This is a genomic window from Kerstersia sp., from assembly GCF_052103615.1.
Taxonomy (GTDB): domain Bacteria; phylum Pseudomonadota; class Gammaproteobacteria; order Burkholderiales; family Burkholderiaceae_B; genus Kerstersia.
In genome coordinates this window covers 1-40,419 of record NZ_JBQEKA010000024.1, presented here as the reverse complement: position 1 = coordinate 40,419, position 40,419 = coordinate 1, and the positions used below count along the sequence as shown (strand labels likewise).

Here is a 40,419-nt window from a genome sequence, read left to right as displayed (position 1 = left end):
ATCCATGCTTCTCGCTTATCCAGATATGACGCCACGATGCGTCGCGCTCAAGGGTAGGGGAGATTGTAGCCGGGTTCACTTTACCCGACCCGACAAAACGCTGCCGCTTACTCTTTTTGTCGGACTGCGGCGCCGTCGTCCGTCAGGCCGGCCGTCACCTCTGCTGACGGGCATGACACGACCGTGCGGTTTCTGCCGCGGCGTTTAGCTTCGTAGAGCGCGGAATCTGCATGCAGGATCAGCGATTGCAAAGACTCGTCCCTGCGCAACTCGGCCACCCCGAAGCTGGCCGTAATCCTGAAATCTTCAGGCAAGGTGCGAAAGGCCATGCTCTCGATCTGCAAACGCAGGCGCTCGGCCAGGATGACCGCATCATCCATGCGGGTCGCAGCCAGCATCAGGATGAACTCTTCACCCCCATAGCGGCCCACGACGTCGCCGACCCTGACATTGTCATTGAGCACCAAAGCGAACTGCCTCAATACCCGGTCGCCGGCAGGGTGCCCGAACGTATCATTGACCACCTTGAACCAGTCCAGATCCGTCATGACCAGGGCGATGGGCCAGGCACTGCGCCTGGCCAGCAGCATGTTGGCGCGTTCTTCAAATCCCCGGCGGTTGTAGATGCCGGTCAGGACGTCGATATTGCCTTCCTGCCGCAGGTTTTCCATCATGTCCCGCATGCTTTCTACCAGCAGGATCAGCGTGATGGTGAACACGACTACGATCAGGCCGATATGCAGTCCCAGCCACATCAGGCTGTCCGCCTGATTCAGGTCCACTGCCAGAGACCAGCCGCGCATCAGTAGCAGACAGGCCAGCAAGGCGAATCCGCCAGCCAGGTAATAATCCAGCCGCGCGCGCACCGGTTGCAGGACAACCCGGATCGCCCCCTGCAACAGCAGGAAGGCCAATCCAAGCTGAATAATCAGCGAACGCACGCCCATATCCGCCGGCCCGCTGCCGATCAGCGCGGCAATGCCCAGGGCGCCCAATACAACCAGAATGGTGGGTAAGTGATTATTCCCGTGCGGCAAACTCACCAGATTGCCATGGGTCAGAAATAAGACGATGACATAGGCAGCCCAGACGGACAGCCACCACCAGCTATCACTTCCGTAGCGATGGTAAAGCACCTGGCAAATCAGCATGCCAGCCAGACCGGCAGCCAGCATGAGCATCCGCACCATGCTGCTGCGCGAACGGGGGACGAACGCATAAAGCGTCGCAATGATGACCAGAAGGATTCCCGTCAGAAAAAGGGGAAGCCATACCGGAACCAATAATTCCGGCCTTAAGGTGACAATCATCTCACCCCCCGTCGCCGCAGCACTGTCCTTTCTGTCTCTAAGGCAATTTGATAATTACACCGTCTTTGATGAGTAGCCTCTTTTTTGTCAATACTTAACATTCCTGGGCCTGAGCCAATTCTGTCCGAAAAAGATAAAGATTCTAAAGTTACCTATCGCCTGACGATTGAGTTCCACTGCTAATGCTAAAGTAGCGCCGCTGCTCCGTATAGTCATACCTAACTTAATTGCTTAACAATTTATTACAGAATCTCTAACAAAAACTAGGTAGGAGTGCGGCTTTTTCGCTGCGGCGTGAGCAGGACGACTACGTTACACTCGCGTATTCCAGTATTCTTGACTATCGACTAGAAAAATATCAGCAAAAGCCGAAGTTCCTCGGCTCTTGCTGTATGCGGTTGCCTGTCCCTGCCCTGGTGCCAGAAATACCCCCGCCCGAATCGTTACAACCTGTTTATTTGACAGGTTTTTGACACTAGAAAAAGACGCATGAAAACCATAGCCATCGTTTCAGCGAAAGGTGGAGTAGGGAAAAGTTCCCTGTCTGCCAATTTGGGAGTTGCTCTGCTGAAAACGGGACATCCGGTCTTGCTGGTAGATCTGGATCCACAGAATGCCTTGGGTATGCATTTGGGCGCGCCGCAAACAAGCCTAGGCATTGCGCGAGCCACATTGCAACAAGAGGATTGGAGCAAAGCCGTTGTCTCCACCGCGCCCGGCGCCTATCTCCTGCCATATGGGCAAGCCAGCGAAACGGAACGCATGGCGTTTGAAGAGCATATTGCCCAGACGCCTGCCTGGCCGCTGGCCGATCTGGACCGGCTTTCGTTGAAATCCGACACGATCGTGATTTTCGATACGCCCCCCGGGCCGTCCGTGTATTTGCAGCAGGTTTTGAAAAGCGCCGATCTGGCTGTCGCCGTCACGCTTTCCGATATGGCCTCTTATGCCACGCTGCCCATCATGGAGCGCCTCGTCAACGAGTATGGCCGCTCCCGGCCGGAATTTCTCGGCGCCTATTACATCGTCAACCAGACCGACAGCAACCGCCCCTTGCTGCGTGATGTGAACAACGTGCTGAAAAGCACTTTGCAGCAACGCCTGATCGGGCAAGTTCATCAGGATCAAGCCGTACGCGACGCACTGGCCAAGCACCAGGATGTTCTGGGGTTTGCGCCTTACTCCCAGGCTGCGCACGATATTCAGGCATGCGCCACCCGTATCGGGAACCTACTTTTCGGTGATCGTAAGCAATGAATAAGAAGCCACAGACTGGATGGCGCGCCGGCACCGAAAACATGCTGGACGACCTTGCCAACGCAGCGATCTGGAACAACAAGGTCGTCAGAATTGCGCTGACTTGCCTGTCTGCCCTGATCTTGATCGGGCTGGTGACCATGCCGCTGGGCTTCTGGTCCCAGCTGGTCTTCGCCCTGTGTCTGCTGGGCACGGCCCTGATCGTGCGCAGAATACCGGGCCGCCTGATTTCGTTTTTCCTGATCCTGCTATCGCTGACCGCCTCATTCCGGTACATGTGGTGGCGCTTGAACCATACCCTGGACTTCCAGACCACGGCCGATGCGTTCTTCGGTTATGGCCTGCTGCTGGCTGAGCTCTATGCGCTGGTGGTGCTGGTGCTCGGCTACATCCAGACAGCATGGCCTTTGCAGCGCAAACCGATAGCGCTGCCTGCTGACCACGAAACCTGGCCAACAGTCGATATCCTGATCCCGACCTATAACGAACCCCTGGATATTGTCCGCCAAACCATTTATGCCGCCCTGGCGCAGGACTGGCCCAGCGATAAATTCCACGTTTATCTGTTGGATGACGGACGGCGCCAAGAGTTCCGGGAATTCTGCGAAGAAGTTGGTTGCGGCTACATGACCCGCGAAAACAACCAGTATGCGAAAGCCGGCAACCTGAATGCCGCGCTGGAGCGCACCGGCAGCGAATATGTCGCCATCTTCGATTGCGACCACATTCCGACGCGCTCCTTCCTGCAGCTGACCATGGGCCAGTTCCTGCGCGATGACAAGCTGGCCATTCTGCAGACCCCTCACTTTTTCTTTTCGCCCGATCCTTTCGAGCGCAATCTGAACACCTACCACTCCACCCCCAACGAAGGGGATTTGTTTTATGGCGTGGTGCAGGACGGCAACGACCTTTGGAATGCCTCGTTCTTCTGCGGATCCTGCGCCATCCTGCGCCGCAACATGCTGGAAGAAATCGGCGGTATTGCTATTGAAACCGTGACGGAAGACGCGCACACGGCACTCAAGCTTTCCCGCAAAGGTTATAACACCGCCTATCTGGGCATTCCCATGGCCGCCGGCCTGGCGACGGAAAGCCTGTCGGCGCACGTCGGCCAGCGGATTCGCTGGGCGCGGGGCATGGCCCAGATCGCGCGTACCGATAACCCCTTGTTGGGACCTGGCCTGAAGTTCGGGCAGCGGCTGTGCTATCTCAATGCCATGCTGCACTTCTTCTATGGTCTGCCGCGCCTGGTCTTCCTGACCGCGCCGCTGGCCTTTCTGTTCTTCGGCGCGCACGTGTTCGAGGCCTCGGCGCTCATGATCGCGGTCTATGCCTTGCCGCACATCATCCAGAGCAACCTGACAAACTCCCGCCTGCAAGGACGGTTCCGTTACTCCTTCTGGAATGAAATCTACGAATCCGTGCTGGCGTGGTACATCATGCTGCCGGTTCTGGTCGCCTTCATCAACCCGAAGTACGGTCAGTTCAACGTGACGGCCAAGGGCGGCAAGATCGAAAAATCCTATTTCGATATCGGTATTGCCAAGCCTTATGTCGTGCTGCTGGCCCTGAATCTGGCCGGTATGGTGGTTGGCATCATCATGTTGTTCAACACCAGCAATGACACCAACCAGACCATGACCATCGTCATGAACCTGCTGTGGAGCCTGTTCAACCTGATTCTGACCGGTGCCAGCGTGGCCGTTGCGTCGGAAGCCCGCCAGATCCGCAACAGCCCCCGGGTCGCAGCCGAATTGCCGGCGATGGTCCGCACGCCGGATGGCCGCGCCTACCCCTGCCAAACCCGGGATTTTTCCGAACAGGGTCTGGGGCTGGAAATCATGCCAGGGCTGGATATTCCGGTTGGCTCATCGCTCGAAATCACATTGCGCCGCGGAGATGAGGAAACCGCCATCCCGGTCACGGCTGTCATGCGCAAGGGCAGTTTGCTCGGCGTGAAGATCGACGACCTCAGCCCGGAACAGCGTTTTTCCTACACACAAATGACATTCGCCCGTGCCGATCTCTGGATCCGGGAATGGGGCAACAAGAAACCGGACGCGCCTCTGCGGGCTCTGCGGGAAATCATCAACATCGGTGTAAAAGGCCTGGGAATTTTCGGCCGCTATACGCATGCCAGCCTCTTGGGCTGGATGCAGCAGCGGCAGCAGCAAGGCAAAGATGCATCATCTTCGACTCTGAATTCCGAGAAATGAATTCCTTCCGCCTGATCGCCACATGCACGGCTGCCCTGCTTTCCGGAGCAGGTTTGTTCAGTCTGGTGCCCGCCGCATACGCCGATGACGTAACGGATGCGCCTATCGAAACCGAGGCTCCCGCCAGCGCTGGCCAGCCTGATGTCTCTGCGACCAATACCTATCGTTTCCGCGAACTGGGCGCCAACTATCCCTTGGCGCTGCGCGGCGTGGACGGTATCAACAGCATTCACGTCGATACCGCCGAAAATGAGCAAGTGGTCGGCGCGCGCCTGAAGCTGCGCTACCAGCATTCCCCCGAATTGCTCGATGGTTTGTCGCACCTGAAAGTTGCCATCAACGGGGAGCATACGGCCACCTTGCCGCTCAAGGCCAAACAGGCCGGCAAGGAGCAGGAGCGGGTGGTCGAACTGCCGCCGGAACTGTTCACGGATTACTCCGAGATCAATCTGCAACTCATCGGGCATTACACCCTGGGTTGCGAGGATCCGCGCCACCCCAGCCTCTGGCTAACCGTCGATCATGAAGACAGCGAGCTGGAACTGGATGTTGTGTATCTGGATACCCAGAACAATCTTTCCAGCCTGCCTTTACCGTTCTTCGATGCCCGTGACCAGCGGCCGCTGACGCTGCCTTTCGTCTTTGCCGGGACGCCCGATAAAGCGGAACTGCAAGCGGCAGGCGCCATTGCTTCCTGGTTTGGCGCCCTGGCGGATTACCGCGGCGCCAATTTCCCCGTCCTGCAAGGCCAATTGCCAGCCAGCGGCAACGCCATCGTGCTGATCAATACTGCCAAAGCAGCGGGTAATCTCCCGGTTGCCCCGGCAGCCAGCGCCGGCCCTGTCATCAGCATCATCAACCATCCTGGCAATCCGACGGGCAAGCTGCTCCTGGTGCAGGGCAGCAATGATGCGGAGCTTCTGGCTGCCGCCCGTACCCTGGCCACCAGCGCCGCTGCCTTGTCCGGCACATCCGCCCGTATTGATCAGGCCCGCGATCTGGCGCCCCGCAAACCCTATGACGCGCCCAAGTGGATTCCCACCGACCGGCCTGTCAGTTTCGGGGAAATCGCCACGCCCGCCAGCATGGCGGCGGAAGGGTTCTCACCCGACTACATCCGCTTGAATCTCGGTTTGCCGCCAGATCTGTATTCCTGGCGCGGCCAGGAAGTCCCGCTGGATCTGCATTACCGCTATATGCCGCGCGCCAATTCAGGCAAATCCGTCCTGAATGTTCAGGTCAATAGCCTGCCGCTGGCCAGCCTGCCCATTCCATCGGTCCCGCCGGCAACCAGCCTGACAGGCCGCCTGGCAGAAAACTGGAATTATGCCGGTGACATGCCGGCACGCGCAGAATTGATGATTCCGGTCGATCAATTGGCAGCCCAATCGCAGCTGGATTTCCATTTCAACTATGAATTCATTTCCCGGGGCGCGTGCAAGGATACGTTGTTTGATTTCATGCGCAGCCGCATTGACCCGGAATCGACAATAGATATTTCTGATTTGCCCCACTTCATTGCAATGCCCAATATGGCGGCCTTCGGCAATGGCGGTTATCCGTTTACGCGGATGGCAGATTTGTCAGAAACGGCAATCGCACTGCCCGCACACGCTGGCAATCCGGAATTTGAAGCCTATCTGACGCTGCTGGGACATTTTGGCGCTATTACCGGCTATCCCGCCACGCATGTGACGGCGGTCACGCCTGACGAACTGTCCGAACTCAAGCACAAAGATATTCTGATCCTTAGCAGCGGCCCGACCGATCAAATGCTGGGTGACTGGCAGCGTTATCTGCCAATAGACCCCGCCCAGGCCCTGAAGCCCGGCGCATCTTCGGCGTCGTCATCCTGGTGGAGCAGCATTGCGAACTGGTTTGACAGCAAGGAAGAAGCAGCTGAAGAAGCCTTGACGCCGCCCCCGTCACCCCAGAGCGTCGTCGTGACGGGTTTCCAGTCGCCGCTCAATAGCGACCGCAGTGTTGTCGTCATGGCCGCGCCCAATGCGGCCGCCCTGTCACAGGCAACGAGCGCGCTGCACAACGATCTGCTGCTGAAAAAGCTGTCTGGCTCCAGTCTCATCATCGACGGCGAGTATGTGACGGTGCTGGAGGACCGCAGTACTTATCACGTTGGCCAGCTCGGATGGTTCCGCCATACCCAATGGTTCCTGGAACGGCATATTCTGCTGGCCACAATCATTAGCCTGCTGGCATCGCTGGTTGCTGGAATCTTGCTGTACATATCATTCCGTGCCCGCGCTCAACGCCGTTTGCAGAATCAGGATAGGGAAGAATGACAGCGGCCTAATGGAACGTAAGTTCCATGGCCACGTTGCAACTATCAAGAAATATCAACTTTGTTTTTATTGAAAAGAAATTGTCTAAAATAGGTTTTCAATTCCGGGCTAAATGCGTCGTCACACGACAGCCAATATCCCATCAGGACCGGTTTCCAACCGTTTGAAAACCACGTTGGACTTGATTTTTATGCCAGCCCCGGATTGATACCCGTACATAGGTCAGACCAGCCGCCACTCCTGTTTCAGGACTGGGGGCTGGTCGCAAGCTTGTGTCTTAAATATTTCGCCTTCCCGATTCCCTCTTTGAAAGCAAGGGCCAGTCATGGACAACAGTATTCTCCTGCAGTTGAACGAACAACAATGCTCGCTGCAATGGAAAGGATTTTTGGATGTTTTTGCTCAGGAACTGACGCAACAACTGACCAGCACCAATCTGCGCAGCCTGACCCGCCGTGCCGGCGAGCGTTTTGCCAAGCAAACCGTTCTGCCCGAAACCGAGACCGTCGCCAGCCTGCAAGACGCCATCAATACTGAATGGCAGCGGCTGGGCTGGGGCCGGGTGGTTCTGGTGGAAGAAAGCACCCACCTGGTCATTACCCATTACTTCTCGCCGTTGCTGCCCGGTTTCACCGCTGCCAATCTGTCCTGGACCACGGGTTTCCTGGAAGGCGTCTATGAAGCCTGGCTGCACAAATCCGGCGCCAGCAATCTGCTGCGCGTCGCCCAAAGCGGCAACGCCGACGAAATTGGCACCTTGGTGTTCCATTTCGGCCGTTGATACAAAACTATCTCCGTAACGCCACGGGGAGGGGAGCGAGTCATGAGTGACGATAACGATATTTCCAATCTTTTTGAGTACTTCGGCGGCAAGCCGGACGAGTACAAGGAAATTACGCGCGCCGCTCAGACGCGCAATGCCGAAGAGCGCTGGCCTATGCTCAACGCCATGAAAATGGATGCGCCCGTCATTCCGCCCGCGGCGTTACACCACAGCATTCCCAAACACTTCGACCCGGACAATGCGCCGATCCCGCCGGCGATCTACCCGCCGTTGCCGGAAGGCCATGAGTCGGGCGAAGCGTTGTTTGTTCCGCCCAAACATTCTCTGCGCTCGCCTCGGGCCGCGCTGAAAGAACAGCCGGGCGCCGTAAACAGCGCGCAAGCTGACATTACGCTTTCCGCCATGCCCATTCCGCTGGCACGGCAAACACCGGCTGAAGCGCCGGTCATCATCACCAACCCCGCTTTCCAGGCCGCCAGCATCCCGGCCGCCGAACCTGCGGTAGTGGTCGAGCCTGTTGTTGCGGTTGAACCTGTTGTTGCGGTTGAACCCATTGCTGCGGTTGAACCTGTTGTTGCGGTTGAACCCGTTGCTGCGGTTGAACCCGTTGCTGCGGTTGAACCCATTGCTGCGGTCGAACCCATTGCTGCGGTCGAACCCATTGCTGCGGTTGAACCCATTGCTGCAGTTGAACCTGTTGTTGCGGTTGAACCTGTTGTTGCGGTCGAACCCGTTGCTGCGGTCGAACCCATTGCTGCGGTCGAACCTGTTGCTGCGGTCGAACCTGTTGCTGAGGTCGAACCTGTTGCTGAGGTCGAACCTGTTGCTGAGGTTGACCCCATTGCTGCAATCGAACCTGTTGCCGAAGTCGAGCCCGTTGAAATCGAAGCTGCGCCGGTAGAACCGGCAGTGCTCATTGAGCCTGCTGCGGACAAGTTCTCGCTTTGGCAACAAGCCGGCCAGGCTGTTTCCGAAACTGAACCGGAACAGGAACAAGCGCAGGAGCCGGAACAAGTGTTGGACACCGCCGAAGCGGCTGCGCCCGCAGCCCTGGACACGCCCGTCCCCGCCCCTGCCGCCCCCGCACAGCCGGCCCGCAAACCGGCAGGCACGTCACTGAAGCAGCTGTTCCAGCGTCTTGAGTCCAGTCACCAGGCAGAAGATTAAAAAAACGGAACCATGAAGATCATTGCCGTCGTTTCTCCTAAAGGTGGAGTGGGAAAAAGCACGATCAGTGCCAGCCTTGGCACGTCGCTGCACCGCTCCAGGCGCCCGATACTTTTTATAGATCTGGATCCGCAGAATGCCTTGAGGTTCCACCTCAACGATTATGAACAGCGCCTGGACGGCATTTCCCGGGCAACGCTGGAAAAGCGCGACTGGCGCGAAGCGGTTGTGACCACGCCGGACAAGGCTGCGGTTTTGCCCTACGGCATGGTCAACGAAGATGACCGCCGGCTGTTCGAGCGTATTCTCAACAGCGACCCCAACTGGTTGCGCGATCAAATTCATGCTTTGCCGCTCGCTGAAGATGCCCTGGTGATTCTCGATACCCCACCAGGGCCTTCTGCTTATTTGCGCCAGGCATTGAGCTGCGCCGACCTTGCCGTCGTCGTAGTGCTGGCCGATGCGGCTTCTTACGCCACGCTGCCGCAAATGGAAAACCTGATCGCCACCTATTGCACGCCGCGCAAGGATTTCACTGGTTATGCCTACCTCGCAAACCAGTTCGATCCCCAACGCCAGCTGTGTGTCGATATTGTGGCCACCATGCGCAACGAGTACAGCAGCAAACCCATCGGTATCGTTCACCATGATCCGGCGGTGGGTGAAGCGCTGGCCCATGGCCAAAGCATCATCGACTACGCCCCCGATAGCGCAGCTGCGCAAGATATCAAGAACTGGACTCTCTGGGTAACAGGCAGCCTGGCCTGATTCGCCAGCCCGCCCAGACGCCCGAGACACGCTACGCGGATCCCCAAGCAGGATCATCAATTCGAGAAAACGATGAAATCGAAGCCTACCCAACCTACTTTCGCTCCCGGCCTTCAGCCGTGGTCCGTTCTTGCCTACAGCCTGCTGCTGGGGTTGGCAGCACCTGCCATGGCCGCTCCGGCTGCTGATGAGCCTGCCGCCGCTGCCGCGCCTGTCGATACGACCATCAACCGCGACCTGACCTTCAAGGAACTGGGCGCCCGCTATCCCTTGAACCTGCGCGGCGTGGATGCCAGCAACAGCCTGCCGTTCAATATCCGCGCAGACGAAATCGTCAAGGGCGCGCAGGTCAACCTGAACTACGCCTATTCGCCGTCGATGCTCAGCGACCTGTCGCACATCAATGTGCTGATCAACGACGAAGTCGCTGCCACGATTCAGCTCCCCAAAGATACGGCCGGGCAGAATCTGCAAAAAACCATAGAACTGCCACCCCAGCTGATTACCTCGTTCAATCAGCTGCGCATGCAGCTGATTGGCCACTACACGCTGGAATGCGAAGACCCGCTGCACTCCAGCCTGTGGGCCAACATCAGCAATAACAGCCAACTGGAACTGGCGATAGACCGCATCAACCTGCCCAATGAGCTGTCGCTGTTCCCCTTGCCGTTCTTTGATTTCCGCGATACCCGCGAACTGAACCTGCCGTTCGTCTTCGCCAGCCAGATAGATGACCCCGTGCTGGAAGGCGCTGGCGCGCTGTCCTCCTTGTTCGGCAATCTGGCCGGCTACCGTGGCGCGACCTTCCCCGCCAGCCGCAACCAGATTCCGTCGAGCGGCAATGCCATCGTCTTTTCCGACAATGCCAGCGCTTTCCCCGAACTCTACGGCAAAACGCTGTCCGGCCCGACCCTCAGCGTCATCAGCAACCCCAATGATCCGGCAGGCAAACTGCTGCTGGTGCTGGGCCGAGACAGCAAGGAAATCAAACAGGCCGCCATCGCGCTGGCCGCTGGTAACCAGACGCTGAGCGGCAGCTATGCCACGATCACGCAATTCGACGATATCAAGCCGCGCCAGCCGTATGACGCGCCGAAATGGTTGCGCACGGATCGCCCGGCCTCCTTTGGCGAGCTGATCGAACCGCAAAAGCTGAACGTTTCCGGCTATAGCCCCGACCTGATCCGCGTTGATCTGCGCCTGCCGCCCGATCTGTTCGGCTGGAAAGAAAAAGACGTCCCCATCAACCTGAAGTACCGCTACACCCCGCAGCCGACCTCGGTCAATTCGTCGCTGCTGTTCAGCGTCGATGACCTCTTCATGAAGTCGGTGCCTTTGTACTCGCTGGCCGAGCTGCAACGGGCCACGCAGGAAGGCCAGGCGGCTGTCGAAGTGCTGCCGGACGAAAGCCTGCCGCGCGAAATTCTGATGGAAGTCCCGCTGGAAACGCTGCTGGATCGTTCCCAGCTGCAGTTCCGCTACATGTACGACTACATCAAGCAGGGTGAATGCCGCGACATCATCATTGACAACGTACGCGGCCATATCAACCCGGAATCGACGATAGACCTGACGGCCTATCCGCACTACAAGGCGATGCCGGACCTGCTGTCCTTCGGTGAAAGCGGCTGGCCCTTCACCCGCCTGGCGGATCTGTCGGAAACTGCGGTCGTTCTGAACAAGAACCCCAAGCTGCAGGAAATCTCGACCTACCTGGACCTGATGGGCCTGATGGGCGAAGCAACCGGCTATCCGGCCCTGTACGTCACGGTCACTTCGCCGGAAAAAGTCGGCGCTCAGGCTGACAAGGATCTGCTCGTCATTTCCTCGGGCTCGGCGCAACCGCTGCTGACCGAATGGTCCGCCGAACTGCCCGCTGCCTACACGGCGGAAAACGGCAAGCGCTTCGGCACGTCCGATCTGCTGTACCGCGTCCTGGGCTGGAACGATCCTGACCCCCGCAATACCGTTGACCCGCAGCGCAATGAAATCGCCTATACCAGCGACGGCGTGAACGCCATCGTGGCAGGCTTTGAATCTCCGCTCGCCAAGCAACGCAGCGTCGTCCTGGTCGCCAGCAATGCGGAAGACGGCCTGTCGCACGCGGCCGCCGCGATCCGCAAGGCGGAAGGCTATGACACGCCGCTGCACGGCAGCTTGTCCATCGTCCGCGGCAACAAGGTCGATGCGCTGGTCGGGGATCAAACCTATTACACCGGCAGCCTGGGCTTCTTCAAGCGTATTCAATGGATGCTTGCGCCGTACCTGACGCAATATCCCTGGCTGCTGACGCTGGTCACGATTCTGATCGTGCTTCTGCTGGCCAGCATCCTGATTTCGCTGATCCGCTGGTTGGCTCGCCGCCGTCAGGATCAACACAACACGCACCAATGAAACGCATAAGCAAGCACGGTGTTCCCCCTCACCGGGGAGCGCTCCAGCTATCCGATCCAGGCCGCCGCCAGACCCTGGCCGTTCTGGCGCTAGGCCTGACTGCGGCCGGGCTGGCGCTGCCTGCGCGCCAGGCCCGCGCAGGATCGGATAGCTGTCCTCCCGTCCAGGACTGGCAGGAGTGGCAGGAATACCTGAAGCATTTCGTTCAGGAAGACGGCCGGGTTCTGGACGCCAGCACGCCCAAGCAACACAGCTCATCCGAAAGCCAGTCATACGGCATGTTCTTTGCCCTGGCCGCCAACGACCCCGCCACCTTTGAAAAAATCTGGCGCTGGTCCATCAATAATCTGGCTGGCGGCAATATCGGGACGAACCTCCCGGCCTGGATCTGGGGCAAGAGCGAAGAGGGCGAGTGGCGCGTGCTGGACAGCAATTCCGCCTCGGATGCCGAACTCTGGTTCATTTACGCGCTGGCCGAAGCGGCCCGGGCGTGGAACCGACCGGACTACCTGCTGGAAGCCAGGGCGCTGCTGGCGCAGGTGGAAGCCAAGGAAATCGACGATCTGCCCGGCCTGGGGAAAATGCTGTTGCCCGGGCCGCGCGATTTCGTCCATCCGGAAGGAATCTGGCAACTCAATCCCAGCTATCTGCCTTTGCCTGTTCTGCGCCGTCTGGCGCGTCTGTCGCCTAATGGCCCGTGGCAGGAAATTGCCACCAACACCATGCGCATGTTCAGTGCCATTACTCCTGCCGGTTTTGCTGCGGACTGGGTGGCCTATCAAGGCGATGATGAACATTCGGGCCACTTCGTTTCCGACCCGATCAAAGGTGAACTCGGCAGCTACGATGCCATCCGCGTTTATCTCTGGGCTGGCCTGACTCACCCGGAAGACCCGCTCTCTCGCGCTGTCCTGCGTTCCTTGCATGGCATGCGGGATGCGACCCAGCGCTTGCAGGCGCCCCCGGAAAAAGTGCAGGTCATGACAGGCAGTACCGAAAATACCGGTCCTTTCGGATTTTCGTCTGCGCTGGTGCCTTATTTTCAGGCGCTGGGCGATACCGCGATGGCCGATGCGCAAGCACAGCGCGCCGCGACGCTTTGGCGCAACAGTATCAATGCCGCTGCGGGGCAGGATGATGTCCAGCCGCCGTACTATGACAATATGTTGCACCTGTTCAGTACAGGCTGGCAACAGGGCCGGTATCGCTTCAATGCGGACGGCAGCTTAAATCTCAAGTGGGAACGGGAATGTCCGCACGCAAATACACCATAGCACTGAGTCTGCTAGCGATTCTTGCGCAGACGGACGCCTACGCGCAGGCGGATGCCCGCGCGACCCTGGCTGGCCAGGGCAAATACTGGATGGATCGTGGCGACCACAAGCGCGCCACGGAAATCTGGCAGAAACTGCTGCTCGTCTCGCCCAATGACCCCCAGGCGCTCTATGGCCTGGCCGCTGCCGAACTGGACAAAAAGAACCTGACGGCCGCGAACCAATATCTGCAGCAATTGCGCCAATCGCATCCTGGCGATTCGCATATTGCGCTGTTGGAACAAGACATTTATTTCAGCCAGCCCGGACCTCAGGCCGAATTGAATCAGGCCCGTACCCTGGCCGTGTCCGGGCAAATGGATGAAGCCATTGCCCAGTACGATAAAGCCTTGCAAGGCAAGCCGCCTCTGGGGCCGCTGGGGTTCGAATACTACCGCTACCTGGGCTACAGCAGCCATGGTCTGGATCGCGCGGTTCGCGAACTGACCCGCCTGCACCGCGCCAATCCGAACAATGCTGCCTACGAACTGGCGCTGGCGCAGCACCTGGTGCGTAATCTGGACAGCCGCCCGGATGGTTTGCGGCGCCTGGAACGCCTGGCGCGCAATCCCGCTGTCGGCAGCGAAGCCAATGAAACCTGGCGCAGTGTGCTGACCTGGGTAGGTACCCCCAACGCCGAATACCGACCTTTCTTCCAGTCCTATCTGGCGCAGAATCCGAACGACACGGAAATCCGCCAATTGCTGCAAGGCGCGCGCACAGCTCAACCCGCTGCGCAGCAGCCGGCACGGCAGGGCGGCGGCCAAGGCCAAAACCGCAATACCGGCACAGCCGCCAAGGCCTGGGTGCAAGCCCCCTTGATCACCAAAGGTTTCAAGGCGCTGGAAGACGGCGACTTGAACGAAGCTGAAAATGCCTTCCGCGAGCAGCTCACCAAAGAACCGAACAACCCGGACGCCCTGGGCGGCCTGGGCGTTGTCCGCATGCAGCAGAACGATCTGCCCCAGGCGGAAAAACTGCTGGAACGGGCTGCTGCCACGCGTCCTCAATGGCGCAAGGCGCTCAACAATACGCGCTACTGGATGCAGGTCAACGCCGCCGCCAGCGCGCTGGGCAATGATGACCTGATTGCCGCCAGGCGCCATGCCGAAGCGGCGATCCGTCTAGACAGCAAGGACCCGGCGGCACAGAACGCCTTGGGCCATGTTCAGGTGGAAGAGGGCAAGCTCGAAGAGGCTACCCGTACCTTCGCCCGCGTCTTCAACTCCAATCGCAATAACATTGAGGCCTTGACCGGACTCATCAGTGTCCTTGCTCAGCGCGGCCAGCCGGAACAAGCGCTGGATATCATTGAAAAGCTGACGCCCGAACAACGCGCACAGATCAATGATATCGGCCAATTGCGCGCTGCCGTCGCAGCCGGTCAGGCCAAGCAGGCAGAACAACGGGGTGATGAAGCCGGTGCCCGCTTAGCGCTTGAGAACGCGATTCGCCAGGACCCCAACAACCCCTGGCTGCGCTTCGATCTGGCGCGCCTGTACCTGAAGATAGGCGCCAACACGGAAGCCCAAGGGCTGGTCGATGGCCTGTTGATCTCCAACCCGGATATGCCGGATGCGCTCTACAGCAGCGCGCTGCTGCAAATGCAGCTGGGGTCCTATGGCAAGGCGCACGCTACCTTGCTGCGCATCCCGGAAGACAAGCGCACGCCGACCATGGCTGCGCTGGAACACCGCCTGTGGGTGCACGCCCAGGCCGAACAGGCCAGTTTGCTGGCCCAGCGCGGCCAGGTGCAGGATGCGCGCCGGATTCTGCTCAGCCTCGAAAATGCCGCCGGCCAGGATCCCGAATTGCTGGGCACCATTGCCTCGGCCTATACCGATACCGGCGACGCCGGGCATGGCCTGAACCTGTTGCGCCAGCAAATGGCGCGTTCGGAACGGCCCAACACTTCCTTGTTGCTGGCATATAGCGGCCTGCTGCTGAAAACCGGACAGGATGTCGAGGCAGCCAACATCCTGCGCACGCTGCAAAGCCAGCGCATGAACCGTACCGACCAGCAGGCCTTTGATGACCTGCTGTTCCTCTACACCGTGCGCCAGGCCGATTTGCTGCGCGAACGCGGCGATCTCGTGGCTGCTTACGACACCCTGGCGCCCGCGCTGGCCCAGCGTCCCAACGACGAACTGGTGCAAGGCGCCCTGGCGCGTATGTACGCGGCTGGCGGCGATCATGCCAAGGCGCTGGACTATTACAAGCTGCTGCTGGCCAAGGATCCGGATAATGCCGATCTGCAGATCGGCGCTGCCATGATGGCCACCGAACTGCGCGATTACCGCTATGCGGAAACCGCCATCAACCATGCGGTGGCGCTGGCGCCTGATAACCCGGAAATCCTGGCCAATGCGGCCCGGCTCTACCGGGCCCGCGGCAAAACCAGCCAGGCGCGCGATCTGCTCAACGCCGCCATTGCGGCCGAAGAGCGCCGCTTGACGCAAAACTCGGGCAGCGCCCAGGCACAGCGTCTGGCACAGGCCTCTTCCGACGAATTCGACAATCCCTTTGTCGGTTTGCCGAACCAGCGCACGCGCTCTACCTTGCCGCCGCAGGCACTGGCCGATATTCTGGATCGCGAAGCCGTCACGACCAGCACTGCCGTGGCCGTGGCCGCGCCTGCCGCGCAAGTGGAACTGCCGCCGTTCCAGGAGCCCGCGCCTGTCGTGCAAGCGCCGGCTCCCCTGGCAGCCTATCCGTCGCCGTCCAGGCAAGTGCCGGAACCCGTCGCAAGCACCCGTCAGCAAACAATACAGGCCGCTGCGCCGCAACCCGTGGCGCGCCCCGCAGCCACCGTCATCGCCCCCGCCCAAGGCGCGCCGATGCAAGGGCAGGCGATTACCATCGCCCGTCCGGCCAGCAGCCAGTCCGTTCAAACACTGACCGTGCCGACGCCGTCGTCCGGGGCCATGTACGATGTGCCCCTGGCGGCCAGCCAGTACAACGACGAAGCCAAGCCCGTCCTGGCCAATGGCGTCGTCATGTCGCCAAGGCTGGAAGAGTTGCGCAAGGAACTCTATAGCCTGCAGGAATCGGCCAACCCTGAAGTGCGGGTCGGCGTTTTCGGCCGCAGCAATAATGGCGAGAAGGGCACCAGCCGGGTCAATGAAATTTCCACCCCCCTGGAAGTCCGCCTGCCTGCCCTGGATGGCACGGTTTCCGTGCGCGCCACGCCAGTCACCATCGACGCGGGCAGGGTAGGCACGGGTTATTACGACAGCAGCCGCTTTGGCGGCGGCCCGGCCGCAGCCGTGCAGCATGCCGTCAATAGCGTAGCCCCTGGCAGCAATGCCGATGCCTACTTGCATGCCCTCAACGGCGCGGAAGTCGAGAAGCGTCAGCGTGACAGCGGCATCGGCCTGTCTGTCGGTTATGCCACGCAAGGCCTGAGCGCCGATATCGGCACCACGCCATTGGGCTTCCAACGCACCAACGTCGTTGGCGGCATCAAGCTGGACGGCATGTTCGATCCCTCGCGCCGCTTCTGGTACACCTTTGACATCTCACGCCGTGCCGTCACCGACAGCGTGCTGTCATTCGCCGGCACCACGGACAGCCGCACCGGCCAAAGCTGGGGTGGCGTCACCGCCACAGGCTTCCAGTTCCAGCTGGGCCAGGATAACGATGACCTGGGCTACTACGCCTATGGCGGCTGGCATGCGCTGCGCGGCCATAATGTGAAATCCAACTGGCGTATCAATGCCGGTGCGGGCACGTACTGGCATCTGCTGCGCGACAGCAGCCGTTCGCTGACGGCCGGGCTGAACTTGGCGGCCACGTTCTACGACAAGAACCTGCGCTTCTTCACCTATGGCCATGGCGGCTATTTCAGCCCGCAGTCCATGTATGCCCTGAGCGTTCCGTTCACCTGGGCGCAACGCGGCCAACGCTTCAGCTACAAGCTGCAAGGCGCAGTCGGGTTGCAGCACTTCGACGAAAAGAGCGCGGATTACTTCCCCGGCAGTTCTGTCCTGCAAAGCCAGGCCGAAGCCGCCGCCATCTGGGCGCAAGGCATCGGTATGGGCGGCGCAACAGCACGTTATTCCGGACAAAGCAGTACTGGCGTCGGCTACAACCTGCTGGCAGCTGGCGAATACCGGCTCAGCAGCAACCTGACCCTGGGCGGCCAACTGTCGCTGGATAACGCTACCGACTACAGACAATGGGGCGGCGGCCTGTACCTGCGCTACACGCTTTATCCCGTGACCAGCCCGCTGGACCTGCCGGTCAACCCGTACCAGTCTCCGTACGCCCAATAAATTACTGCTGAGAAGAAACCATCATGCTTCCTTCCATTCTTGCAGGCCTGAGCATTCTGATTGTCGGCGACAGCCACATGACGGCTCCCAACTACCTGATCAGCTCCCTGCACGACGACCTGCAGGCACGCGGCGCCGTGGTCCACTCCATCGGGGTCTGCGGCTCCAATCCTGGTGACTGGGTGCAGGCGACCCCCGGTACCTGCGGCGGCGGTGAACGCCAAGGTACCGCAGCGGCCCAGTTCCAGCCCGGCGGCGCGCACACCCGCCCGATCACAGAACTGATTTCCCAGGATAAGCCGGATCTGGTGATCGTCATCATGGGCGATACCATGGCGGGCTACGAAAAAACTGCGTTCTCACGCACCTGGGCCTGGCAAAACACCACCCAGCTGACGCGCGCCATCGCCGCAACCGACACCGCCTGCCTGTGGGTAGGCCCGCCCTGGGGCACCACCGGCGGAAAATTCAACAAGTCGGATGCCAGGGTTCAGCAGGTCTCCTCGTTCCTGGCCAATAATGTCGCCCCCTGCGGCTATATCGATTCCTTGAAGCTCTCGCAGCCCGGCCAATGGGCCACTGTTGACGGTCAGCACCTGACCGCCAATGGCTATCGATCCTGGGGCGCGGCCATTGCCGATGCCGTCCTGGCCTCTCCCATTGTCAAGGACCTCAAGCAATGACACGCTCCCTCCAATGCCTGGCGGCCGCTACGCTGATGTCCTCCCTGGCGCTGTCCAGCCAGGCCGCAGATATCGCGCTCTATGAGACCGGGCCGGCCGAAGATTCCTCGTTCCTGCGCTTCGTGAACGGCAGTGATGCGACGATCCGCATCGCTTCCGGCAATGCGGGCAGCGCCATGGAACTGGCGGCGGACGAACCAGCATCCAAGTTTTTCGCGGTGCGTGCCGGCCAGCCGCTCAAGGGTGAAATCCGCGCCGGGGATGCCGTCATCCCTACGCAGACCACCGTGCAGCCCGGCGACTTTGTTTCCGTCATCGTCACCCAGGCCGCCGACGGCCAGCCTCAAGCCACCACGATTACCGAATCCCCCGAGGATTTCAATGCGCTGAAGGCCGCTGTGGCTTTCTACAACCTTGATCCGGGTTGCGCCGATGCAGTCGTCCGTGTGGCAGGCCGCGACACCGCGCTGTTTTCCGGCACGCATGAAAAGAATGCGCCGCCGCGGCGCCAGATCAATCCGGTTCCGCTCTCCGTCCAGCTTGTCTGCGCAGGCCAGGACACCGGTGCCGTCCTCGATCTGGGCAAATTGCAGGCGGGCGAGCGCTATACCCTCTTTTTGGTGCCCGGCCACGAAGCCAAGCAATCCCGTCTTTTCTACGCCGTCGATAGTCTCGCGTTCTAAAGGCAACAGAACCTTTCCTGCCGGATTTCCTTTTTCCGGCGTTTCTTTTTCCCGGCTTCCCCCTCCATGGTTTTCTCATCGCTGGAATTCCTGACGCTGTTCCTGCCGGCGTTTTTGTGCATCTATACACTGTCGCGCCCGTCCTGGCGCAACCTGGTACTACTGATAGGCAGTTGGCTGTTCTACAGCTGGTGGAGTCCGGTTTTCCTGCTGTTGCTGATTGCCGTCACGGTGATCGCCTGGGGCGGCGGGCTATTTCTGCAACAAGCGTTGCGGGCAGGGCGGGAGCGCGATGCCGGGCGCCTGCTTGCTGTCCTGATCATCGCCAACGTCGCCATCCTGTGCTGGTTCAAGTACTCCAATATTCTCGTTGCCACCTATAACAGCAGTACCGGCCTGACCGGTGCCATGCCTGTCGAATGGCAGCGTGTGGTTCTGCCTGCCGGCCTGTCATTTTTCATTCTTCAGTCGATCTCCTACCTGATCGATGTGCGCCGCCGGACGGTGGACGCCCAGCGGAACTTCATCGATTTCGGGGCCTATATCGCCATGTTCGGCCAGCTGATCGCCGGCCCCATCATCCGCTACGACTGGGTCAATAACGAACTGATTAACCGCCGGCTCACCTGGGCTGACTTCAGCCTGGGCGCGCGCCGGTTCATGATCGGCCTGAGCATGAAGGTGCTGATTGCCGATACGCTGGCCCCCATCGCCGATAAAGCCTTTGCCCTGAGCGCGCCGACGCTGGCGGATGCCTGGCTGGGATGCGCGGCTTATACGCTGCAATTGTTTTTCGATTTTGCCGGCTACAGCGCCATGGCCATCGGGCTGGGCCTGATGCTGGGCTTTCATTTCCCGGAAAACTTCAATAACCCCTATGTGGCGCGCAGCATCCAGGATTTCTGGCGCCGCTGGCACCTGTCGCTGTCCAGCTGGATTCGCGACTACCTCTATATTCCGATGGGGGGTAACCGCTACGGGACATTCAGCACCTACCGCAACCTGCTGCTGACCATGGCCATTGCCGGCTTATGGCACGGCGGGGATAGCTGGAACTTCCTCATCTGGGGCACCGCGCACGGCGCCGCGCTGTGTGTGGCCCGCGCCTGGAGCCGTTCGCACTTGCCCCAGCTGCCGGTCGCGCTCTCCTGGCTGCTGACGCTGTTGTTTGTCATGCTGGCCTGGACGCTATTCCGCGCCGCCAATTTCGATAACGCCCTGACCATGTACCAGGGCCAGTTCGGTTTCAATGGCTATGCGCTTGGAGATACCTTGCGGCTGGCCTGGCGCCCTGTTCATACGCTGGCTGTACTGGGCGGCATTCTCTGCATCATTCTGCCCACGCTGCAAAGCTGGTTTGACGGTAAAGCCATTTCCGCGCGCCTGATGTTCTTGCGCGGCATCTGGCCATTGCTGGCCTTCCTGTGGTGCTACAGCCTGATCGTCAGCCGCGGCGCCACACCCTTCCTTTACTTCCAGTTCTGATGAACGACTCCTTTTCCCCAGAAAAGCAGCCCGGTTACTCCGCGTCCCATCATCGCGGAGGAAGCTGGGCCGCCGCAGGGCTGCTGATCTTCATCGCGGCAGGCCTGGTTTCCAACGGCTATGGATTGCTGTCACGGGAGCAGCCTATCCTGCCCCCGGACACGACGCTGGATCAAATGCTGGACGGCAGCGCCAACCGGGAAGTCGCCACCAGCCTGGCCACGCTGCCCATGCCCCAAGCCGCAGCAGACCTGCAACGCGGCATAGGCTGGGTCAGCGCCCATGACCTGGGCGACCAGGTCCGCCAGGGCTGCCCTGGCTGGCTCTTTCTGGCCGAAGAACTGGAAGTCCGCCCCGGCGGAGCCGCCAGTGCCCAGGCGCGCGCTGACACCGTGCAACGGATACATGACAAGCTGCGGCGCCAGGGCATAGACCTGGTCGTTGCCGTCGTGCCAGACAAAAGCCGCATTGAGACCTCCCGGCTCTGCCAATTGCAGCGGCCCGCCGCCTTGCAGGGCAGGGCGGCCGAATGGGTGGCCGGCCTGCAGGCCCAAGGCATTGCCGCGCTGGATTTAAGCCAATCGCTGGACGGCCAGGCGCAGCCCGTCTTCCTGCAAACCGATACCCACTGGAACGAAACCGGCGCGCACCTGGCCGCCCGCCAGATTGCCCAAAGTGTCCAGGAGCAAGGCCTGAAACTGGAACCGCATCAGCGTACCGCCATCGTGCAGGATGCTGCCCGCCCGCGGCCGGGGGATCTCACCCGGCTGGCCGGTATCGATTGGTTGCCGGCGGACTGGCAACCCGCCATCGAAACCTTCCGTCCCAGCCGTTTCGAACCCGTGGCGGATGCCGGCGCCGATTCAAACAGCGCCGCCGGTAGTGATGATGATTTGTTCGGCGATGCCGATCTGCCTACGGTGGCGCTGTTGGGCTCATCGTTCTCGCGCACATCGGAATTTGCCAATTTCCTGGCTCATGAGCTGGAAACCCCTATTCCCGGTTTTGCCAAGGACGGCGGCGGTTTTTCAGTTGCGGCCAACGAATATTTCGATAGTCCTGCCTTCAAGCAGACACCGCCGCGCCTGATAATATGGGAAATCCCGGAGCGTGTTCTGGACATGCCTCTTGCCGGTGATAAACCGATCTGGCCTTAATCTTTCCTTCAGCCAGACTGGCGGCAGGCAATCAGGCACAGGCCATGAACACGCAGACGCAGCGCTGCATTCATGGCCTTTTTTGCGAGTTCCCCGTATGGCACTTTTCCGCATTGGACTACCGGCAAGCATATTGAGCCTGCTCGCGCTGTTTGGCGGCAGCGCACAGGCCCAGACCATAGGCCTTAGCTTCGACGATGGATTTGAGCCTGTTTCCCGGCCCGTGGCGGTCCAGGAGAACCAAAGGGTACTCAGTGTACTGGCACAGCATAAAATCCGCGCCATGCTCTTTCCTGCGGGTTTCAGCATGGGTAGCGCAGCAGGGATGGACTTGATCCGCGACTGGAGCGCTGCCGGGCACCATATCGGCAATCACTCATACCAGCATCAGGCATACAGCCAAACCGATCCCGTCAGCTACCAGCACGATATCGAACATGCCGAAAGCCTGCTGCGCGACTTGCCTGGCTGGTGTCCGCGCATGCGTTTCCCGTACCTGGACGAGGGAAATACGCCGGAAAAGCACAACGCCATGATGCAGTGGCTGGCCCAGCACGGCTATGGCGTCGCGCCGGCCACCATCACGCTGGAAGACTGGAAGGATAATTCCGCTTATGAAACACTGCAGGCGACCGGCAACGAAACCGCCATGCATGCCTATCGCCAAGACTATCTGAACCGGGTCTGGAGCGAAATACAGAAGCAAGGCCAGCATTGGCCCCAGGTACTGGGCGGACGCGATCCTGCCCATATTCTGCTGTTGCACGCCAATAGCCTGAATGCCGCCGTGCTGCCCGATCTCATCGACCGGCTGCAGACATCAGGCTGGTCCATTGTGGACGCGGCCCAGGCCTTGCAGGACCCGATTTACCAGCGCAGCTATCAAGCCGCGCCAGCGGCCGGCCAGCCCTCAGGCAACGCTGAGCAGTGGCTGCCCAACCCTGACTGCCAGCCAGGCAAGGCTCAGCGCTGACGCTCGATTTCCTGAATCAGGGGCAGCGTTTCCAGGCGATGCACGATCGCATTGCTCCATGACTGGTAGCCCGCTGCATTGAAATGCTGCCCATCGAAGGTGCGCCATTCACCCGGCGCGGCCATCTCCAGCGAATCGATATACACGCACGGCGAGACATTGCCCGACAGGAAGCGTGACAGGCGTTCTACCCGCTCGTCGCTCTTCTGGAAACGGCCGCCTTCCTTGCCATAGGCAGGGCCGACCCAGACGCAAGGCGTATTCGTTTGCGCAATTTCCTTGGTCAGCGTGGTAACGCCCTGCCAGGCCCAGACACGCGGGAACGCCTGCTTATCATAGGCGCCCATGGTATCGCCGATGATCACCATCACCACATCGGGCTTGGTTTCATTGATCAGGCTCGTCATGCTGGCATTAACGCGTCCTGGACCCCAGTTCTGCCCGGGTTCACCCTCTTTGCGCTCCGCGCCGCAATCCAGCGCCCTGGGCTTGACCCAATCGATAGCGCTGGCGCCGCAGCCGCCGACGATATGCACACTGGCCGCTCCCTGACTATGCAGCGAGTCATACAGCGCGTCCCTGAACTCATAAATCATATGGCTTTCGCCTATGACCAGAAAACTCAAACCTGCCAGTAAAGCACCTGACGCAGACATTCCTTCATCCTTCAAAACAGCCGATAGCGAAACCGTTAGACAGCCTCAATAAGCGTTTTTATCCATCACAACCAGAACGGCCGTGCGGAACAATATCTTTATATCCAGCCACAATGACCAATTCATGATGTAGTAACGGTCGAACTTGATCCGCTGCTGCATTTTTTCCGGCGTTTCAGTTTCACCGCGCAAACCATTCACCTGCGCCCAGCCCGTAATGCCCGGTTTGATGGAGTGTCTCAACATATAGCCGGGAATCAGCCTGCGGTAATACTCGTTGTGCTCAACCGCATGCGGCCGCGGCCCGACCAGGCTCATTGTGCCCAGCATCACATTGAAGAGCTGCGGCAGTTCATCCAGCGATGTCTTGCGCAGGATACGCCCGACTTTCGTCACGCGGGCGTCATGCGCCGTGGCTTGCTGCAGCAGGCCGTCATCACGCTTGACGGTGTTGGCCCACATGGAACGGAACTTGAACACCGTAATCGGCAAGCCCCGTTCACCATAACGCTGCTGCCGGAACAAGACCGGCCCAGGCGAATCCAGCTTGATGGCGATAGCCACCATCAGCATGACCGGAGACAACAGAATCAAGGCCAGCCCGCCTATCACCAGATCCATCGCCCGCTTCAGATAGCGGAACAGACCCAGCAACTGGGTTTCATGCAAAGCGAGCAAGGGAACGCCAGCTATCTCTGTCCCGTGCACGGAAAAGTCTTCCGTCATGGGCGCTTCCATCAGGAAATAGATGGACCCGGTCGAATCAAAGAAGCGCAGGACAAGTTCCTTGACCTGCGCGCTGTACGGCACATTGCGCTCACTGCTGACAAACACGGTTTTGTAATCGCTGGCGACGATGTTTTCACATGCATCACGGTAAGTCCCGAGATACCGGATCGACGCCGGGAAGTCACCTTCCGAGCTATCGATTTCCTGCTCCGCGTAATAGCCGTCTATCTCTATGCCCAGAATTGGGGAACGCTGTATCCGCAGCGCCAGTTTCTGCGCTTCCCGCCCCATCCCGATGAATACTGCCTTGCGGCGGTTGACCTCAGAATTGTTGACCTGATGAATGACCTTGCGCATCACCAGCATCCAAACCAACTGAAGCGCCAGAGCCAGGATGGTCCACTCGATCAGCATCAGGCGCACCATGCCGATGTCCATATCGTTGTGCACGAAGAACAGGCCTGATGCCATGACAACCAGCAGCAGCCGGCCCCATCTGAAAACGGCCTGTCCCAGCATCCACCAGACGGTTCTGGCGCTAATGAGCAAACTGAAGGAATAGAAAACGAAAAATGCCAGAACACCCAGGATCAGCAGCAGGATGTTGCCATACGGTTCAATGGAAAAGACGTTGATCCGGGCCAGCAGCCAGGCTGCCCCCGTATTCAGTAACGCCGATCCCAAACCGACCAACAACATGAACGCGTTGTTGTAGTGGCTGGGTTTGCCCCTGTAAAACATTTAGGATTTTCCTTCCTGACGCCCATAGACATCGTCAAAACGCACAATATCGTCTTCACCCAGGTATGAGCCGGACTGAACCTCGACCAATTCCAGAGGAATGGCGCCGGGATTTTCCAAACGATGGGAAACACCCAACGGAATATAGGTGGACTGGTCTTCAGTCAACAGAAAACTCTCATCCCCGCGGGTCACGCGGGCCGTGCCTTTCACCACCACCCAATGTTCGGCGCGGTGATGATGCATCTGCAAGGACAAACGGCCGCCAGGTTGTACGGTAATCCGCTTGACCTGAAAGCGCGGGCCGGAATCTATGCTTTCGTAATTGCCCCAGGGACGAAATACCTGCTTGTGCGTGGCGACTTCCGAACGCTTCCGGTTTTTCAGCTCCGTTACCAGGCGGCGGACATGCTGCACCTGATCCTTGGCTGCCACCAATACGGCATCAGCCGTCTCCACCACGACCAGATCTTCCACCCCCAGTACCGCCAGCATACGCTTGCTGCCATAAGCCAGCACATTCCGGCAATCCTGCAGCAACGCGTCACCATGCACCGCATTGCCATTCTCGTCATGCGGCGTAATGCGCCACAGCGCATCCCACGAACCAATATCGCTCCAGCCGGAATCCAGCGGAATCATGACGGCATCGGCCGTCTGTTCCATGACAGCGTAATCAATGGATTCCGCAGGCACCGCGGCAAACGCAGCAGCATCCGCGCGCACAAAATCGCCATCACGCCTGGCCTGCTGCATCGCGGCCCGGCATGTTGCCAGGATATCCGGGCGAAAACGCTCCAGCTCCCGCAAATACGCCGAAGCACGGAACAGAAACATGCCGCTGTTCCAGTAATAATTACCTTGCTCAAGATAGGCCTGCGCGCGCTCAGCATCCGGCTTTTCCACAAAAGCCTCAACGGCTGCCACATGCCCCTGCGAGGCGGCTGGCGCATGAATATAGCCATATCCGGTTTCGGGATATTCCGGCACCACGCCAAAGACGACCAATTTGCCTGCCTGGGCCGCAGGCAAAGCGTCACGCACGGCCTGCGTAAAGGCCGCTACGTCGTTAACGGCATGATCCGAGGGCAGTACCAGCAGCACAGCATCCTCATCGTCCTGCAGCGCCTCCAGGGCGGCCAAGGCAATGGCCGGCGCCGTATTGCGGCCGGCCGGCTCCAGGATCAGCGGCGCATTTTGCGGGCAGCCTGCCACGCGCAGCTGTTCTGCCACCAGAAAGCGGTGCTCCTCGTTGGCAACAACCACAGGCGGCAAGTCACTCAGTATCGATGCCCGCGACCAGGTCGCTTGCAATGGCGATTGATCACCCAGCAAAGGCAAGAACTGCTTGGGATATTGCTCACGCGAAAGCGGCCAGAGCCTCGTCCCCGAGCCTCCAACCAAAAGTACGATCCGCAACGCAGCATCTGTTTTGGCAGTCATGCCCGAGTCTCCCTCGCAAAAAATCTAGATTCGGATTTTTACATGACAAGCATACAAACAGAAGCAAAAGCCCTGACAAGCTTACAATCAATGTCAAACAAATCATCAAAAAATGCCGGATTTCGCCAGGGGCCGGATAACAGGCTTGAAACCTACTCAATCCTGCCCGAATAGATCGCAGGTATAAACCTTATCTTTTGCTGGCGCCAGGCTGGCGGACCAGCGGTTTGCCAGAATCAGCTCGCTGCGCCGCATAAACCGCTCAAGATCCGGTTCCACTTCACAGCCATGAAAATCCTGCTGCGCCAGCAGCGGTTCGTGCACCAGCACAGCGATGCCTGCGGCAGCCAGCCCCTGCAATACATCCAGTACGGCTGAATCCCGGAAATTGTCTGCGCCTTCCTTCATCAATAAGCGATATATGCCTACGCATGCCGGGCGCCGTTTTTTGACCGTATCGATAATGAACTGCTTGCGCAGAACATTGGCATCCACTATCGCCCGCATCAGGCAATTCGGGACATCGGCATAGTTGGACAGCAATTGCCGCGTGTCCTTGGGCAGGCAATATCCGCCATAGCCAAACGACGGGTTGTTGTAATACATACCGATGCGCGGATCCAGGCCTATCCCTTCGATCAGCTGACGCGTATCCAGCTGCTTGAGCTGTGCATAGGTATCCAGCTCGTTGAAAAACGCGATGCGCATCGCCAGGTAGGTATTGGCAAATAGCTTGATCGCTTCCGCTTCGGTGGAGTCCGTGTAGAGCTCCGGGACATCCTGGCGCAATGCGCCTTCCCGGAGCAGGCGGCCGAACCGGCGCGCGGCTGCGCGGCGGTCGCCAACAATAATGCGCGAGGGATGCAGATTGTCATGCAGCGCCCGCCCTTCACGCAAGAACTCCGGCGAAAAGGTAATGGCTGCGTGCCCGAGCTCCTGCCTCAAGCCCACAGTAAACCCGACAGGCACCGTGGATTTGATAATGATCTCGGCAGCAGGATTGCATGCCAGAACCGCTGCCGCGACCTGTTTCACGCTGCGCGTATCAAAACCGTTGGTCTGTGGGTCGTAATCCGTCGGCGTAGCAATCACGACATACTCGGCATCCGCGAAAGCTGCTTGCGCATCGGTTGTTGCCCGCAAGGACAATGTCCGCTGCGCCAGGAAGGCCTCAATATCAGGATCCGTCAGCGGGGCATGCCCTGCATTGATGGCAGCCACCCTGCGGTCATCGATATCGTAGGCCCATACCTCATTCGCCTGCGCCAACAGAACTGCGTTGGAAAGCCCGACATAGCCCGTTCCCGCCACCGCTATTTTCATATGCCCGCCGCCCGTGATGCCCTGACCATCACCCCAGGCTGGCCATCGCCAGGCCAACCGGAAGACCCGGGGACTGTTATAGCGCTCTCCAATGACCATCCTGTGACGTTTTCAGGCTGCTGCAAGCGAGCCAGTGCCTGAACGGCCAAAAAAAGAGGCCGTTTGCCTGCCACGGCGCCCAAAACCTGAATAACTTCGTGCACAAGCTGTGCATCGATTCTGGATAACTGGCGATCGATGCGTAAACCCAAAATCCATCCACTTTTCATGCCAGACCTATCCATGGACTTGCGCACATCGATAACAGGGCTTAACTGACTGTTTTCATTGGAAAAACCTGTGTTATTACACTTATCCCCAGGCCTTATCCATTATTATCATTTATATATATAAATATTTATAAACAACAGGGGAAAAGCTTTGCCCGGCCCTGAAGACCAAATACACCGTCTATCCAGACACATCAAACCCTGGCTGACATCATTTGGAAATATTTTCAGTTCGTTACGGAAGCCTTGTTTTCACCAAGAACAAATATCCGTATTTCGCTCTCGAACTTCTTCTAGATTCTGGCAAGGTTTTTAATGGCTTCTCTACGAGATGTTACTTATTTAGATAAAACCGTTCTCAGAAAAGACCAGTCATTCTCTTATCACAATTATTTGAGCTAGATCAAAAACAAGCCGATATCGATGGGGGTAAACCTGTTGACAACCCTTGCATCGATTCTGGATAACTCAGGCTTTTACCGGTATCGAAAAAATTGTCCAGAATCGATGAACAGGCTGCCAAGAGACTTGATAACAGACTGAATTATGGTCTAAGTCTATGATTTTCATAGTATAAAATAAGTTCATAGACTTATCCCCAGACACCCATCAGTTACTATCATTTATATATAAAGATATATACAACAATGATCTCAACCCTGGGTTAGGGCTTGAATGCTCAATTCCATCAAAACTGTATAAAAACACAGTATCCATTTTTAATAAGCATTCTTTTGTTAGTTAGTTTCATAAACAGGAAAGGCATTTCACGATAGAGAATAAATATCGTTAAAGACACTGCCAATGAAACATTAATTAATGCTATATTCGGGAAAACGCGGAGTGGATTTTTATTAATATTCTCGTTATTCTGCGTTTGCTGGTGTTTGTTTATCAGTCGTTTTGAACCCGTTCCCAACTCAATGCATTTGAGTATGACTTTATATGGCTAGATCCATATAAAAGAATTGGTTTGTTGTATATTTTTTTTCATCAGGATACTTATCATGGCTCAAACGGGCAAAGTGAAGTGGTTTAACGCGGAAAAGGGATTCGGTTTTATTACCCCCGATGCAGGCGGCAGCGATGTGTTCGCCCATTTTTCCGCCATTCAAGGCCGCGGTTATCGCAGCCTGAATGAAGGTCAGGCAGTTGAATTTGATGTCAAGGACGGCCCCAAGGGCCTGCAGGCAGAAAACATTCAGCCACTCTGACGCATCACTTTGAACCGTTTGCTCCACAGGAGTAGTGGTTCAGTATGAAACCCATGTTCTCGCGGACATGGGTTTTTCATTTGAATCATCAAAGAATGGTTTATGACTCACTGTTCAGAAAAATTCTCCCATCCTTTATTTTGAGCAGGAAAATTCCAAGGGCAGTGATTTAAGCATGGTGGGCCAGTCTGGGTTAGTACTGACCACAAAACTATCGATATTGGTGATGGTATCGATACCGCCCGGCTGCTCTGCTAAGTATCGATGGTGTCCCACGTGAAACATCATCGATAAGAAATCATTGAGCAAAGCAGGCCTGTTGGCATTTCGCTGCACACCTGGTGGGGTTTGCCTGCTATTTTTGGGTTTATGTTCCACGTGAAACATTCATACCCAGCGACGCGTCTATAATTATTTTTTTAGGATGCTTGTCGCCATGTTATACCCCACTGAATTTGATGTGATTGTCGTGGGCGGAGGTCACGCAGGCACGGAAGCAGCGATGGCAGCTGCCCGTGCAGGTTGTTCCACGCTGTTATTGACACACAATATCGAAACTCTTGGCCAGATGTCTTGCAACCCATCAATTGGTGGGATAGGCAAGGGGCATCTGGTTAAAGAGGTTGATGCCATGGGCGGCATCATGGGGATTTGCGCAGACGAGGCCGGGATACAGTTCCGCACACTCAATAGTTCCAAAGGCCCTGCCGTGCGCGCCACTCGCGCACAAATCGATAGAGTGCTCTACCGCCGTGCTGTCAGAAACCGTTTGGAGAATCAGCCCAATCTCTGGTTGTTCCAGCAAGCTGTTGATGACCTGATGGTAGAGGGCGATAGGGTTGTTGGCGCAGTCACCCAACTGGGGATCAAGTTTCGCGGGCGCAGTGTCGTCTTGACCACTGGAACTTTTTTGAACGGTTTGGTGCACGTAGGCCTGAGCCATTATTCTGCTGGCCGTGCTGGAGACCCGCCTGCCATTACCTTGGGGCAACGCCTGAAGGAACTGAAGTTGCCGCAGGGTCGTTTGAAAACCGGTACACCGCCCAGGATTGACGGACGGAGCATTGATTTCTCCCGTCTGGAACGCCAGGATGGCGATGACAATCCGATACCTGTGTTTTCGTATCTGGGGTCTGCCGCTTTGCATCCCCAGCAGCTGCCTTGCTGGATTACACACACCAATAGCCGGACTCACGACATTATCCGTGGCGGTTTGGATAGATCCCCGATGTATAGCGGTGTGATTGAGGGAGTCGGCCCGCGGTATTGCCCATCGATTGAAGACAAAATTCATCGATTTGCAGACAAGGATTCGCACCAAGTGTTTCTGGAACCCGAAGGGCTGGAAACCAATGAGTACTACCCCAACGGCGTATCTACCAGCTTGCCCTTTGATGTTCAGCTGGAATTGGTGCATAGCCTGCCTGGTCTGGAAAATGCGCATATCCTGCGTCCGGGATACGCTATTGAATATGACTACTTTGACCCGCGCGGTTTGCACGCGACCCTGGAAAGCAAACATATCCAGGGCCTGTTCTTTGCCGGGCAGATCAATGGCACAACTGGCTACGAAGAAGCGGCGGCACAAGGTTTGTTGGCCGGGATTAATGCGTCCTTGCAGGTAAAGGGTGAAGCACCCTGGACTCCCCGCAGGGATGAGGCCTATCTTGGTGTTCTGGTGGATGATCTGGTTACGCGCGGGGTGACTGAGCCTTATCGCATGTTCACGTCCCGGGCAGAGTACCGTCTGAGTATGCGTGAAGACAACGCTGATATGCGTTTGACGGAAGTTGGGCGTCGTTTGGGTGTGGTGGATGATGAACGCTGGCAACGCTTTTCGGATAAGCGCGATGCTGTTTCACGTGAAACAATGCGCTTGCGAAAAACAGTGATCACGCCGCGCGTGCTGACACCGGAAATTGCTGAGCCCTTGCTGGGCAAACCCATAGAGAAAGAATATACGCTTGCAGAATTGCTGCGCCGTCCGGATGTGGATTATCCGCGCTTGATGGCCGTGGTCACAGCAGACGGTATGCCGTTTGCTCCTGAAACGCTTTTGTCTGAGGATGAGGCTGAGCAGGTGTCCATCCAGGTCAAGTACGAAGGGTATATCAATCGGCAGCAGGATGAAATCCGCCGTCTGTCCACCTATGAAACGCAAGCCATACCTGCTGACCTGGATTACAGCGCTGTCTCTGGCCTTTCCTTCGAAGTGCGCCAGCGCTTGAGCGAATCCCGGCCTGCTACCTTGGGGCAAGCTGCGCGGATTTCCAGCGTGACCCCTGCGGCGATATCTTTGCTGATGGTGCATCTGAAGCGCATGCATTATCAAAAAAACAAAGCGGAGAAACAGTAATGGCGGGAATGAGTCTGCCAGCGGGCGCGGCGGCAAGAGTCCTTGCGGTAGGGCGTGAGCTGAACCTGGACTTGTCGCAGGACCAGGCACAAACCTTGTGCGCTTATATCGACTTGATGCTGCGTTGGAACAAAACGTATAACCTGACTGCGATTCGTGACCCTCAGAAAATGCTGGTGCAGCATTTGTACGATAGCCTGAGCGTTGCGGCCCCTTTGATCCGGCATGCGGGGGCTTCAGCCCTCTCAATCATGGATGTTGGCTCCGGCGGAGGCCTGCCTGGTGTGGTCCTGGCAATCGTCCGGCCGGATTGGACAGTGCAATGTGTGGATGCGGTAGAGAAGAAGACTGCATTCATCCGCCAGGTGGCCGGAACTTTGAAACTGGCTAATCTGTCGTCGCGCCACGCCCGGATTGAAAGTTTGCCGGCGCAGCAGTGTGATGTGGTGATATCCCGCGCGTTTGCTTCATTGGTGGATTTCACCAGCTGGTCTGGCCATCATGTGCGGGCGGGGGGGTATATCGTCGCGATGAAGGGCAAAGTGCCGGATGACGAAATTGCCGCACTCCAGGCCCAAGGCGATTGGGCGCTTGAGAAAATAGAACCGTTGGTAGTGCCTGAGTTGGAAGGGGAGCGCTGTTTGCTCTGGCTGCATGCCAACCCGGAAGGTGCGGCAGTGACCGTTCAAAATGTTGAATCAGCGGATATCTCATCCGAGCCGCAGTCTTCCCGGCAGGGTAGCGCAAACGTCCAGACGATAGAGCAAGGAAATCGTTGAATGAAAACAGTGAAAAAAACCCGGGCGGCAAAAATTTTCTGCATCGCCAACCAGAAAGGCGGGGTTGGCAAGACCACCACCGCTATCAACCTTGCTGCTGGTCTGGCGCAACACAAGAAAAAGGTGTTGCTGGTGGATCTGGACCCCCAGGGGAATGCCACCATGGGGAGCGGTGTTGATAAGAATGCGCTGAAGGATACTTTGTATCAAGTCCTGATTGGCGCTGCTGATATTTCGGCCACCATCGTTTCTGCCGGTGATAGCGGGTATGACGTGCTGCCTTCCAACCGCGAGTTGGCCGGCGCCGAGATGGACCTCATGGAAATGAGCGACCGCGAGCAGCGTCTGAAGCAGGCCTTGTCGCAAGTCTCGGGTGAGTATGATTTCATTTTGATTGATTGCCCGCCTACCTTGTCCTTGTTGACCCTGAATGGCCTGGCCTGCGCGAACGGGGTCTTGATTCCGATGCAGTGCGAGTACTTTGCGCTGGAGGGCCTGTCTGACCTGGTTAATACCGTCAAGCGGGTACACCACAACATCAACCCGGAATTGCGTTTGATTGGTTTGCTGCGCGTCATGTTCGATCCGCGTGTGACTTTGCAGCAGCAGGTGTCGGCGCAACTGGAAGCGCACTTTGGCGACAAGGTATTCAAGACTGTCATCCCGCGCAATGTGCGCCTGGCCGAAGCGCCCAGCTATGGCCTGCCAGGGGTGGTCTATGACCGCAATTCGCGTGGTGCCAAGGCTTATGTTGCCTTTGGCGCGGAAATGATCAAGCGTGTGAACGCGAAGAGTTGAACAGGAGTTGAGGATGGCCAGCAAAGCTGACAAAAACGTGGGTACTGCAACCGCGCCAGCGAAAACCGCTGCCAAGCGCCCGGCGGCCCGGCCGGCCGCAGCAGCCAAGGCAGCCGCCAAGCCCGCGGTAAAAACCGCCGCTAAGGCAGGCGTGGCTGCCAAGAAGGCCCGCGGCCTGGGCCGTGGCCTGGACGCCTTGCTGGGCGGCGATATGCCTGCCCTGGCAGCCATTACCGATGCGGCTGCCCCCGCCGCCGCTGCCGGCACGTCGCCGTCGGTGTTGGCGCTGGATCAATTGGTGCCTGGCAAGTATCAGCCGCGCACACGGATGGACGAGGGCGCGCTCAACGAGCTGGCGGCTTCCATCCGTGAACAGGGGATCATGCAGCCTGTGCTGGTGCGTCCCTTGGCAGGGGCTGAGGCTGGCAAATATGAAATCATCGCCGGTGAACGCCGTTTTCGGGCGGCGGGTATTGCCGGGCTGAAGGAAGTGCCGGTATTGGTCCGCGAAGTGGCGGACGAACATGCGGCCATCATGGCGCTGGTGGAAAACATCCAGCGCGAAGATTTGAACCCGCTGGAAGAAGCGCATGGGGTTCGGCGTTTGCTCGATGAGTTCGGCTTGACCCATGAGCTGGCGGCACAGGCAATTGGGCGTTCGCGTTCGGCGACCAGTAATTTGCTGCGCTTGCTGAATCTGGCCGGCCCGGTGCAAACCATGCTGCTGGCCGGTGATATCGACATGGGTCACGCCCGTGCCTTGCTGTCCCTGGATGCTGCCCAGCAGATTCAGTTGGCCAATTTCATCGTGGCCAAGGCATTGACGGTGCGGGAGGCGGAAAAGCTGGTGGCGCGAGCCTTGCAGGAAGATGCGGGAATCGTCACGGAATCCACCCGGTCGCGCCAGGCCCCCAGCCGGGATGTCCTGCGTCTCGAAGAAGCTTTGTCAGACCAGTTGGGCACCAAGGTCACGCTCAAGCTAGGCGCGCGTGAGCGCGGCAAGATCGTGATTGATTTCCATGGCTGGGAACATCTGTCCTCCTTGCTGGAAAAGCAAGGCCTGGGCAGCGTGCTGGATGCCTGAAGCCATGGGGCGCCGTATTCTGGTATTGGCAACTGGCGGCACCATTGCGGGCTGCCAGGCCGCCCATGGCGGCTATCTTTCCGCGCAGATCGCTGGGCAGGCTTTGCTGGCGCAGACGGGCCTGGGGGATGGTTCCCTGCATATCGATGTGGAAGATATCGCGCATGTCGGCAGCCAGGATATGAGCCAGGAAATATGGCATCGGCTGGCATTGCGTATCGAAGCCGCCGTGGCGGCTGGCGGGGTGGACGGCATCGTGGTGAGCCATGGAACGGACACCATGGAAGAAACGGCATTTTTCCTGTCCAGGGTTTTGCAGCTGCCTTTTCATGTGGTGCTGACCGGCGCCATGCGGCCGGCCGATGCGGCAGATGCCGATGGGCCGGTCAATTTGCGGCAGGCGGTTTTGCTGGCGGCACAGCCTGCCGCTGGCGCTGGCCAGGTATTGGTGGCATTTGGCGGTGAAATACATGCTGCGCAATGGGTAAAAAAAATCGCAGCCAGCAGTCTGCGGGCGTTTGCCTCGCCGGATGCTGCTCCCCTGGGCGTGTTTCTGGGGGATGAGGTTTACTGGACCCCAGGTATGACAGCCCCGGTGGCTAGACGCTATGGTTTGCCTGCCTCGGCAGAGCAATGGCCTAAGGTAGGCATTCTGTATGCCTATGCAGGCATGGATAGTGCGCAGGTCAAGGCGTGCCTGGCGTTAGGATGGGATGGTTGGGTATTGGCCGGGCTGGGCAATGGCAATGCGCCGCATGCGTGTCTGGCGGCGCTGGCTGACGCGGCAGCGCAGGGAACCTTGATTGTGCGTTCCAGCCGCTGCCTGACGGGGTGGGTGACCGCTGCAGGCGAAGTCGATGACCAGGCAATGGGTTTTGTTAGCGCCGGACGCTATGACGCGCTACAGGCCAGGATATTGCTGATGCTGGCCTTGAGCGGAACGCGTGGGCGCCATGCCGTGCAGGCGCATTTCTCCGCCGTGTGAATCTGTGGCTGGCATGCGCCAGCTCAGGCGCGGCCGCCGCGCTGCCTATCAGGGAACGACGCGCGTATTGAGGGCATAGGGGCCGTCGCAAAGTTGTTCTTTGATAAATTCAATGGCAACTTTGACCTTGGCGGAATTGGCGGAGCGATTGCTGGTCGTGGCCCAGACATCGGCGAATTCCTGATAGGCGGGCAGAATCTGGATAACACTGCCGTCCTCGATATAGCGCGCGATATCCCAGACCGACAGCATGAAAATTCCCAGGCCCCGGATGCCCCAGGTACGCACGACATCACTGTGATTGGAGCCATAGCGGCCATTCACCTTGACGGTTTCCAGCCCTTTGGGGCCGTGCAGGCGCCACACCCCGAAAGCCTGTTCGCGGTCGCGAAAGACCAGGCATTCATGCTGGGCCAGGTCGGCCAGGGTCTGCGGCATGCCGCGCTTGGCGATGTAAGAGGGCGCGGCGCACAGAATGCGCCGGCTGGGTGTGATGCGGTGCGCGATCAGATGCGGCTGCTTGGGGTCGCCAACGCGGATATCGATGTCATAACCTTCTTCCAGGATATCGACATGGCGATCCAGCAGCTCCAGCCAGATTTCCAGTTTTGGATAGCGCTCTTCCAGCATGGTCAGGATATGCGCGACATGATGGCGCCCCAGGCGCATGCTGGTCGCGATGCGCAGCAACCCGGAAGGTTCCAGCTTGCTGCTAGCGACCAACTCCGTCATGGAGGTCATGTTTTCAATGATGCGGCGCGCATAGTCATAGACCATCTCGCCTTCTTCCGTAATATGGATGCGGCGAGTGGTACGATGGAACAGACGGATGCCCAGCTGCTGTTCCAGTATGGCAATGCGCTTGCTGACATAGGCCGGAGATTTGCCTATGTCCTTGGCGGCCGCGGCAAAGCTGCCCAAACGAGCAGCGATGGAAAAAACACGCAGATCCATGAGGGCCGGTTCATTATTCATGATTCGTGTCTTTTGAATTAATGAATTTGGTAATTATATTCGCTTAGGCAGCTATTACACTGCTCTTTCAGCTGAGTTTCAGTCTGTTAGCGTAGGCCGTTCCTGTACCGGGCGCCATGCTTGTCTGCGTTGCGCCGCCAGCGTCCAGGATAGTTTCCTATCCTGCCCTGGATTGACGCCGGGCCCGCCTGCGGCGCCGGCTGAAGCATTTGTGCCCCGGCCAGGTTTTTCCCCTTCTTTCCTTATCGGATTTTGGATTTATCCCATGGCAAGCATTCTTGTTATCAATGGTCCCAACCTGAACTTGTTGGGGACGCGTGAACCTGCGGTCTATGGTCATGAGACGCTGGCGGATGTCGAGCGGCTCTGCCAGGAAGAGGGTGCCAAGTTCGGCATGGAAGTTGAGTGCCGCCAGAGCAATCATGAAGGCGTGCTGGTTGACTGGATCCAGGAAGCCGGGCGCGAAATGGCCGCTGGCCGTTGCATCGGCGTGGTCATGAACCCTGGCGCCTATACCCATACGTCCGTGGCCTTGCATGATGCGATCAAGGGCGCAGCTGTCCGCCTGATTGAACTGCACATCTCCAATGTGCATGCGCGCGAACCTTTCCGTCAGCATTCCTATATTTCGCCCGCAGCGCGGGGCATTATCGTCGGTATGGGCGTTGATGGCTACGCGCTGGCCATTCAGGCCCTGGTGCGCCTGCAAGGCAAGTAATTCCCGGTGAACGGCGCCGCGCAAGCGCCGCCGCTCCCTCGTTGTAGAGAAGACCAGATATGCGTAGATCGATAGCAACCGTTTCCCTGAGCGGAACCCTGAGGGAAAAACTGGAAGCCATTTCCGCCGCCGGTTTTGATGGCATCGAGTTATTCGAAAACGATTTCATCCATTTCAAGGGATCGGCGCGTGATTTGCGCAATATGGCGTCAGACCTTGGCCTGACGATAGATCTCTATCAGCCGTTCCGTGATTTCGAGGGCATGCCGGATGCGCTCCTGGCGCGCGGCCTGGAGCGGGCCGAGCGCAAGTTCGACGTCATGCAGGAAATGGGCTGCGGATTGGTCTTGTGCTGCTCCAACACCTCGCCGCATGCCATAGATGATCCTGCACTGGCAGCCGATCAACTGGCAGCGCTGGCTGAGCGCGCGGCCAGCCGCAATCTGCGCATTGGCTATGAAGCCTTGTCCTGGGGGCGCCATGTCAAGCTGTATGGCCAGGCCTGGGATATTGTGAAGCGGGCGGATCATCCGCATCTTGGCCTGATCCTGGACAGCTTCCATACCTTGTCCCTGAAGGACGATCCCGCCGGCATTGCCGATATTCCGGGCGACCGCATCTTTTTCCTGCAAATGGCCGATGCGCCTTTGCTGACGCTGGATGTTATTGACTGGGCCCGCCATCACCGCTGTTTCCCGGGGCAGGGCCAGCTGGAGGTCGAAAACTTCTTCCTGCAGACCTTGCTGGCAGGCTATAGCGGCCCGCTATCCCTGGAAATTTTCAATGATGTCTTCCGGGAAACGCCCAACCGGCGTACCGCGCTGGATGCGATGCGTTCCTTGCTGTATCTGGAAAGCTGGGGCCGCGAGCGCCTGGCGCAGCCGGAGGCCGGAGAAGATATCGGCAAGTTCAAAGCGACGGCGGCGCGTATCGAGTTGTTCAACCCGCCGCCCGCGCCTGTCTTTTCCGGTGTGAGCTTTGTCGAATTTGCGGTTGATGAGCATTCGGCCGCAGGCCTGGGCGGAATTTTTGAGCGCATGGGGTTCCAGCGCGCTGGCACGCACCGCTCGAAACAGGCGGTGCTGTATCGCCAGGGCGAAGTGGCGCTCATCCTCAATGCCCAGCCAGGGTCATTCGCGCGAGAGCGGTTTGGCAGCTTTGGCGCGTCTGTTTGCGCGCTGGGCGTCTATACGCAAGATCCGGTAGGCGCGCTCAGCCGGGGCCAGGCCCTGCAGTCGGCGCGTTTCGATAGTCCTGTGGGGGCGGGGGAGGTGGTGCTGCCAGCCATCGTTTCGCCGGGCGGAATCGTGGTTTACTTCGTGCCCGATAACCTGGCGCCCGATGGCCTGTTTGAAGCGGATTTCATGCTGGAGCCGACCGGGGACGCCGGGGCGCGCAATGCCGCGATTGATAAACTGGATTATCTGGCCCTGGGCATGAATATCGGCCAGCGCGACACCTGGACGCTGTTTGCGCGGGCGGTGCTGGGCTTGCATCAGGGCGACAATCTGCAATTTGCCGATCCCTATGGCCTGGTGGACATCACCAGCGCCGCCAATGCCGATGGCAGCCTCAGGCTGGTACTGAATGTATCGCAGAGCCTGAGTACGGATACGGCTCGGGCAGCGCAGCAGCAAGGCGGTGTTGCCGTGCATCATCTGGCGTTTGCCAGCAATGATATTTTTGCAACGGTGCGCGCCTGGAAAGCAGCGGGCATCGCCATGACGCCTGTGTCCCAGAATTATTACGATGACCTGGCCAGCCGCCTTGATCTGGCGCCAGCACTGCTAGCCCGTCTGCGCGAGCACGGTGTGCTCTATGATCGTGATGCTGGCGGTGAATACCTGCACTGCTATACCGATAATCTGGCCGGGCACTTTTTCTGCGAAGCGGTGCAGCGCCTGGGGGATTATGCCGGCATTGGCGCGCTCAACGCTTCGGCGCGAGTGGCTGCCAGGGCGCAGGTCGATATGGCATGAAGGAAGGCAGCCGGAAGGCTGCTTCCCTTGGGCGCACCGCTTGTTTCTTGTTCACAAAAAAAAGAGGGGTTCCCATGAGACATATTTCCCGAATTCTCGCAGGCGTCGTCGCAGGTCTGACGCTGTGTTCCGCGGCCCATGCCGGCCCTCGTCTGGATACCATCATGGACAGCAAAGTCCTGAGAGTGGGCACACCCGGTGATTACCGGCCTTTTGCCATGAAGACCGAGGGGGGCGGCTATGAAGGGCTGGATATCGACCTCATCGAGTTGCTGGCCAAGGAACTGGGCGTGAAGGTGGAGTATGTGCAGACCTCATGGCCGAATCTGATGCCTGATCTGCAGGCCAATCGTTTCGATGTTGCCGTCGGCGGTATTACCCGTAATGCCGCGCGTCTCGGCAAAGTGGAGATGCTGCCTGGCTATGCGCCTTTTGGCAAAGTCGCGCTGGTGCGCAGCGACGAAGCCGGGCGCTACAAGTCCCTGGAAGACCTGAATCAGCCGAAGGTAAAGGTAATCAAGAATCCTGGCGGCACGAACGAAGCTTTTGTGCTGGCCAATCTGGGGCAGGCGCAAGTCAGCACTCATGAGAAAAACGCCGAAATTCCGGGCCTGATCGCTGAAGGCAAAGGCGATGTGATGATTACGGAAACCTACGAAGCTCTGCACTACAGCAAGGCGGATCCGCGTTTGACGGCCTTGTTCATTGAAACGCCTTTGACACCCAAGAACTACTTGGGTTTCATGCTGCCGACGGATGACCCTGATTATGTGCGCGTCATGGAGTTTGCCTGGGACCAGATGGATAAGCGCGGCGACCTGGGGCAGGCAAGCAATCATTGGCTGAAGTAGGCCGGTACCGCTACAATGCCTGTCTGCGGTTTCAGTGTTGCAACTGGCATCGCAGACGGCAGGCGACTGCCGGTGGGCTTTTTTGCCGCAACAGATAACCGCTCATCCGCAGTCAGGCGGCGGTTTCCAGAGCAGGGCAGCCGGGGTATTCGTTGTCCTGCGCTCACAGCGGCAAATATTTTCTTCTTTTTAGCAAATCTTGCTTGACGACGGAAAAGAATAAGTCCATAATTTTGAATTCTACGGAGAGGTGCCCGAGTGGTTAAAGGGGGCAGACTGTAAATCTGTTGGCTAACGCCTACGTTGGTTCGAATCCAACCCTCTCCACCAAGTTTCAGAAACGCCCGCGCAATCGTGTCATTCAGTGATGCAACAAGCGGGCGTTGATGTAGCGGGTAAGGTGGTCGCGTAAGTCCTCGTCGAGTGAGGCTGATCAGCCGGGCTGATTCGTGATTGCGGGTGTAGCTCAATGGTAGAGCAGAAGCCTTCCAAGCTTACGACGAGGGTTCGATTCCCTTCACCCGCTCCAGCAGTTATTGTTCCGCCGTCGCAAGTGCGGTGGAAGCAATGCCCATGTGGCTCAGTGGTAGAGCACTCCCTTGGTAAGGGAGAGGTCACGCGTTCGATCCGCGTCATGGGCACCACTCTCCTTTCGTTGTTAAACACTCTCACACGCTTCTTATTCCAGGGCAGGAGTCCGTCATGGCAAAAGGTAAGTTTGAACGCACCAAGCCGCACGTGAACGTCGGCACGAT

The 40,419-nt window shown here is 58.4% G+C and carries 30 protein-coding genes and 3 tRNA genes; 26 read left to right on the top strand and 7 right to left on the bottom strand.

Annotation, left to right across the window (positions count from 1 at the left end):
• Nucleotides 1-107: 107 nt before the first annotated feature.
• Nucleotides 108-1,190, bottom strand: coding sequence for a GGDEF domain-containing protein (locus ACTJGZ_RS07700; protein WP_441662350.1), 1,083 nt, complete (start codon nt 1,188-1,190; stop codon nt 108-110).
• A gap of 609 nt (nt 1,191-1,799) precedes the next feature.
• Here ACTJGZ_RS07700 and bcsQ (ACTJGZ_RS07695) point away from each other — a divergent pair.
• The 14 genes from bcsQ (ACTJGZ_RS07695) (at nt 1,800) to ACTJGZ_RS07630 (ending at nt 22,764) form a co-directional block, all read left to right on the top strand.
• A complete protein-coding gene (gene bcsQ, locus ACTJGZ_RS07695) occupies nt 1,800-2,567 on the top strand; it encodes a cellulose biosynthesis protein BcsQ (RefSeq protein ID WP_441662349.1) in 768 nt (255 codons plus the stop codon).
• A complete protein-coding gene (gene bcsA / locus ACTJGZ_RS07690; protein WP_441662348.1) occupies nt 2,564-4,783 on the top strand; it encodes a UDP-forming cellulose synthase catalytic subunit in 2,220 nt (739 codons plus the stop codon). Before bcsQ (ACTJGZ_RS07695) ends, bcsA begins: the two co-directional genes overlap by 4 nt.
• The gene (gene bcsB / locus ACTJGZ_RS07685) at nt 4,780-7,083 is read left to right on the top strand and encodes a cellulose biosynthesis cyclic di-GMP-binding regulatory protein BcsB (RefSeq protein WP_441662347.1); all 2,304 of its coding nucleotides are present in this window, start codon (nt 4,780-4,782) and stop codon (nt 7,081-7,083) included. Before bcsA ends, bcsB (ACTJGZ_RS07685) begins: the two co-directional genes overlap by 4 nt.
• 325 nt (nt 7,084-7,408) lie before the next feature.
• Nucleotides 7,409-7,864 (top strand): cellulose biosynthesis protein BcsD, encoded by a 456-nt coding sequence (gene bcsD, locus ACTJGZ_RS07680; protein ID WP_441662346.1) that lies wholly within the window; start codon nt 7,409-7,411, stop codon nt 7,862-7,864.
• A gap of 42 nt (nt 7,865-7,906) precedes the next feature.
• Nucleotides 7,907-9,034 (top strand): cellulose biosynthesis protein BcsP, encoded by a 1,128-nt coding sequence (gene bcsP, locus ACTJGZ_RS07675; protein ID WP_441662345.1) that lies wholly within the window; start codon nt 7,907-7,909, stop codon nt 9,032-9,034.
• 12 nt (nt 9,035-9,046) lie between these two features.
• A complete protein-coding gene (gene bcsQ, locus ACTJGZ_RS07670) occupies nt 9,047-9,802 on the top strand; it encodes a cellulose biosynthesis protein BcsQ (RefSeq protein ID WP_441662344.1) in 756 nt (251 codons plus the stop codon).
• 72 nt (nt 9,803-9,874) lie between these two features.
• Nucleotides 9,875-12,196, top strand: coding sequence for a cellulose biosynthesis cyclic di-GMP-binding regulatory protein BcsB (bcsB, locus tag ACTJGZ_RS07665; protein WP_441662343.1), 2,322 nt, complete (start codon nt 9,875-9,877; stop codon nt 12,194-12,196).
• The gene (bcsZ, locus tag ACTJGZ_RS07660; protein WP_441662342.1) at nt 12,193-13,470 is read left to right on the top strand and encodes a cellulose synthase complex periplasmic endoglucanase BcsZ; all 1,278 of its coding nucleotides are present in this window, start codon (nt 12,193-12,195) and stop codon (nt 13,468-13,470) included. The genes bcsB (ACTJGZ_RS07665) and bcsZ overlap by 4 nt, the downstream gene beginning before the upstream one ends.
• Nucleotides 13,446-17,783, top strand: coding sequence for a cellulose synthase subunit BcsC-related outer membrane protein (locus tag ACTJGZ_RS07655; RefSeq protein ID WP_441662341.1), 4,338 nt, complete (start codon nt 13,446-13,448; stop codon nt 17,781-17,783). Before bcsZ ends, ACTJGZ_RS07655 begins: the two co-directional genes overlap by 25 nt.
• A 23-nt stretch (nt 17,784-17,806) precedes the next feature.
• The gene (locus ACTJGZ_RS07650) at nt 17,807-18,466 is read left to right on the top strand and encodes an SGNH/GDSL hydrolase family protein (protein ID WP_441662340.1); all 660 of its coding nucleotides are present in this window, start codon (nt 17,807-17,809) and stop codon (nt 18,464-18,466) included.
• Entirely contained in the window at nt 18,463-19,149 is a 687-nt protein-coding gene (locus ACTJGZ_RS07645) for a cell division protein FtsQ (RefSeq protein ID WP_441662339.1), read from the top strand. Before ACTJGZ_RS07650 ends, ACTJGZ_RS07645 begins: the two co-directional genes overlap by 4 nt.
• Before the next feature lie 66 nt (nt 19,150-19,215).
• On the top strand, nt 19,216-20,634 hold the full coding sequence (locus ACTJGZ_RS07640) for an MBOAT family O-acyltransferase (RefSeq protein ID WP_441662338.1): 1,419 nt from the start codon (nt 19,216-19,218) through the stop codon (nt 20,632-20,634).
• Nucleotides 20,634-21,791, top strand: coding sequence for an alginate O-acetyltransferase AlgX-related protein (locus ACTJGZ_RS07635; RefSeq protein ID WP_441662337.1), 1,158 nt, complete (start codon nt 20,634-20,636; stop codon nt 21,789-21,791). The genes ACTJGZ_RS07640 and ACTJGZ_RS07635 overlap by 1 nt, the downstream gene beginning before the upstream one ends.
• A gap of 97 nt (nt 21,792-21,888) precedes the next feature.
• Complete coding sequence (locus ACTJGZ_RS07630; protein WP_441662336.1) at nt 21,889-22,764, top strand: polysaccharide deacetylase family protein; 876 nt, start codon at nt 21,889-21,891, stop codon at nt 22,762-22,764.
• On the opposite strand, the gene ACTJGZ_RS07625 is transcribed toward ACTJGZ_RS07630, so the two are convergent.
• The 4 genes from ACTJGZ_RS07625 to ACTJGZ_RS07610 form a co-directional block, all read right to left on the bottom strand.
• Nucleotides 22,755-23,420 carry an SGNH/GDSL hydrolase family protein gene (locus tag ACTJGZ_RS07625; protein ID WP_441662335.1) on the bottom strand — a complete coding sequence of 222 codons (666 nt, stop codon included), beginning with the start codon at nt 23,418-23,420 and terminating at the stop codon, nt 22,755-22,757. The genes ACTJGZ_RS07630 and ACTJGZ_RS07625 overlap by 10 nt on opposite strands.
• Before the next feature lie 45 nt (nt 23,421-23,465).
• The gene (locus ACTJGZ_RS07620; protein WP_441662334.1) at nt 23,466-24,890 is read right to left on the bottom strand and encodes an undecaprenyl-phosphate glucose phosphotransferase; all 1,425 of its coding nucleotides are present in this window, start codon (nt 24,888-24,890) and stop codon (nt 23,466-23,468) included.
• Complete coding sequence (locus ACTJGZ_RS07615) at nt 24,891-26,333, bottom strand: mannose-1-phosphate guanylyltransferase/mannose-6-phosphate isomerase (protein WP_441662333.1); 1,443 nt, start codon at nt 26,331-26,333, stop codon at nt 24,891-24,893.
• A gap of 156 nt (nt 26,334-26,489) precedes the next feature.
• A complete protein-coding gene (locus ACTJGZ_RS07610; protein ID WP_441662332.1) occupies nt 26,490-27,656 on the bottom strand; it encodes a nucleotide sugar dehydrogenase in 1,167 nt (388 codons plus the stop codon).
• A gap of 1,276 nt (nt 27,657-28,932) precedes the next feature.
• Here ACTJGZ_RS07610 and ACTJGZ_RS07605 point away from each other — a divergent pair.
• Nucleotides 28,933-29,139 (top strand): cold-shock protein, encoded by a 207-nt coding sequence (locus ACTJGZ_RS07605; protein WP_068373478.1) that lies wholly within the window; start codon nt 28,933-28,935, stop codon nt 29,137-29,139.
• Nucleotides 29,140-29,274: 135 nt separating this feature from the next.
• Here the strand turns inward: ACTJGZ_RS07605 and ACTJGZ_RS07600 are convergent, their stop codons facing one another.
• On the bottom strand, nt 29,275-29,517 hold the full coding sequence (locus ACTJGZ_RS07600; protein WP_441662331.1) for a hypothetical protein: 243 nt from the start codon (nt 29,515-29,517) through the stop codon (nt 29,275-29,277).
• Between the two features lie 58 nt (nt 29,518-29,575).
• Between ACTJGZ_RS07600 and mnmG the strand changes: the two genes are divergently transcribed.
• From mnmG to ACTJGZ_RS07575, 5 genes are all read left to right on the top strand, one after another.
• Entirely contained in the window at nt 29,576-31,495 is a 1,920-nt protein-coding gene (mnmG, locus tag ACTJGZ_RS07595) for a tRNA uridine-5-carboxymethylaminomethyl(34) synthesis enzyme MnmG (RefSeq protein WP_441662330.1), read from the top strand.
• Nucleotides 31,495-32,274, top strand: a complete 780-nt coding sequence (gene rsmG, locus ACTJGZ_RS07590) for a 16S rRNA (guanine(527)-N(7))-methyltransferase RsmG (protein WP_441662329.1) — start codon at nt 31,495-31,497, stop codon at nt 32,272-32,274. The genes mnmG and rsmG overlap by 1 nt, the downstream gene beginning before the upstream one ends.
• Entirely contained in the window at nt 32,275-33,072 is a 798-nt protein-coding gene (locus tag ACTJGZ_RS07585; RefSeq protein ID WP_441662328.1) for a ParA family protein, read from the top strand.
• Nucleotides 33,073-33,223: 151 nt separating this feature from the next.
• Nucleotides 33,224-34,156, top strand: coding sequence for a ParB/RepB/Spo0J family partition protein (locus ACTJGZ_RS07580; protein WP_441662351.1), 933 nt, complete (start codon nt 33,224-33,226; stop codon nt 34,154-34,156).
• Nucleotides 34,149-35,141 (top strand): asparaginase, encoded by a 993-nt coding sequence (locus ACTJGZ_RS07575; RefSeq protein WP_441662327.1) that lies wholly within the window; start codon nt 34,149-34,151, stop codon nt 35,139-35,141. The genes ACTJGZ_RS07580 and ACTJGZ_RS07575 overlap by 8 nt, the downstream gene beginning before the upstream one ends.
• Nucleotides 35,142-35,189: 48 nt before the next feature.
• On the opposite strand, the gene ACTJGZ_RS07570 is transcribed toward ACTJGZ_RS07575, so the two are convergent.
• A complete protein-coding gene (locus ACTJGZ_RS07570) occupies nt 35,190-36,116 on the bottom strand; it encodes a LysR family transcriptional regulator (RefSeq protein ID WP_441662326.1) in 927 nt (308 codons plus the stop codon).
• A gap of 265 nt (nt 36,117-36,381) precedes the next feature.
• On the opposite strand from ACTJGZ_RS07570, the gene aroQ reads away from it, so the two are divergent.
• The 6 genes from aroQ to ACTJGZ_RS07540 all read left to right on the top strand — a co-directional run bounded on the left by aroQ (nt 36,382) and on the right by ACTJGZ_RS07540 (nt 40,308).
• Nucleotides 36,382-36,834: a type II 3-dehydroquinate dehydratase gene (aroQ, locus tag ACTJGZ_RS07565; RefSeq protein ID WP_441662325.1), complete on the top strand. Its 453-nt coding sequence runs from the start codon at nt 36,382-36,384 to the stop codon at nt 36,832-36,834.
• A gap of 59 nt (nt 36,835-36,893) precedes the next feature.
• A complete protein-coding gene (locus ACTJGZ_RS07560; protein ID WP_441662324.1) occupies nt 36,894-38,813 on the top strand; it encodes a bifunctional sugar phosphate isomerase/epimerase/4-hydroxyphenylpyruvate dioxygenase family protein in 1,920 nt (639 codons plus the stop codon).
• Between the two features lie 74 nt (nt 38,814-38,887).
• Nucleotides 38,888-39,664: a transporter substrate-binding domain-containing protein gene (locus tag ACTJGZ_RS07555; RefSeq protein ID WP_441662323.1), complete on the top strand. Its 777-nt coding sequence runs from the start codon at nt 38,888-38,890 to the stop codon at nt 39,662-39,664.
• Between the two features lie 244 nt (nt 39,665-39,908).
• Nucleotides 39,909-39,994 (top strand) — tRNA-Tyr (locus ACTJGZ_RS07550).
• A gap of 125 nt (nt 39,995-40,119) precedes the next feature.
• A tRNA-Gly gene (locus tag ACTJGZ_RS07545) sits at nt 40,120-40,193 on the top strand.
• A gap of 40 nt (nt 40,194-40,233) precedes the next feature.
• Nucleotides 40,234-40,308 (top strand) — tRNA-Thr (locus ACTJGZ_RS07540).
• Nucleotides 40,309-40,419 lie beyond the last annotated feature (111 nt).

Coding starts and splice junctions, on each gene's coding strand:
- aroQ (WP_441662325.1), top strand. CDS start 36,382: ATGGCAAGCATTCTTGTTATCAATGGTCCCAACCTGAACTTGTTGGGG.
- bcsA (WP_441662348.1), top strand. CDS start 2,564: ATGAATAAGAAGCCACAGACTGGATGGCGCGCCGGCACCGAAAACATG.
- bcsB (WP_441662343.1), top strand. CDS start 9,875: ATGAAATCGAAGCCTACCCAACCTACTTTCGCTCCCGGCCTTCAGCCG.
- ACTJGZ_RS07655 (WP_441662341.1), top strand. CDS start 13,446: ATGTCCGCACGCAAATACACCATAGCACTGAGTCTGCTAGCGATTCTT.
- ACTJGZ_RS07555 (WP_441662323.1), top strand. CDS start 38,888: ATGAGACATATTTCCCGAATTCTCGCAGGCGTCGTCGCAGGTCTGACG.
- bcsZ (WP_441662342.1), top strand. CDS start 12,193: ATGAAACGCATAAGCAAGCACGGTGTTCCCCCTCACCGGGGAGCGCTC.
- ACTJGZ_RS07700 (WP_441662350.1), bottom strand. CDS start 1,190: ATGGTGCGGATGCTCATGCTGGCTGCCGGTCTGGCTGGCATGCTGATT.
- ACTJGZ_RS07640 (WP_441662338.1), top strand. CDS start 19,216: ATGGTTTTCTCATCGCTGGAATTCCTGACGCTGTTCCTGCCGGCGTTT.
- ACTJGZ_RS07625 (WP_441662335.1), bottom strand. CDS start 23,420: ATGTCTGCGTCAGGTGCTTTACTGGCAGGTTTGAGTTTTCTGGTCATA.
- ACTJGZ_RS07645 (WP_441662339.1), top strand. CDS start 18,463: ATGACACGCTCCCTCCAATGCCTGGCGGCCGCTACGCTGATGTCCTCC.
- ACTJGZ_RS07575 (WP_441662327.1), top strand. CDS start 34,149: ATGCCTGAAGCCATGGGGCGCCGTATTCTGGTATTGGCAACTGGCGGC.
- ACTJGZ_RS07650 (WP_441662340.1), top strand. CDS start 17,807: ATGCTTCCTTCCATTCTTGCAGGCCTGAGCATTCTGATTGTCGGCGAC.
- ACTJGZ_RS07570 (WP_441662326.1), bottom strand. CDS start 36,116: ATGAATAATGAACCGGCCCTCATGGATCTGCGTGTTTTTTCCATCGCT.
- ACTJGZ_RS07605 (WP_068373478.1), top strand. CDS start 28,933: ATGGCTCAAACGGGCAAAGTGAAGTGGTTTAACGCGGAAAAGGGATTC.
- bcsD (WP_441662346.1), top strand. CDS start 7,409: ATGGACAACAGTATTCTCCTGCAGTTGAACGAACAACAATGCTCGCTG.
- rsmG (WP_441662329.1), top strand. CDS start 31,495: ATGGCGGGAATGAGTCTGCCAGCGGGCGCGGCGGCAAGAGTCCTTGCG.
- ACTJGZ_RS07635 (WP_441662337.1), top strand. CDS start 20,634: ATGAACGACTCCTTTTCCCCAGAAAAGCAGCCCGGTTACTCCGCGTCC.
- bcsB (WP_441662347.1), top strand. CDS start 4,780: ATGAATTCCTTCCGCCTGATCGCCACATGCACGGCTGCCCTGCTTTCC.
- ACTJGZ_RS07630 (WP_441662336.1), top strand. CDS start 21,889: ATGGCACTTTTCCGCATTGGACTACCGGCAAGCATATTGAGCCTGCTC.
- ACTJGZ_RS07560 (WP_441662324.1), top strand. CDS start 36,894: ATGCGTAGATCGATAGCAACCGTTTCCCTGAGCGGAACCCTGAGGGAA.
- ACTJGZ_RS07620 (WP_441662334.1), bottom strand. CDS start 24,890: ATGTTTTACAGGGGCAAACCCAGCCACTACAACAACGCGTTCATGTTG.
- bcsQ (WP_441662349.1), top strand. CDS start 1,800: ATGAAAACCATAGCCATCGTTTCAGCGAAAGGTGGAGTAGGGAAAAGT.
- mnmG (WP_441662330.1), top strand. CDS start 29,576: ATGTTATACCCCACTGAATTTGATGTGATTGTCGTGGGCGGAGGTCAC.
- ACTJGZ_RS07585 (WP_441662328.1), top strand. CDS start 32,275: ATGAAAACAGTGAAAAAAACCCGGGCGGCAAAAATTTTCTGCATCGCC.
- ACTJGZ_RS07615 (WP_441662333.1), bottom strand. CDS start 26,333: ATGACTGCCAAAACAGATGCTGCGTTGCGGATCGTACTTTTGGTTGGA.
- bcsQ (WP_441662344.1), top strand. CDS start 9,047: ATGAAGATCATTGCCGTCGTTTCTCCTAAAGGTGGAGTGGGAAAAAGC.
- ACTJGZ_RS07610 (WP_441662332.1), bottom strand. CDS start 27,656: ATGAAAATAGCGGTGGCGGGAACGGGCTATGTCGGGCTTTCCAACGCA.
- bcsP (WP_441662345.1), top strand. CDS start 7,907: ATGAGTGACGATAACGATATTTCCAATCTTTTTGAGTACTTCGGCGGC.